At 72.1% G+C, this 57135-nt stretch carries 47 protein-coding genes, 2 pseudogenes and 1 riboswitch (2 of these 50 cut by a window edge); of the genes and pseudogenes, 36 read left to right on the top strand and 13 right to left on the bottom strand.

Annotated features, from left to right (window positions below; translation table 11 throughout):
* The 4 genes and pseudogenes from FHS38_RS29160 to FHS38_RS29145 form a co-directional block, all read left to right on the top strand.
* A protein-coding gene (locus tag FHS38_RS29160; protein ID WP_184738592.1) for an ABC transporter ATP-binding protein crosses the window boundary here: on the top strand, window positions 1–1540 show its 3' portion. 326 nt of this gene lie to the left of the window's left edge; only the last 1540 of its 1866 coding nucleotides appear in the window; the start codon falls outside the window, past its left edge; it ends in the stop codon at window positions 1538–1540.
* A 353-nt stretch (window positions 1541–1893) separates the two neighbouring features.
* Entirely contained in the window at window positions 1894–2832 is a 939-nt protein-coding gene (locus FHS38_RS29155; RefSeq protein ID WP_308433591.1) for a FadR/GntR family transcriptional regulator, read from the top strand.
* A gap of 431 nt (window positions 2833–3263) precedes the next feature.
* Window positions 3264–4817, top strand: coding sequence for an RNA polymerase sigma factor (locus tag FHS38_RS29150; protein ID WP_184738588.1), 1554 nt, complete (start codon window positions 3264–3266; stop codon window positions 4815–4817).
* Between the two features lie 218 nt (window positions 4818–5035).
* Window positions 5036–5833 (top strand): annotated as a pseudogene (locus tag FHS38_RS29145) (S1 family peptidase); the annotation flags it as partial.
* A 448-nt stretch (window positions 5834–6281) separates the two neighbouring features.
* On the opposite strand, the gene FHS38_RS29140 reads toward FHS38_RS29145, so the two are convergent.
* Window positions 6282–6512, bottom strand: coding sequence for a DUF7455 domain-containing protein (locus FHS38_RS29140; protein WP_130881806.1), 231 nt, complete (start codon window positions 6510–6512; stop codon window positions 6282–6284).
* Window positions 6513–6946: 434 nt separating this feature from the next.
* Between FHS38_RS29140 and FHS38_RS29135 the strand changes: the two genes are divergently transcribed.
* From FHS38_RS29135 to FHS38_RS29125, 3 genes are all read left to right on the top strand, one after another.
* A complete protein-coding gene (locus FHS38_RS29135) occupies window positions 6947–9067 on the top strand; it encodes a DNA gyrase/topoisomerase IV subunit B (RefSeq protein WP_184738584.1) in 2121 nt (706 codons plus the stop codon).
* 218 nt (window positions 9068–9285) lie between these two features.
* A complete protein-coding gene (locus FHS38_RS29130) occupies window positions 9286–9783 on the top strand; it encodes a DUF485 domain-containing protein (RefSeq protein ID WP_184738582.1) in 498 nt (165 codons plus the stop codon).
* Window positions 9780–11375, top strand: coding sequence for a monocarboxylic acid transporter (locus FHS38_RS29125; RefSeq protein ID WP_184738580.1), 1596 nt, complete (start codon window positions 9780–9782; stop codon window positions 11373–11375). The genes FHS38_RS29130 and FHS38_RS29125 overlap by 4 nt, the downstream gene beginning before the upstream one ends.
* A gap of 23 nt (window positions 11376–11398) precedes the next feature.
* Here FHS38_RS29125 and FHS38_RS29120 read toward each other — a convergent pair whose 3' ends face one another.
* Entirely contained in the window at window positions 11399–12076 is a 678-nt protein-coding gene (locus FHS38_RS29120) for a response regulator (protein ID WP_184738578.1), read from the bottom strand.
* A 56-nt stretch (window positions 12077–12132) separates the two neighbouring features.
* On the bottom strand, window positions 12133–13764 hold the full coding sequence (locus FHS38_RS29115) for a sensor histidine kinase (protein WP_184738576.1): 1632 nt from the start codon (window positions 13762–13764) through the stop codon (window positions 12133–12135).
* 284 nt (window positions 13765–14048) lie between these two features.
* On the opposite strand from FHS38_RS29115, the gene FHS38_RS29110 reads away from it, so the two are divergent.
* The 3 genes from FHS38_RS29110 to FHS38_RS29100 all read left to right on the top strand — a co-directional run bounded on the left by FHS38_RS29110 (window position 14049) and on the right by FHS38_RS29100 (window position 16903).
* On the top strand, window positions 14049–14870 hold the full coding sequence (locus FHS38_RS29110) for an ABC transporter ATP-binding protein (protein ID WP_184738574.1): 822 nt from the start codon (window positions 14049–14051) through the stop codon (window positions 14868–14870).
* Complete coding sequence (locus FHS38_RS29105) at window positions 14860–15729, top strand: ABC transporter permease (protein ID WP_184738571.1); 870 nt, start codon at window positions 14860–14862, stop codon at window positions 15727–15729. The genes FHS38_RS29110 and FHS38_RS29105 overlap by 11 nt, the downstream gene beginning before the upstream one ends.
* 115 nt (window positions 15730–15844) lie before the next feature.
* Entirely contained in the window at window positions 15845–16903 is a 1059-nt protein-coding gene (locus FHS38_RS29100; protein ID WP_184738716.1) for an ABC transporter substrate-binding protein, read from the top strand.
* Here the strand turns inward: FHS38_RS29100 and FHS38_RS29095 are convergent.
* On the bottom strand, window positions 16887–17864 hold the full coding sequence (locus FHS38_RS29095) for a ferredoxin family protein (protein WP_184738569.1): 978 nt from the start codon (window positions 17862–17864) through the stop codon (window positions 16887–16889). The genes FHS38_RS29100 and FHS38_RS29095 overlap by 17 nt on opposite strands.
* 342 nt (window positions 17865–18206) lie before the next feature.
* On the opposite strand from FHS38_RS29095, the gene FHS38_RS29090 reads away from it, so the two are divergent.
* Entirely contained in the window at window positions 18207–19343 is a 1137-nt protein-coding gene (locus tag FHS38_RS29090) for a CobW family GTP-binding protein (RefSeq protein WP_184738715.1), read from the top strand.
* 7 nt (window positions 19344–19350) lie between these two features.
* Here FHS38_RS29090 and FHS38_RS29085 read toward each other — a convergent pair whose 3' ends face one another.
* On the bottom strand, window positions 19351–21813 hold the full coding sequence (locus FHS38_RS29085; RefSeq protein WP_184738568.1) for a DNA gyrase/topoisomerase IV subunit A: 2463 nt from the start codon (window positions 21811–21813) through the stop codon (window positions 19351–19353).
* Between the two features lie 238 nt (window positions 21814–22051).
* Here FHS38_RS29085 and FHS38_RS29080 point away from each other — a divergent pair.
* From FHS38_RS29080 to FHS38_RS29065, 4 genes and pseudogenes are all read left to right on the top strand, one after another.
* A pseudogene (locus FHS38_RS29080) lies at window positions 22052–23401 on the top strand (M16 family metallopeptidase).
* A 44-nt stretch (window positions 23402–23445) separates the two neighbouring features.
* Window positions 23446–24813: a M16 family metallopeptidase gene (locus FHS38_RS29075; RefSeq protein ID WP_184738714.1), complete on the top strand. Its 1368-nt coding sequence runs from the start codon at window positions 23446–23448 to the stop codon at window positions 24811–24813.
* A 277-nt stretch (window positions 24814–25090) separates the two neighbouring features.
* Window positions 25091–25244: riboswitch (cyclic di-AMP (ydaO/yuaA leader) on the top strand.
* A 13-nt stretch (window positions 25245–25257) separates the two neighbouring features.
* The gene (locus tag FHS38_RS29070) at window positions 25258–26061 is read left to right on the top strand and encodes a M23 family metallopeptidase (RefSeq protein ID WP_184738566.1); all 804 of its coding nucleotides are present in this window, start codon (window positions 25258–25260) and stop codon (window positions 26059–26061) included.
* 267 nt (window positions 26062–26328) lie between these two features.
* Window positions 26329–27036 (top strand): GntR family transcriptional regulator, encoded by a 708-nt coding sequence (locus FHS38_RS29065; RefSeq protein WP_229822794.1) that lies wholly within the window; start codon window positions 26329–26331, stop codon window positions 27034–27036.
* 187 nt (window positions 27037–27223) lie between these two features.
* On the opposite strand, the gene FHS38_RS29060 is transcribed toward FHS38_RS29065, so the two are convergent.
* Window positions 27224–27505 carry an HPr family phosphocarrier protein gene (locus tag FHS38_RS29060; protein ID WP_130881794.1) on the bottom strand — a complete coding sequence of 94 codons (282 nt, stop codon included), beginning with the start codon at window positions 27503–27505 and terminating at the stop codon, window positions 27224–27226.
* A gap of 208 nt (window positions 27506–27713) precedes the next feature.
* On the opposite strand from FHS38_RS29060, the gene FHS38_RS29055 reads away from it, so the two are divergent.
* From FHS38_RS29055 to FHS38_RS29040, 4 genes are all read left to right on the top strand, one after another.
* Window positions 27714–30515 carry a bifunctional acetate--CoA ligase family protein/GNAT family N-acetyltransferase gene (locus FHS38_RS29055; RefSeq protein ID WP_184738562.1) on the top strand — a complete coding sequence of 934 codons (2802 nt, stop codon included), beginning with the start codon at window positions 27714–27716 and terminating at the stop codon, window positions 30513–30515.
* Between the two features lie 359 nt (window positions 30516–30874).
* A complete protein-coding gene (locus FHS38_RS29050) occupies window positions 30875–31462 on the top strand; it encodes a DUF5998 family protein (RefSeq protein ID WP_130881792.1) in 588 nt (195 codons plus the stop codon).
* Window positions 31462–32670, top strand: a complete 1209-nt coding sequence (locus FHS38_RS29045; RefSeq protein ID WP_184738560.1) for an alkaline phosphatase family protein — start codon at window positions 31462–31464, stop codon at window positions 32668–32670. The genes FHS38_RS29050 and FHS38_RS29045 overlap by 1 nt, the downstream gene beginning before the upstream one ends.
* 61 nt (window positions 32671–32731) lie before the next feature.
* The gene (locus tag FHS38_RS29040) at window positions 32732–33415 is read left to right on the top strand and encodes a thymidine kinase (protein WP_184738558.1); all 684 of its coding nucleotides are present in this window, start codon (window positions 32732–32734) and stop codon (window positions 33413–33415) included.
* Here the strand turns inward: FHS38_RS29040 and FHS38_RS29035 are convergent.
* The gene (locus FHS38_RS29035) at window positions 33390–34193 is read right to left on the bottom strand and encodes a VOC family protein (RefSeq protein WP_184738556.1); all 804 of its coding nucleotides are present in this window, start codon (window positions 34191–34193) and stop codon (window positions 33390–33392) included. The two genes, FHS38_RS29040 and FHS38_RS29035, sit on opposite strands and share 26 nt — an antisense overlap.
* 267 nt (window positions 34194–34460) lie before the next feature.
* Here FHS38_RS29035 and FHS38_RS29030 point away from each other — a divergent pair, with 267 nt between their 5' ends.
* The gene (locus FHS38_RS29030) at window positions 34461–35300 is read left to right on the top strand and encodes a sulfurtransferase (protein ID WP_184738554.1); all 840 of its coding nucleotides are present in this window, start codon (window positions 34461–34463) and stop codon (window positions 35298–35300) included.
* Window positions 35301–35473: 173 nt separating this feature from the next.
* On the opposite strand, the gene sepH is transcribed toward FHS38_RS29030, so the two are convergent.
* Window positions 35474–36553, bottom strand: a complete 1080-nt coding sequence (sepH, locus tag FHS38_RS29025) for a septation protein SepH (protein WP_184738552.1) — start codon at window positions 36551–36553, stop codon at window positions 35474–35476.
* A gap of 349 nt (window positions 36554–36902) precedes the next feature.
* Between sepH and FHS38_RS29020 the strand changes: the two genes are divergently transcribed.
* Window positions 36903–38057, top strand: a complete 1155-nt coding sequence (locus tag FHS38_RS29020) for a hypothetical protein (protein ID WP_184738550.1) — start codon at window positions 36903–36905, stop codon at window positions 38055–38057.
* On the opposite strand, the gene FHS38_RS29015 is transcribed toward FHS38_RS29020, so the two are convergent.
* Window positions 38046–39368: a D-arabinono-1,4-lactone oxidase gene (locus FHS38_RS29015; RefSeq protein WP_184738547.1), complete on the bottom strand. Its 1323-nt coding sequence runs from the start codon at window positions 39366–39368 to the stop codon at window positions 38046–38048. The genes FHS38_RS29020 and FHS38_RS29015 overlap by 12 nt on opposite strands.
* Window positions 39325–40599, bottom strand: a complete 1275-nt coding sequence (locus tag FHS38_RS29010) for an MFS transporter (RefSeq protein ID WP_184738545.1) — start codon at window positions 40597–40599, stop codon at window positions 39325–39327. Before FHS38_RS29010 ends, FHS38_RS29015 begins: the two co-directional genes overlap by 44 nt.
* A gap of 151 nt (window positions 40600–40750) precedes the next feature.
* Between FHS38_RS29010 and FHS38_RS29005 the strand changes: the two genes are divergently transcribed.
* Window positions 40751–41887: a ferrochelatase gene (locus FHS38_RS29005; RefSeq protein ID WP_184738543.1), complete on the top strand. Its 1137-nt coding sequence runs from the start codon at window positions 40751–40753 to the stop codon at window positions 41885–41887.
* Between the two features lie 85 nt (window positions 41888–41972).
* Complete coding sequence (locus FHS38_RS29000) at window positions 41973–42785, top strand: inositol monophosphatase family protein (RefSeq protein WP_184738541.1); 813 nt, start codon at window positions 41973–41975, stop codon at window positions 42783–42785.
* A 130-nt stretch (window positions 42786–42915) separates the two neighbouring features.
* On the opposite strand, the gene FHS38_RS28995 is transcribed toward FHS38_RS29000, so the two are convergent.
* Window positions 42916–43083: a hypothetical protein gene (locus FHS38_RS28995; protein ID WP_165451696.1), complete on the bottom strand. Its 168-nt coding sequence runs from the start codon at window positions 43081–43083 to the stop codon at window positions 42916–42918.
* A 310-nt stretch (window positions 43084–43393) separates the two neighbouring features.
* Here FHS38_RS28995 and FHS38_RS28990 point away from each other — a divergent pair, with 310 nt between their 5' ends.
* The 4 genes from FHS38_RS28990 to FHS38_RS28975 all read left to right on the top strand — a co-directional run bounded on the left by FHS38_RS28990 (window position 43394) and on the right by FHS38_RS28975 (window position 46855).
* A complete protein-coding gene (locus FHS38_RS28990) occupies window positions 43394–44047 on the top strand; it encodes a response regulator transcription factor (protein ID WP_184738539.1) in 654 nt (217 codons plus the stop codon).
* A 6-nt stretch (window positions 44048–44053) separates the two neighbouring features.
* On the top strand, window positions 44054–45316 hold the full coding sequence (locus FHS38_RS28985; RefSeq protein ID WP_184738537.1) for a sensor histidine kinase: 1263 nt from the start codon (window positions 44054–44056) through the stop codon (window positions 45314–45316).
* Between the two features lie 397 nt (window positions 45317–45713).
* A complete protein-coding gene (locus tag FHS38_RS28980; RefSeq protein ID WP_130881781.1) occupies window positions 45714–46010 on the top strand; it encodes a DUF4193 domain-containing protein in 297 nt (98 codons plus the stop codon).
* 14 nt (window positions 46011–46024) lie between these two features.
* Window positions 46025–46855, top strand: a complete 831-nt coding sequence (locus FHS38_RS28975) for a hypothetical protein (protein ID WP_184738535.1) — start codon at window positions 46025–46027, stop codon at window positions 46853–46855.
* A gap of 98 nt (window positions 46856–46953) precedes the next feature.
* Here the strand turns inward: FHS38_RS28975 and FHS38_RS28970 are convergent, their stop codons facing one another.
* Window positions 46954–47397 (bottom strand): DUF3093 domain-containing protein, encoded by a 444-nt coding sequence (locus FHS38_RS28970; RefSeq protein WP_184738533.1) that lies wholly within the window; start codon window positions 47395–47397, stop codon window positions 46954–46956.
* A gap of 59 nt (window positions 47398–47456) precedes the next feature.
* Between FHS38_RS28970 and FHS38_RS28965 the strand changes: the two genes are divergently transcribed.
* From FHS38_RS28965 to FHS38_RS28930, 8 genes are all read left to right on the top strand, one after another.
* On the top strand, window positions 47457–48041 hold the full coding sequence (locus FHS38_RS28965; protein ID WP_184738531.1) for a PaaI family thioesterase: 585 nt from the start codon (window positions 47457–47459) through the stop codon (window positions 48039–48041).
* Entirely contained in the window at window positions 48041–48538 is a 498-nt protein-coding gene (gene dut, locus FHS38_RS28960; RefSeq protein ID WP_184738529.1) for a dUTP diphosphatase, read from the top strand. Before FHS38_RS28965 ends, dut begins: the two co-directional genes overlap by 1 nt.
* 1 nt (window position 48539) lies before the next feature.
* Window positions 48540–49319, top strand: coding sequence for a DUF3710 domain-containing protein (locus FHS38_RS28955; protein ID WP_184738527.1), 780 nt, complete (start codon window positions 48540–48542; stop codon window positions 49317–49319).
* A 302-nt stretch (window positions 49320–49621) separates the two neighbouring features.
* Window positions 49622–49711, top strand: coding sequence for a K(+)-transporting ATPase subunit F (gene kdpF / locus FHS38_RS28950; protein WP_130881776.1), 90 nt, complete (start codon window positions 49622–49624; stop codon window positions 49709–49711).
* A gap of 8 nt (window positions 49712–49719) precedes the next feature.
* Window positions 49720–51411, top strand: a complete 1692-nt coding sequence (kdpA, locus tag FHS38_RS28945) for a potassium-transporting ATPase subunit KdpA (protein WP_184738525.1) — start codon at window positions 49720–49722, stop codon at window positions 51409–51411.
* Window positions 51408–53516, top strand: coding sequence for a potassium-transporting ATPase subunit KdpB (kdpB, locus tag FHS38_RS28940; RefSeq protein ID WP_184738523.1), 2109 nt, complete (start codon window positions 51408–51410; stop codon window positions 53514–53516). Before kdpA ends, kdpB begins: the two co-directional genes overlap by 4 nt.
* 7 nt (window positions 53517–53523) lie before the next feature.
* Entirely contained in the window at window positions 53524–54171 is a 648-nt protein-coding gene (gene kdpC / locus FHS38_RS28935) for a potassium-transporting ATPase subunit KdpC (RefSeq protein ID WP_184738521.1), read from the top strand.
* Between the two features lie 173 nt (window positions 54172–54344).
* Complete coding sequence (locus tag FHS38_RS28930) at window positions 54345–56177, top strand: NAD-binding protein (RefSeq protein ID WP_184738713.1); 1833 nt, start codon at window positions 54345–54347, stop codon at window positions 56175–56177.
* Between the two features lie 72 nt (window positions 56178–56249).
* Here the strand turns inward: FHS38_RS28930 and FHS38_RS28925 are convergent, their stop codons facing one another.
* Window positions 56250–56804 carry a GNAT family N-acetyltransferase gene (locus FHS38_RS28925; protein ID WP_373301855.1) on the bottom strand — a complete coding sequence of 185 codons (555 nt, stop codon included), beginning with the start codon at window positions 56802–56804 and terminating at the stop codon, window positions 56250–56252.
* 313 nt (window positions 56805–57117) lie between these two features.
* Here FHS38_RS28925 and FHS38_RS28920 point away from each other — a divergent pair, with 313 nt between their 5' ends.
* Window positions 57118–57135 carry the beginning of an ATP-binding protein gene (locus FHS38_RS28920; protein WP_184738517.1) on the top strand. The gene runs 2535 nt beyond the window's last position, so only the first 18 of its 2553 coding nucleotides appear in the window; it begins with the start codon at window positions 57118–57120; its stop codon lies beyond the right edge, outside the window.

Below are 57135 nucleotides of genomic sequence, written 5' to 3'. Positions count from 1 at the left end.
CGACGACGTCCTCGAGGTCGTCGGGCTCAGCGGCCTCGCCGACCAGCGCCTCGGCGACTTCTCCCTCGGCATGGACCGCCGTCTCGGCCTCGCCGCGGCGCTCCTCGGCGACCCGCACACCCTGCTGCTCGACGAACCCGCCGAAGGCCTGTCGCCGCGTGAGACGGCCTGGCTGCACGGCATGCTGCGCGGCTACGCCGCCCAGGGCGGTGCCGTTCTCGTCACCTCCGGCGACCCCAGGGAGGCGGCCCGCATCGCTGACCAGGTCGTCACCGTCGAACGGGGCCGTCTCGTCGCCGACCAGGAGGCCGCGGCCTTCGCCCGTACCCGGCTACGCCCCCGGGTCGCCGTCCACTCGCCGTTCGCGAGCCGCCTCGCCCACCTCCTCACGGTCGAGGCCGACGTGGTGCGCGCGTCCCCCGACGGGCCCCCCGTGGAAGTGACGCACGAGGGCGGCAGCCGGATCAGCGTCTACGGCAGCAGCTGCGCCGCCGTCGGTGAGACCGCCTACCGCCACGGCATCCTCGTGCACCGCCTGGCCGACGAGACCGGGGACACCGGCCCCGTGTCCCCCCTGCACCGTGCCGACGGCCGCCGCCCCGACACCACGGATCCTGCGGCCGCCGCGGATCCGGAAGCGGCGCCCGGAGAGACCCCCGGAGAGACCCCCGGAGAGACCCCCGCTGTGGAGCCCGCCGCCGGCGCCGGCCCCTCGCCCCAGGCCATGCCGACCTCACGCTCGCAGGCCCGCCTCCAGCCCAGGCTGCCTGCCCCCGGCCCCGTCTGGCCGCTGCTCTACGAACTGCGCCGCGCCACGGGCGTGCGGGCCGGCTGGATCACCGGAGCCGTCGCCCTCGCGGCCTCACTCGTGGCCTCCGTGCTGCTCGCCCGCACCGGCGGCACCACGGCGCTGCGCCTCCTCACCGGCTGGCCGGCGCTGCTGCCGCTCCCTCCGGCCGCCTTCGGCGCGGGGCTGCTCGGGGCCCTCGCCTTCGGCCAGGAGTTCCGCTATCCGGCACTGGCGCCGGACCAGGGCACCGTCCCCCGCCGCCTCGGGCTGCTCGTCGCCAAGCTCGTGGTCACGGCGATGGCCGCCCTGCTGCTCGCCTTCGCCTCCCTCGGCCTCGACGCGGCCGTCCTGAGGCTGCTCTTCGGCGACCCCGCCGCCCACCTCCCCGCCGACTGGGCTCTCACGCTCGTCGGCTGGGCCGGGCTCACCCTCGGCTGCGCGTGGGCCGGCCTGCTCGCCGCGGGGGTGTTCCGGTCCACCACCCTGGGGCTGGTGGCGGTGCTCGCGGTGCCCGCCCTCGTGATGCCTGTCCTGGGCGGGGTGTTCACCCACCCGACGGCCCGTTCCCTGGTGGGGCTGCCGGAGCGGTTGCGTGCGACGGTGCTGGTGCAGTGGCCGTCCGGGGTGGACCGAGCGCTCTCCGCGGCCCTGCGGCTGATGTCCCAGCCCGTCGGCTGGGCGCTGACGCTGTCCCTGGCGGCGCTTCTCGGGGCGTACGTGCTCACCGTGTTCCGCGGCAGGCCGCGTTGAGCGGCGGCCGGCGGGGCGGGTGCCGGGCCGCGTGGCTCCGGTGGGACGCGGCCGGAGACGGCGGGAGACGGCCGGGGCCGGTCGCTCACCGGGGAGCGTCAGCCGCTCCGGAGGCAGTCGCCCTGCTCGAGTTGCCGGACCGGGCGCGCGTGGTAATGGCCTCGCTCCCGAGCCCCGGCCCGCACGCCGTCCCTCGCCCCCGCGACGGGATCACACCGCGTAATCATGCCCGGCACCCAAGTCCCGGCCTCGGCAGAATTGTCGTCACGCTCCGCACTCGCCCTCCCGGAGAGGGCGCCCGATTCCGTCCGATTGAGCGTCAATTGTGAGGTAATGCGCGATCACCCTTTCGTGTGCTTTTCACCAAAGACCTCAAGGGCTCTCAACGTGTCGCCGACAAAGGATGCGTGAGTACCCTTGCGCACACCATGATGACCGCGGCTCGCCCCGCCGACTCCGGCCTCGCAGGATCGGGCGAGCTTGACCGTTACTCCTACGCGGAGGCCCCCGGGGTCGACCGCGGGGCGTCGTCCGCCTGGGACGGCGACGCGGAGCTGAGCCGGGCCGGCCGCCGCGCGGCCGGCAGCCGTGGCCGAGGGCTGCACGGCCAGCTCGTCCAACAGCTGGGCCAGATGATCGTCTCCGGCGACCTGGGCGCCGACCGCCCGCTCGTCCCGGAGGAGATCGGGCAGCGCTTCGAGGTCTCCCGGACCGTCGTCCGCGAGTCCCTGCGCGTCCTCGAAGCGAAGGGCCTGGTCAGCGCCCGGCCCAACGTCGGCACCCGCGTCCGCCCCGTCAGCGACTGGAATCTCCTCGACCCGGACATCATCGAATGGCGGGCCTTCGGGCCCCAGCGGGAAGACCAGCGCCGCGAGCTGTGCGAGCTGCGCTGGACCATCGAGCCGCTCGCCGCCCGGCTCGCGGCCGGACACGGGCGCGAGGACGTCCAGCAGCGTCTCGCCGACATGGCCGAGATCATGGGCCACGCGCTGACCCAGGGTGACTCCCTCACCTTCTCCCGCGCCGACGCCGAGTTCCACTCCCTCCTCCTCCAGGTCGCGGGCAACCGCATGCTCGAGCACCTCTCGGGCATCGTCTCCGCCGCCCTGCACGTCTCGGGCGCCCCGGTCAGCGGCTGCGACCGCCCCACCGAGACCGGGGTCGGCCAGCACCTGCGGATCGTGGACGCCGTGGGCTCGGGAGACGCCGCCGGGGCGGAGGCCGCGATGCGTCAGCTGCTCATCACCCACCCCGACGTCGAGCGCGTGGTGCCCGCCCCCCGCGAGCACTGATCGCGGGACCGGGGCCGTACGGACGGGGCCGTACGGGCTGGGTCGTACGGCCGGATCCGTACGCGCGGGGCCGCGGTGGCGGCTCGCGCGTACGACCGTGCGTGCGAGCCGTGTGGGCGGCCTCGCGAAGGGCCGGCGTGGGTCCGGCCCCGGGATGGGGCGCGACGGAACCGGGTGATCTGTCCAATTCGATGGTTATTCGCTCCGATATGGGGTGTGACTCGGGCCACGAGGATTGGGCGTAACGCTGTCCGGCGAAGCGCGATGACTAAAGAGGTGGCAGACGCGGAGGGAATACGGGCCTCGATCGAGGTGCTGTGTTGCTCTGCACTCCCGCCCGCGCCGTCGGTTCATCCAATGCCGGCGGTCGTCGGCTCCGGTCCGCTACGGACGGGGCCGGAAGCCGTTTCCATCGTTCCGAGAGGTTGTTCGTGTCGGCCAGCACATCCCGTACGCTCCCGCCGGAGATCGCCGAATCCGAGTCTCTGATGGCGCTCATCGAGCAGGGAAAGGCCGAGGGGCAGATCGCCGGCGACGACGTGCGTCGGGCCTTCGAGGCTGACCAGATTCCGCCAACCCAGTGGAAGAATGTTCTGCGCAGCCTCAACCAGGTCCTCGACGAGGAGGGTGTGACGCTGATGGTCAGTGCCGCAGAGGCGCCCAAGCGCACCCGCAAGAGCGTCGCAGCGAAGAGCCCGGCGAAGCGCACCGCCACCAAGGCCGTCTCGTCCAAGACGGTCACGGCCAGGTCCACGTCCTCCGTCACGTCCGCCCAGGGTGGCGCGTACGGGGACGACGAGGGTGACGAGGCCATGGGCGCGCCCGCCAAGAAGACCGCCGCCAAGAAGGCGACGGCCAAGAAGACGGTGGCGAAGAAGGCCACCGCCAAGAAGACGGCGGCCAAGAAGACCGCCTCCAAGAAGGACGCCGACGAGCTTCTCGACGACGAGATCGTCGAGGAGACCCCCACCCCGGGCAAGGGTGACGACGAGGACGAGACCGGCGAGAACAAGGGCTTCGTCCTCTCCGACGACGACGAGGACGACGCCCCCGCGCAGCAGGTCGCGGTGGCCGGTGCCACGGCCGACCCGGTCAAGGACTACCTCAAGCAGATCGGCAAGGTCCCCCTCCTCAACGCCGAGCAGGAGGTCGAGCTCGCCAAGCGCATCGAGGCCGGCCTGTTCGCCGAGGACAAGCTGGCGAACTCCGACAAGCTCGCGCCGAAGCTCAAGCGCGAGCTGGAGATCATCGCCGAGGACGGCCGCCGCGCCAAGAACCACCTCCTGGAGGCCAACCTCCGCCTGGTGGTCTCGCTGGCCAAGCGCTACACCGGCCGCGGCATGCTCTTCCTGGACCTCATCCAGGAAGGCAACCTCGGTCTGATCCGCGCGGTCGAGAAGTTCGACTACACCAAGGGTTACAAGTTCTCGACCTACGCGACCTGGTGGATCCGCCAGGCGATCACGCGCGCGATGGCCGACCAGGCCCGCACCATCCGTATCCCGGTGCACATGGTCGAGGTCATCAACAAGCTCGCGCGTGTCCAGCGCCAGATGCTCCAGGACCTGGGCCGTGAGCCCACCCCGGAGGAGCTGGCCAAGGAGCTCGACATGACCCCCGAGAAGGTCATCGAGGTCCAGAAGTACGGCCGTGAGCCGATCTCCCTCCACACCCCCCTGGGTGAGGACGGCGACAGCGAGTTCGGTGACCTCATCGAGGACTCCGAGGCGGTCGTGCCGGCCGACGCGGTCAGCTTCACGCTCCTCCAGGAGCAGCTGCACTCCGTCCTGGACACGCTCAGCGAGCGCGAGGCGGGCGTGGTCTCCATGCGCTTCGGCCTCACCGACGGTCAGCCGAAGACCCTCGACGAGATCGGCAAGGTCTACGGGGTGACGCGTGAGCGCATCCGTCAGATCGAGTCGAAGACGATGTCCAAGCTGCGTCACCCGTCGCGTTCTCAGGTCCTGCGCGACTACCTGGACTAATCCGTCCCCCCTCCACCCGGCCCCTCCGCGGGCGCCGGGTGGAATGCAGAACGAATGCCGCGAGGCCCGGTACCCCCGGAAGAGGGGCCGGGCCTCGCGGCATTTCGGCTGCCCGGACCGCCGCGCTTTCCCGCCGACCGGTCCATCTTCCGGATGCGCCGATTGCCATTCGGCTTGACCCTGGGTATGCGACTAACTCCGCAGGGTCAGGAGACTGTATGCGTGCACTGAGCTACCCGCTCGCCGGCGCGGTGGCGCTGCTGCTGGCGGCCCCCGGTCCGGCCGCCGCGGACCGGCTGGTCATCGGCGGGCAGCCCGTCAACGTCTCCGAGGCGCCCTGGGCGGTCGCTCTGGCGAGCCGTGATCGGTTCGGTGCCGCGAGATCGGGGCAGTTCTGCGGCGGGGTCCTGGTGAGCCGCACGAAGGTCGTCACCGCCGCGCACTGCCTCAGCCACGAGGTGCTCGGTGTCGACGTGGGCGAGGCGAGGGACCTCCGGGTGATCGTGGGACGCGGTGATCTGCGCAGCGGGAGCGGCGCCGAGGTGGCGCTGCGGGACACCTGGGTCAACCCCGGGTTCGACGCGACGACCAACGCCGGGGACGTCGCCGTACTCACTCTGGCGGAACAGGTGCCGGCGAATTTTCCGATCGCCCTGGCGCAGGCGGGCGACCAGGCCTATCGGCCCGGCACGCCGGCCAAGGTGTACGGCTGGGGCGACATGCTGGGCAACGGCACGTACGCGCAGACGCTGCGCGCGGCCGGGGTGTTCGTCCTGGGCGACGTCTTTTGCGAGCAGGCGTATCCGGGCGGCCCGGAGGGTGCGTACCGGCGGGCTTCGATGCTGTGCGCAGGGCGGCCGGAGGGCGGGCGGGACGCGTGCCAGGGGGACAGCGGCGGGCCGCTCGTGGCCAGGGGGAAGCTGGTCGGGCTGGTGTCCTGGGGGAGCGGTTGCGCCCAGCCCGGGCACCCCGGGGTGTACACGCGGATGTCGGCGGTCGCACCGCTGGTGGCGGCTCACAAGGGCGGGGCCGCGCCGCAGAGCGCGTCGCCGGCCGTGCCGCCGGTGGTGACCCCCCTCCTGCCGCCGGACGTGTCGCAACCGGTCCAGCAGGTACCGACCCGGACTCAGCCGGCACCCGCTCCGGAGGGCGCCGGGCAGGCATCCGCACAGACCGGCCCGCAGCTCCCGCCGCGGATCGCCCCGCAAGCCGCCCCGCAGCCCCCCTCGCGGCCTGCGGACGGGATCGCGCCGCAGGGTACGGGCCTGCCCAGGCGGGGCCCGCAGTGAGCCTCCTGGGGCCGTCCGATCCCCGTCCCCCGGCGAGGGCGGGTGCGCGAAGGGTGCCCGGACGCACGAGAGCGGGCGGCCTCCCCCGTGGGGGTGGCCGCCCGCGGCTGCCCGGCCCTGGATGGCCGGACCTCGCTCGTCGTCGGATGCGATGTGTCAGCTATCCGCTGCGGACTCAGCGGTCCTCATCGGACGCGGACGCCGGAGCAGCGGTGAGCCGCTCCGTCTCGTCCTGTATCTCCGCGGCGATCTTCTTGAGTTCTGGCTCGAACTTGCGCCCATGGTGAGCGCAGAAGAGCAGTTCACCGCCGCTCATGAGAACGACGCGCAGGTAAGCCTGAGCGCCGCACCGGTCGCAGCGGTCAGCGGCCGTCAGCGGGCTCGCGGGGGTCAGAACAGTAGTCACGTCGCCTCTTCTCTAGCTCGACGAGCTGTCGTACCAGGGTCAACATCCAACCAGGCCGAAAACGTTCCCGCTCGTGGCTTTTCCTCGAAACTTCCTTCCGAGTGGGCCGGATCTTGACGGTTGGCGGCGAATGAGCCGTATTGCGTGGGCTTACGGTTTCACGTCGCTGGGGGTCTTTCGTCCGCCCGGCCGGCTTGCCGGGTTGTTCTTGAGGACGTGCCCGGAGCCTAAATGGTTCATGCCTCCAAGGGAACGTGATGTGCACGTCACTCCATCGGGGTATCGAACACCTGAGCGAAGCTGGACTAGCATGGGCGCTCCCATGGGTGGCGGCACAAAGGCTCTACCAGGCCTCGGTACCCTCTGAACGGCGAACGAGCCACCACTGCGCCCGTACCCGGGCCAGTACAGAAATTCAGCGAGGAGCGAACCGCGTGACCGCCGAAACGTCCGTGCCGTCCACTGCGTTGCTGACCGGGGCAGACCGGGACGGATCCAACTACACCGCGCGGCACCTGCTCGTCCTCGAGGGTCTCGAAGCCGTCCGCAAGCGCCCCGGAATGTATATCGGCTCCACCGACAGCCGCGGTTTGATGCACTGTCTCTGGGAAATCATCGACAACTCCGTCGATGAGGCGCTCGGCGGATACTGTGACCGCATCGAGGTGATCCTCCACGAGGACGGCTCCGTGGAGGTGCGGGACAACGGCCGCGGCATCCCCGTGGACGTCGAGCCCAAGACCGGGCTGTCCGGCGTCGAGGTCGTGATGACCAAGCTGCACGCCGGCGGAAAGTTCGGCGGCGGCTCGTACGCGGCCTCCGGCGGTCTGCACGGCGTCGGCGCGTCCGTCGTCAACGCGCTCTCCGCCCGCCTGGACGTCGAGGTCGACCGCAACAGCAGGACGCACTCGATCAGCTTCCGGCGCGGCGTCCCCGGCATCTTCACCGAATCCGGTCCGGACGCGCCCTTCGACCCCGCCAACGGCCTCCTCAAGGGCAAGAAGGTCCCCAAGGCCCGCACCGGCACCCGCGTCCGCTACTGGGCGGACCGCCAGATCTTCCTCAAGGACGCCAAGCTCTCCCTGGAGAACCTCTACGGGCGGGCCCGGCAGACCGCGTTCCTCGTGCCGGGGCTGACCATCGTCGTCCGCGACGAGCGGGGGGTCGAGAGCGAGACCGCCACCGAGGAGACCTTCCGCTACGACGGGGGCATCAGCGAGTTCTGCGAGTACCTCGCGCAGGACAAGGCCGTCTGCGACGTGCTCCGGCTGACCGGGCAGGGCACCTTCAAGGAGACCGTGCCGGTCCTCGACGACCGCGGCCACATGACCCCCACCGAGGTCACCCGTGAGCTCGGGGTGGACATCGCCCTGCGCTGGGGCACCGGCTACGAGTCGAACGTGAAGTCCTTCGTCAACATCATCGCCACCCCCAAGGGCGGCACGCATGTGGCCGGATTCGAGCGCTCGATCGCCAAGACCGTCAACGAGGTCCTGCGCTCGTCCAAGCTGCTGCGGGTCGCCGAGGACGACGTCGTCAAGGACGACGCCATGGAGGGGCTCACCGCGGTCGTGACCGTCCGGCTGGCCGAGCCGCAGTTCGAGGGGCAGACCAAGGAGGTCCTGGGTACCTCGGCCGCCTCGCGGATCGTGGCGAACGTGGTCGCCAAGGAGCTCAAGGCGTTCCTGGCCTCCACCAAGCGCGACGCCAAGCAGCAGGCGCGCGCCGTCCTGGAGAAGGTCGTCGCCGCGGCCCGTACCCGCATCGCCGCCCGGCAGCACAAGGAGGCCCAGCGGCGGAAGACCGCCCTGGAGTCCTCCTCGCTGCCGGCCAAGCTCGCCGACTGCCGCAGTGACGACGTCGAGCGCAGCGAGCTGTTCATCGTCGAGGGCGACTCGGCGCTGGGCACGGCCAAGCTGGCCCGGAACTCCGAATTCCAGGCCTTGCTGCCGATCCGCGGCAAGATCCTCAATGTCCAGAAGTCGTCGGTCTCCGACATGCTCAAGAACGCCGAGTGCGGCGCGATCATCCAGGTGATAGGAGCCGGATCCGGCCGGACCTTCGACATCGACGCCGCGCGGTACGGGAAGGTCATCTTCCTCGCCGACGCCGATGTCGACGGCGCGCACATCCGCTGTCTGCTGCTCACGCTCTTCCAGCGCTACATGCGGCCGATGGTCGAGGAGGGACGGGTCTTCTCGGCCGTTCCCCCACTGCACCGGATCGAGCTGACCCGCCCCAAGAAGGGGCAGGACAAGTACATCTACACCTACTCCGACAGCGAGTTGCGTCAGACGCTGATGGACCTGGACCGCAAGAAGGTGCCCTACAAGGACGGCATCCAGCGCTACAAGGGTCTCGGTGAGATGGACGCCGACCAGCTGGCGGAGACCACGATGGACCCGCGCCACCGCACCCTGCGCCGGATCAACATCAGCGACCTGGAGGCGGCCGAGCGCGCCTTCGACCTGCTGATGGGCAATGAGGTCGCGCCGCGCAAGGAGTTCATCACCAACTCCGCCGCCACCCTGGACCGCTCCCGCATCGACGCCTGACCGGGGCGGGCCGTCAGCCCCCGCGCCTCCGGCCGGAGAGAGGATCTCCGGCCGGAGGCGCACCCGTGCCCGGATCCGTCCGGGTCCCGGGTATCTCCGTCACTCGGTGTCTCCATCACCTGATGGGGTGAACGTCCCGGTATTGAGGGGATCCGGATCTCCCTGTTCTGACCATTCTTGGGCCCCGGCCAACGAGGGCGGCGACCAAGGAGAGTTCGGTGGAGAAGGACGACGAAGGCGATGCCGGAACGGTTCGCCTGAAGGGTGACCCCACGCCGTGCGAGTCGCATGAGCCGCAGGCTTCGGGCGAGCCGCACGCGCCCCATGAGGGCCGAGAGGCCGCGCGTGATCCCTCCGGTGTCTACCGGGAGGTCCAGCGCAGTGCCGCCTTCCGCGAAGTGCGCGGTCGCTACCGCGGGTTCGCCTTCCCCGTGACCGTCGCCTTCCTCGGCTGGTACCTCGGTTACCTGGTGCTGGCGACCGCCGCACCGCAGCTGATGGCCCGGCCCGTGGCCGGTGCGATCAACGTCGCGATGCTCCTCGGGCTCGGCCAGTTCGCTACGACCTTCCTGCTCACCTGGGCCTACGCCCGGCACGCCCGGCTGCGCCGCGACCCGGAGGCCCTGGAGCTGCGCTGGGCGGTCGCGCTGGAGACGCAGCAGGGGCCGGCGCGGGCGGGCGGGCGGGTCCCGCCGATGCGGGAGGAAGCGCGTTGACCGGCACGCATCAGGGCCTGGCGCTGGGCCTGTTCAGCGTCATCGTCGTGGTCACCCTCGCCATCAGCGCCTGGGCCGGGCGGGTGCGGCGCGGCTCGCCCGAGGAGTTCTACGCGGGCGGGCGGATGTTCTCCCCCATGGAGAACGGTTTCGCCATCGCCGGTGACTACATGTCCGCCGCCTCCTTCCTCGGGATCTCCGGGCTCATCGCCCTCTACGGCTACGACGGCATGCTCTACTCCGTCGGCTTCCTCGTCGCCTGGCTCGTCGTGCTGTTCCTCGTCGCCGAACTCGTCCGCAACTGCGGGCGGTTCACCCTCGCCGACGTCCTGGCCGCCCGGATGGGCGAACCGCGGGTCAGGACGGCCGCCGGCATCTCCTCCGTCACCGTCTCGGTCGTCTACCTGGTCGCCCAGATGGTCGGGGCCGGCAGCCTGATGGCCCTGCTGCTGGGCGGTACGGGCGGCCGGGCCCGCACCTGGACGGTCATCGGCGTCGGCGCCCTGATGGTCCTCTACGTCACCCTCGGCGGCATGCGGGCCACCACCTGGATCCAGATCGTCAAGGCCGTCCTGCTGATGGGCGGCACGATCGCGCTGACCACGCTCGTACTGATCCGCTTCCACGGCGACATCTCGGCCCTGCTCACCACGGCCGCCGACCGCAGCGGGCACGGCCGGAACTTCCTCGCGCCGGGTTTGAAATACGGCGGCGACTGGACGGCCCGACTGGACTTCATCAGCCTCGGCCTCGCGCTGGTCCTCGGCACCGCCGGGCTCCCGCACATCCTCTCGCGCTTCTCCACCGTGCCGACCGCCCGCGCCGCCCGCCGGTCGGTCGTCTGGTCGATCGGCCTCATCGGCGGCTTCTACCTGATGACGATCGTCCTCGGCTTCGGAGCCGCCGCCGTGCTCGGCACCGACGCCGTGCGCGCCTCCAGCCCCTCCGGGAACACGGCCGTACCGCTGCTCGCCCTCGACCTCGGCGGCGGCGCGGGCTCCACCGGCGGAACGATCCTCTTCGCCGTCGTCGCGGCCGTCGCCTTCGCCACCATCCTCGCGGTCGTCGCCGGGGTCACCCTCGCCTCCTCCGCGTCCGTCGCCCACGACCTCTACGCCACGCTCAGCCGCCGGACGGGCCGCGGGGCGCGCGGCGAGGTCGCGGTCGCGCGCGTCGCGGCGGTCGTCACCGGCGCGGTCGCCATCGGCCTCGGGCTGCTCGCCCAGAACCTCAACGTCGCGTTCCTGGTGGGTCTCGCCTTTGCCGTCGCGGCCTCCGCAAACCTTCCCGTGCTGCTCTATGCGCTCTTCTGGCGGCGGTTCACCACGCGCGGCGCCGTCTGGTCCGTCTACGGGGGCCTGGTGCCCGCCCTGGCGCTCGTCGTCCTCTCCCCGGTCGTCTCCGGCGGCCCGGGGGCGGTCTTCCCCGGCCTCGACTTCGACCTGTTCCCGCTGGAGAACCCGGGCCTGGTCTCCGTGCCGCTCGGCTTCCTGGCCGGCTGGCTCGGCACCCTCACCTCATCCGAGCCCGCCGACGAGGCCGGCCACGCCGAGGCCGAGGTGCGCTCACTGACGGGCGCCGGGGCGGCCTGAGCGCGCACCCGGCCGGTGCCGGGTCAACGGGCCGCCCAGGCGTAACGGTGCTCCGGGCGGCCCGTCTCGCCGTACCGGAGGGTGAGACTCAGCCTGCCGGACTCCTCCAGCCGCTTGAGATAGCGCTGCGCCGTGGAACGGCTGAGGCCCGAGCGCTCCGCGACCTCGTGCGCCGACAGGGGACACGCCGCGGCCGAGAGCACCTGGCGGATCAGCTCGGCGGTCGGCGCGGAATGCCCCTTGGGCAGGGGAGCGGCGGTCGCGGCGGTGCGCAGGGTGCCGAAGATCCGGTCCACCTGGTCCTGCCCCGCCTCCTCCGCGTCGTCGAGGGTCCGGCGCAGCTGTGCGTAGGCCTCCAGCTTCACCCGCAGCGCCGGGAAGGCGAACGGCTTGACCAGATACTGCAGGGCGCCGTAGCGCATCGCCGTCTGCACGGTCGCGATGTCGCGGGCGGCCGTCACCATGATCACGTCGGTGAGGTGGCCCTGCTGCCGGATCCGGCGGACCAGCGACAGCCCCGTCTCGTCCGGCAGATAGTGGTCCAGCAGCACCAGATCGATGCCACCGCGCTCCAGCATCGCCAGGGCCTGTGCCGCGTTATGGGCCTTGGCCACGACGTGGAAGCCGGGAACGCGCGCGACATACGCGGCGTTGATCTCGGCGACCCGGAAGTCGTCGTCCACGACCAGGACTTCGATCACTGGTTCACCCCTTCGTTCTTCTCGTCTCTGTGTCCCCGTCACCGCGGTCACCGTGCTCACCGCTTCGCTCCTTCGAATTCCCGCAACGCCTCCGGCAGCTCCACGGTGAACACCGCACCGCCGCCGTCCCGTTCGCCCACCCGGGCCGAGCCGCCGTACCGCTCGGCCAGCCGCCGTACGAGCGAGAGGCCGAGGCCGCGGCGGCGGTGCGCGGGCGGCTCCTTGGTGGACCAGCCGTCGGTGAACACCAGCTCCGCGGCCCCTTCGGGGACGCCCGGGCCGTTGTCCGAGACCCGCAGGACGACCGTGGAGCCCTCCGCCCGCAGCTCCACCTCCACGAAGGGTTCGGCCGCGGGCGGCCCACCGGCCGTGACCCCGCGCACGGTCCCGGCGGCGTCCAGGGCGTTGTCCACGAGATTGCCGAGCACGGTGACCAGGTCCCGCGAGTCCACCACGCGATGGGGCAGATGCGTCGCCTCGCTCACCCGCAGCGCCACCCCCCGCTCCGCCGCGACCGCGCTCTTGCCCACCAGCAGGGCGCTGACCATCGGCTCGCGCACCCGCTCGGTGACCTGTTCGGCCGTGGCCCGGTGCGCGCCGGTGACCTCCGTGACGAACGCCACGGCCTGCTCGTACAGGCCCAGTTCCAGCAGTCCGACGATGGTGTGCAGCTGATTGGCGTGCTCGTGGTCCTGGGCGCGCAGCGCATCGGTCAGCCCCCGGATGCCGTCCAGCTCGCGGCCGAGGAGCTCCAGCTCGGTGCGGTCGCGCAGCGTCGCCACCGCCCCGCCGTCGGCCGTGTCCATCCGGTTGGCGACCAGGACCCGGCCGCCCCAGACGGTGAGCAGGTCCGCCCCCGCGACCCGCCCGGCCAGCACATCGGTGGTCCGGCCGGGCGGCAGGACGTCGTCGAGCGGGCGCCCGGTGGCCTCCGGGCCGAGACCGAGCAGCCGCTGCGCCTCGTCGTTGACCAGCCGCACCCGGCCGCGCCGGTCGAGGGCGAGCACTCCCTCGCGGATGCCGTGCAGCATGGCCTCACGCTCGTCGAGGAGGGCGGATATCTCGGAGAGCTCGATGCCGTGCGTGCGCTTGCGCAGCCGCCAGGAGACGGCGCACGCGGCCAGCGCGCCCACGCCGAGCGCGGCGCCCGCGTACATCAGCACGCCGGGCACGGCTTCCAGCCACAGCGCGCGCACGCTGCCGTAGGCGATGCCCACGGAGACGGCGCCGACGATGTCGCCCCGCTGGTCGCGCAGGGGCACCTTCCCGCGCGCGGAGCGGCCGAGGGTGCCGCGCTCGATGCCCGTCCACTCGCGTCCGGTCAGGGCCGGGCCCGGGTCGGTGCTGACGTGCCGGCCGATCTCCGAGGGGGTGGTGTGGGAGTAGCGGATGCCCTGGTTGTCGACCACCACGACATAGCTCGCGCCGGTGGCCCGCCGGACGCGCTCGGCCCCGGCCTGCACCGGGCCGCCGGGGGCGGGCCGGTGGGCCAGCAGATCGTGGGCGAGGCCGGGCTGGGCGGCGGTGGTCTGCGCGATGGCCAGCGCCCGGTGCTCGGCCTGGTCGTCCAGCTGGGAGCCGAGCGGCGCGAGGAAGAGGCCCGCGGCGAGCGCGGTGACGCCGGTGGTGAGCAGCAACTGGACGAGGAGGACCTGGGCGAAGACGCGGCGGGGCCACCGGGGGCGCATGTATGTCCCTTTCGTGTCGTCGCCCCGTAGCGGAGCACGGCATTGCGGCTTCAGCGGTCTGAACCGGTGGCCGCGTCGAACGTAGCGGGACCAGGCCCCCCGGCCCAGCCTCGTGTCGCATTCGTTGCGGTAGCGCGAGCAAAACGAGCAGAACAGGGTTCGTGCTCTGAAGTCCCACAGTGCTCACAAGTCTGCCCATGTGTCGCAGGGCACACCTACCCTCCAGCCCGTGCCGACCCCGCCCGTGACCGCGGGACGGAGGAGCCGACGGCGGAGGCGGACGGATGGACAGCGGCAGCCCGGGCGATGCCCCGGCGATCGAGCTGCGGGGTGTGAGCAAGGTGTTCCGCACCCCGTCGGGCGGCGCCCACCCGGCTGTACGCGACCTCGATCTGGCCGTCGGACCGAGCGAGTTCGTGGCGGTCGTGGGGCCGACCGGATGCGGCAAGTCCACCGTCCTCACCCTGGTCAGCGGGTTGGACGAGCCGACCGAGGGGGACGTGCTGATCGGTGGCGAGCCGGTGACCGGGATCCGGCCCGAGGTCGGCTTCGTCTTCCAGCAGGACGCGGTCTTCCCCTGGCGGACGGTCCTGTCCAATGTGATGGCCGGACCGCGGTTTCGCGGCGTACCGAAGGCGCGGGCGCGGGAACGGGCCCGCGACTGGCTCGCCCGGGTGGGCCTCACCGCCTTCGAGGACCGCTATCCGCACCAGCTCTCCGGCGGCCAGCGCAAACGCGTCGCCCTCGCCCAGACCTTCGTCGGCGACCCCCGCATTCTGCTCATGGACGAGCCGTTCTCGGCCCTCGACGTCCAGACCCGGGCCCTGATGTCGGACGAACTGCTGGAGCTGTGGGGCGGCTCGGCCGCCTCCGTCGTCTTCGTCACCCACGACCTGGAGGAGGCGATCTCCCTGGCCGACCGGGTCGTGGTCATGACCGCCGGCCCGGCCACCGTCAAGAAGATCTTCCCGGTGGGCCTGCCCCGCCCGCGCAAGGTCGAAGCCGTGCGTCTGGAGGCGCGGTTCGTCGAGATCCACCGCGAGATCTGGACCTCGCTCGGCGAAGAGGTCCGCATCACCCGCGAGCGGGGGACCCATGCCGCCTGACCTCCGCACCGCCCCCGCGACCGAGGACCGCCGCGCGGGAGGGCGCACGCGAGCCCGGGCACGCGCCGCCCGCCGCCGCGGCCTGCTGGTCCACGGCACCCGGGTCCTGCTGCTCACCGCCGTACTGGGCGCCTGGGAGCTGCTGGCCCGCACCGAGGTCATCGACCCGTTCAACTTCTCGATGCCGTCGAGGATCTGGGACCAGATCGCGCAGTGGGCGGCGCACGGCACCGCGCAGGGCTCGCTCGGGGAACAGATCGGGTACACGCTCTACGAAGCCCTCCTCGGCTGGGTCATCGGCGTGACCTGCGGGGTGGTGCTCGGCATCACGCTCGGCCGCGTTCCCTTCCTCGCCGAGGTCCTCGGCCCGTACCTCAAGGTGCTCAACGCCCTGCCGCGCATCGTCCTCGCGCCGATCTTCCTGATCTGGTTCGGCCTCGGCCCCGCCTCCAAGGTCGCCTCGGCGGTCGTGCTGGTGTTCTTCCCCGTCTTCTTCAACGCCTTCCAGGGCGCGCGCGAGGTGGACCGCAACCTCGTCGCCAACGCCCGGATCCTGGGCGCGAGCAACCGCCGCGTGACCCTGCAGGTCGTCGTCCCCTCCGCGACCTCCTGGATCTTCACCAGCCTGCACATCAGCTTCGGCTTCGCGCTGATCGGCGCGATCGTCGGCGAGTACATCGGCGCCACCAAGGGGCTCGGACTGCTCGTCGCCACCTCGCAGGGGACCTTCAACGCGGCCGGCGTCTACGCGGCCATGGTGATCCTCGCCGTCGTCGCGCTCCTCGCGGAGGGGCTGCTGACCTTCGCCGAGAAGCGGCTCTTCCGCTGGAAGCCCGCCGCGCCGGGCGGCGAACGCTGACCCCGGACCCCGCCCGTTTCCCCTGGCTTCCCCCTGCTCTTCCGCGAGTTCCCCCCACAAACTCCCGCCGAATCCCCCCACCACGACCGTCACTCCTGACCATAAGGACCAGATGATGCGTACGTTCGGCAAGCTCACCAAAGTCTCCGCGACGGCCGTCGCGGGGGCGCTGTGTCTCGCCCTGGCCGGCTGTGCCGACGAATCGTCGTCGGACGGGGCAGGAGAGCGCAGCGAAGCGGTCAAGGGCGGCACCGTGAAGATCATGGTCGGCGGCCTGGACAAGGTCGTCTACCTGCCGGCGGTGCTCACCCAGCGCCTTGGCTACTTCCACGACGAGGGAGTGACGGTCAAGCTCCTGAGCGAGCCCGCGGGCGTGCAGGCCACCACCGCACTCGTCTCCGGCGACGTCCAGGGCGTGGTCGGCTTCTACGACCACACCCTCGACCTCCAGGCCAAGGGCAAGCGGGTGCAGTCCGTCGTCCAACTGGCCCGGACGCCGGGGGAGGTGGAGATCGTCTCGACGAGGGCCGCGGCCCACGTCGCCTCGCCCAGGGACTTCAAGGGCCGCAAACTCGGGGTCACCGGGCTCGGCTCCTCCACCGACTTCCTGACGAAGTACCTGGCGGTGAAGAACGGGGTGAAGGTCAGCGAGTTCACCCCGGTGGCCGTCGGCGCGGGCCAGACCTTCGTCTCCGCGCTCGAGCGGGGCTCGATCGACGGCGGCATGACCACCGAACCGACTGTCGCGCAGGTCCTCGCCAAGGGCCTCGGCAAGGTCCTCGTCGACATGCGTACCCCCGAGGGGTCCCGGGCCGCGCTCGGTGGGCTCTACCCCGCGTCGAGCCTCTACATGAACACCAGTTGGGTGGAGGGCCACAAGGAGACCGTCCAGAAGCTCGCCAACGCCATGGTCAGGACCCTCAAGTGGATGGCCGAGCACAGCGCCGAGGAGATCGCCGAGAAGATGCCCGCCGACTACGCCAAGGGCGGCAAGGACCTCTACGTGCGCGCGATCGAGAGCACGCTGCCGATGTTCACCAAGGACGGCGTGATGCCCGCCGACGGGCCGAGGACCGTCCACACGGTCCTCAAGTCCTTCGACCCCAGCCTGAAGAACGCCTCGTTGGACCTGGAGAAGACCTACACCAGCGAGTTCGTCAAGAAGGCCGGCTGAGGGACAGCGCCGGCGGCGAGCCCGTACGGGCCGCGGGGGACAGTGCGGCGTCGGACGAGGACAGCCGGTCGATCGACAGCACGTCCATCCGGGCCGGGCTGCCGAGCGCCCTGCCGCAGCTCTCCGGCCGCGGCGGCTCGGCGGCGCCCTGTTCGACGGTGACCCGCCAGGCGCGGCCGTCTGTGTGGCCGACGGTCACGAACCACAGCGGCGCCGCGCCCTCGGTGCGCACCACGTCCAGCGCGTCCGCGCCCTCCTCGCCGGTCAGGCCCCGGACCGCCAGGTCGGCGGCCTGGGCGGGGCGCTCCCAGGCCGAGCGGCCCCGGCAGTCCTCGATCGCGATGCGGCCGTCCCGCGCCGCCTCGAGGGCGTTCTTGACGCCGTGCGCGGTGGCCCGCCCGTACGCGTAGCCGTACGGCAGGACGAAGAGGGTCGGCGCGAACCGGTGCCCGCCGATGTGGGTGACCTCCCAGACCTCCAGGCCGCCCGACGCGGTCAGCTCGGCGGCGAGGGGGCGGCCGAGCAGGGCGCAGCAGCGGTCGCGCTTGCCGTTGGTGCACACGAGCGCGAGGGGGTCCCCGGCGTAGGGCTCCCACAGCCCGCCGTGCTCGCCCGCGCCGAGGGCGGCGAAGTCCAGGTCCGTCAGCAGGCCGGGGTCGGCGACGGAGGTCGTACGGATCCAGGAGCGGCCCGGCGCGGTGTGGGCGACGAAGACCCGCTGGGTGGCCGGTTCGTGGCAGTCGGCGTGCCGCCCGGGGCGGCGGATCAGCGCGATCCGCACCCCGGTGCCCTCGGCGGCGGCGTCGAGCGCCCGGCCGACGACGGGGTCGAGGTGGCTGGCGGTGAGGGCGTCCGAGCCCCACGGGCCGGGCTGCTCGAGCAGCAGCCACGTCGGCGCGGTGGCGGCGGTGCCGGCCAGCGGCTCGGTCAGGAGTCGGGATGCGGTAGCGCACGTGCTCACGAAGGTAAGCCTAACCTGACCCGGAGCGGGGTTGCGCGGTGGCCCGGTCATGTTGACGCGATACGACCACCGGGACGGCCCGGTGCGCACGGGCCGGAACGGGCCGTGGGGGCTGTCGGGACCGGCGGGGGACGGGCTGCGGGCCGGACCCGCCGGCACGCTCATATCCTGGGGCGGGTGGACGGTGCCCGGACCGCGTACGGACCAGTCGCCCGGCGCGGAAGCCGGACACCGCCGCTCCCTACGCGTGATGGAGGCGCCACCCCCTTGAACAGCACGGCCAGTACGGACAGCACGGCGAACGACCCGGACAACGACGAGAACGCGGCCGACGCCGCCGACATGGATCACCCGATCGGGGCCCTCGCAGCCGGTGGCCCCGCTCGGCCCGCAGGTCCCCAGATCCCGGTCGTCGTCCTCGCGGGCTTCCTGGGCTCCGGGAAGACCACCCTGCTCAACCATCTGCTGCGGCACAGCGGCGGCACCCGGATCGGCGCGATCGTCAACGACTTCGGCTCCATCGAGATCGACGCCATGGCGATCGCCGGGCAGGTCGACTCCACCGTCTCGCTCGGCAACGGCTGCCTGTGCTGCGCGGTCGACGCGAGCGAGCTGGACGTCTTCCTGGAGAAGCTCACCCGGCCCTCGGCCCGGCTGGACGTCATCGTCATCGAGGCGAGCGGGCTGGCCGAGCCGCAGGAACTGGTCCGGATGATCCTCGCCAGCGAGAACCCGCACATCGTGTACGGCGGACTGGTCGAGGTCGTCGACGCGGCGGAATTCGACGCCACCAGGGACCGGCACCCCGAGATCGACCGGCACCTCGCCCTCGCCGACCTCGTCGTGCTGAACAAGGCCGACCGGGTGGCCGAGGCGGAGCTCGGCCGGGTGCGCAAGACGCTCGGCGGCCTCTGCGACGGCACGGCCGTGATCCCCGCCTCGCACGGCCGGGTCGACCCGGAGCTGTTCTTCGACCGCAAGCCCAGGACCGAGACGATCGGCCAGCTCTCCTTCGAGGACCTGTACGCCGACAGCGACGACGACACCGGCGGCGAAGACGACGCGCACGACTGCCACGCGCACGACTGCCAGGGCCGTCACACCCACGCGGCGCATCTGCACGCCGCGTACGAGAGTGCCTCCTTCACCGCCGAGGAACCCATGAACCCGCGCCGGCTCATGGCGTTCCTCGACAACAGGCCCGACGGGCTCTACCGGATCAAGGGCTACGTCCACTTCGGGGCGGCCGACCCGCGCAACCGGTACGCGGTGCACGCCGTCGGCCGCTTCCTGCGCTTCTACCCGGCGCCCTGGGCGCGCGGCGCGCAGCGCCTCACCCAGCTGGTGCTGATCGGCTCGGGCATCGACGCCGAGGCGCTGCGGTGCGAGCTCGCGACCTGCCGGGAGACCGATCCGCAGGACGCCGCCACCGCCGACGAACACGGCATGTGGGGCGTCCTGCGGTACGCGCAGGGCTGACCGGCGGCTACACCGGCCCCGCCACGACGGCCACCGGCTTCGCCAGCGGCACGCCGGAGCCGTCGCGGCGCGGGTCGAGGTCCGGCAGCTCGACGGGGGTTCCGGCCGCGTTCGCGGCGCGGGCCGGCGACGCGCCCGCCCAGGCCAGCACCAGGCAGTCCTCGCCCTTGAGGAACCGCTGGCAGCGCACACCGCCCGTGGCCCGCCCCTTGCGGGGGTACTGGTCGAACGGCGTCAGCTTCGCCGTCGTCTCCGAGGCGCCGAGCAGTGTGCCGCGCGCGCCCGCCACGGTGAACACCACGGCGTCGCCCGCCGGGTCGATGGCTGTGAAGGAGATCACCTTCGCCCCGTCGGCCAGCTTGATCCCCGCCATGCCGCCCGCGGGCCGCCCCTGGGGCCGTACCTGCCCGGCCGGATAGCGCAGCAGCTGGGCGTCGTCCGTGACGAAGACCAGGTCCTCCTCGCCCGTCCGCAGCTCCACCGCGCCGACGACGCGGTCGCCGTCCTTGAGGCCGATGACCTCCAGCTCGTCCTTGTTGGCCGGATAGTCCGGGACCACGCGCTTGACGACGCCCTGCTCCGTGCCGATCGCGAGCCCCGGTGAGGACTCGTCCAAGGTGGTGAGGCAGACGATCCGTTCGCCGTCCTCCAGCGACAGGAACTCCGAGACCGGCGCGCCGCCCGACAGATTCGGCGCCGACGCCGTCTCCGGGAGCTGCGGCAGGTCGATCACCGGCAGCCGCAGCAGCCGGCCGGCCGAGGTGACCGCCCCCACGTCCGCCCGCGCGGTCGCCGGGACCGCCGAGACGATCACGTCGTGCTTGACGCGCTTGACCTCGCCGTGGTCGCTTTCGTGCGCGAACGGCTCGGCGCTGGCCGTACGGGCCAGCAGCCCGGTGGAGGACAGCAGCACCCGGCACGGGTCGTCCGCGACCTCCAGCGGCACGGCGGATACCGGCGAGCCCGCCGACTGCAGCAGTACCGTGCGACGGTCGGTGCCGAACTTCTTCGCCACGTCCGCCAGTTCGCCCGAGACGAGCTTGCGCAGCTCGGCGTCGGACTCCAGGATCCGGGTCAGCTCCTCGATCTCGCCGGTGAGCCGGTCGCGCTCCGACTCCAGCTCCACGCGGTCGAATTTCGTCAGGCGGCGCAGCGGGGTGTCGAGGATGTACTGCGTCTGCACCTCGGAGAGCGAGAAGCGCGCGACGAGTGACTCCTTGGCCTGCGCCGCGTTCTCACTCGATCGAATGATTCGGATGACCTCGTCGATGTCGATGAGGGCCACCAGCAGGCCCTCGACGAGGTGCAGCCGGTCCTGCCGCTTGCCACGACGGAACTCGCTGCGACGGCGCACGACCTCGAAGCGGTGGTCGACATAGACCTCCAGCAGCTCCTTGAGGCCCAGCGTCAACGGCTGGCCGTCCACCAGCGCGACGTTGTTGATGCCGAAGGACTCCTCCATCGGCGTCAGCTTGTAGAGCTGCTCGAGCACGGCCTCCGGGTTGAAGCCGTTCTTCACCTCGATGACCAGGCGCAGACCGTGGGAACGGTCGGTGAGGTCCTTGACGTCGGCGATGCCCTGGAGCTTCTTCGAGCCGACCAGGTCCTTGATCTTGGCGATCACCTTTTCCGGACCCACCGTGAAGGGGAGTTCGGTCACGACGATGCCCTTGCGGCGGGCCGTCACGTTCTCCACGGCGACGGTCGCACGGATCTTGAAGGTGCCGCGGCCGGTCTCGTAGGCGTCCCGGATGCCGCTCAGCCCGACGATCCGGCCGCCCGTGGGCAGGTCCGGACCCGGGACGAACCGCATCAGGGTGTCGAGGTCGGCGCCCGGGTGCTTGATCAGGTGCCGGGCGGCGGCGACGACCTCGCCCAGATTGTGCGGCGGCATGTTCGTCGCCATGCCGACCGCGATCCCGGTCGCGCCGTTGACCAGCAGGTTCGGATAGGCGGCCGGGAGGGCCACCGGCTCCTGCTCGCTGCCGTCGTAATTCGGCGTGAAGTCGACGGTGTCCTCGTCGATCGACTCCGTCATCAGTGACGTCGCCGCGGCCATGCGGGCCTCGGTGTACCGCATCGCGGCGGGCGGGTCGTCGTTGCCCAGCGAACCGAAGTTGCCGTGCCCGTCGACCAGCGGCACCCGCATGGAGAACGGCTGTGCCATGCGCACGAGGGCGTCGTAGATGGACGCGTCGCCGTGCGGGTGGAGCTTGCCCATCACCTCGCCGACGACGCGGGCGCACTTCACGTACGAACGCTCGGGGCGCAGCCCCATGTCGTTCATCTGGAACAGGATGCGGCGCTGGACGGGCTTGAGCCCGTCCCGGGCATCGGGCAGAGCGCGCGAGTAGATGACCGAGTAGGCGTACTCGAGGAAGGAGCCCTGCATCTCGTCGACGACGTCGATGTCGAGGATGCGCTCCTCGAAGTCGTCCGGCGGCGGGGTCTTCGTGCTGCGGCGGGCCATCGCGGCTGCGGCTCCTTCGATCGATTGCCGAGGTGGGGGGTCTGACGCCGACCATTGTGGACCGCGCCACTGACAACGCCGACCGCGACCCGTCCGTAAGAGCGCACCGTGACGGGAACTTCGCCAGATGTCAGCGCGCTTGCATACAGTGACAGAACTGTTCATCACGCTAGTCGCCGCGGCGGACGCCGCGGGACGGCGCGGGATTTTTCCAGCGATCGAAGGGACGTACATGCCCATGGGTCACACGGCCACGCAACAGGCCGGTACCGGCGGCCTGACAGCGACCGAGCACCGCCTGGCCAACGGCCTGCGGGTGGTGCTCTCCGAGGACCATCAGACCCCGGTCGCCGCGGTCTGCCTCTGGTACGACGTCGGCTCGCGCCACGAAGTCAAGGGCCGCACCGGCCTCGCCCACCTCTTCGAGCACCTCATGTTCCAGGGCTCGGCGCAGGTCAAGGGCAACGGCCACTTCGAGCTGGTGCAGGGTGCGGGCGGCTCGCTCAACGGCACCACCAGCTTCGAGCGCACCAATTATTTCGAGACCATGCCGGCCCACCAGGTGGAGCTGGCCCTGTGGCTCGAGGCCGACCGGATGGGGTCGCTGCTGACCGCCCTCGACGAGGAGTCGATGGAGAACCAGCGCGACGTCGTCAAGAACGAGCGCCGCCAGCGCTACGACAACGTGCCCTACGGCACCGCGTTCGAGAAGCTGACGGCGATGGCCTACCCCGACGGCCACCCGTACCACCACACCCCGATCGGCTCGATGGCCGACCTGGACGCCGCCTCCCTGGAGGACGCGCGCGCCTTCTTCCGCACGTACTACGCCCCGGGCAACGCCGTCCTGTCGGTCGTCGGCGACATCGACCCCGAGCGGACGCTCGCCTGGATCGAGAAGTACTTCGGCTCCATCCCCGCCCACGACGGCAAGCAGCCGCCGCGCGACGGCGCCCTTCCCGACGTCATCGGCGAGTAGCTGCGCGAGGTCGTGCGCGAGGAGGTCCCCTCCCGTGCCCTGATGGCCGCCTACCGCCTGCCGCACGACGGCACCCGTGAGGCCGACGCCGCCGACCTCGCCCTCACCGTCCTCGGCGGCGGCGAGTCCTCCCGGCTCCACAACCGCCTGGTCCGCCACGACCGCACCGCCGTCGCCGCGGGCTTCGGCCTGCTGCGGCTCGCCGGCGCCCCCTCGCTCGGCTGGCTGGACGTCAAGACGTCCGGCGGCGTCGAGGTCCCGGCCATCGAGACCGCCGTCGACGAGGAGCTGGCCCGCTTCGCCGCGGAGGGGCCGACCCCGGAGGAGATGGAGCGCGCCCAGGCCCAGCTGGAGCGCGAGTGGCTGGACCGGCTCTCCACGGTCAGCGGTCGCGCGGACGAACTGTGCCGCTACGCGGTCCTGTTCGGCGACCCGCAGCTCGCCCTCAGCGCGGTCAACCGCGTCCTGGAGATCACCGCCGAGGAGGTGCGGGAGGTCGCCGCGGCCCGGCTGCGCCCCGACAACCGCGCCGTGCTGGTGTACGAGCCGACCGCCCCCGAGGCCGACGAGAACGCAGGAAACGCAACGGAAAGCGAGACGGCCCAGTGAGCGACGCCGCACCCGCGAGCAGCACGCAGACCGCAGGCCCTTCGATGGAGTTCCACCCCCGGCCCCAGCCCGGCGAGGCCACCCCGTGGGCCTTCCCGGCCCCCGAGCGCGGTGAGCTGCCCAACGGCCTCACCCTGCTGCGCTGCCACCGACCCGGCCAGCAGGTCGTCGCCGTCGAGATCAACCTCGTGGCGCCCCTGGACGCCGAGCCGCAGGGGCTCGACGGCGTCTCCACGATCATGGCGCGCGCCCTGTCCGAGGGCACCGACAAGCACACCGCCGAGGAGTTCACGGCCGAGCTGGAGCGCTGCGGGGCCACCCTCGACGCGCACGCCGACCACCCCGGCGTCCGGGTCTCCCTGGAGGTCCCGGCCTCCCGGCTGCCCAAGGCTCTCGGCCTGCTCGCCGACGCCCTGCGCGCCCCCGCGTTCCCCGACGGCGAGGTCGAGCGCCTCGTCCGCAACCGGCTGGACGAGATCCCGCACGAGCTGGCCAACCCCGCCCGCCGGGCCGCCATGGCGCTCTCCAAGGAGCTCTTCCCCGCCGAGTCGCGGATGTCCCGCCCCCGCCAGGGCACCGAGGAGACCGTCGAGCGCATCGACGCCGCGGCCGTCCGCGCCTTCTACGAGGCGCACGTCCGCCCCGCCACGGCGACCGCCGTGGTCGTCGGCGACTTCACCGACGTCGACCTCGACAAGGCGCTGGCCGACACCCTCGGTGCGTGGACCGGCTCCTCCGCCGAGCCCCGGCCCGTACCGCCGATCACCGCGGACGACGCCGGCCGCGTCGTGATCGTCGACCGCCCCGGCGCGGTGCAGACCCAGCTCCTCATCGGCCGGATCGGCGGCGACCGGCACGACCGCGTCTGGCCCGCCCAGGTGCTCGGCACGTACTGCCTCGGCGGCACCCTCACCTCCCGCCTGGACCGCGTCCTGCGCGAGGAGAAGGGCTACACCTACGGCGTGCGCTCCTTCGGCCAGGTGCTCCGCTCGGCGCCCGACGGCACCGGCGCCGCGATGCTCGCCATCAGCGGCTCCGTGGACACCGCGTCCACCGGCCCGGCGCTGGCCGACCTGTGGACCGTGCTGCGCACCCTGGCCGCCGAGGGGCTGACCGACGCCGAGCGCGACGTCGCCGTGCAGAACCTCGTGGGCGTCGCCCCGCTCAAGTACGAGACGGCTGCCGCTGTCGCGGGCACGCTCGCCGACCAGGTCGAGCAGTACCTCCCGGACGACTTCCAGGCGCGGCTGTACGAGCGCCTCGCGGAGACGGGCACCGTGGAGGCCACCGCGGCCGTCGTGAGCGCGTTCCCGGCCGACCGCCTCGTGACGGTCCTCGTCGGTGACGCCGCGGAGATCCTGGAGCCGGTCAAGGCGCTGGGCATCGGACAGGTGACGGTCGTCCAGGGCTGACGGCACGTCGGAGCCCTTGACGGTGGCAGTCGGTCGTAGTCGGTCGCACCCGGCGGCACCCGCTCGCCGTGGTCAACTGGTCCGTCGATAAGCGCATAAGGGAGGCACGCGAGACCAACGAGGCTCGCGTGCCTCCCTTATGTCCGATTTGAAGGAGAGGTTGCATGTCTGGCGTGTGGCGTACGACACAAAACCTCCGTTCTGTTTGTCGATCGAATCGCACCCCGATTAGCGTCAGTCCGGCTGACCGTCAGATGTGAGTCGCATCCGCGGCACCGGTCAGTCATCGCCGAGTCCCCAATGGCGCGAGCCAGGGGAGCCGGGGACCCACAGTCCCTGGGGTGAATCGGGTCCCTTTCCGGAGGGAACCGTAGGAGACCTTCCTGCTCCGAACCCGTCAGCTAACCCGGTAGGCGAGAAGGAAGGAAAGGACTGGCCACCCCCATGGCGTTCATAGGTGCCACTGGCAAGCATCGTCGTCCGAGCCGCGCCGTCCGCGTGAGCGCGAACGTGGCGGGCATCGCCACGCTCACCGCCACCGGTGTGGTCGCGGGCTTCGCCGCTCCGGCGATCGCCGCCACCGACGACGCTCCGCGCGTCCAGGACACCGGCCTCACCCAGGCCGTCGTCATGGGTGACGAGACCGCCGACCGGATCGACGCCCAGGCCGACACCCAGCAGAGCGCCGCCTATGAGGCCGAGGCGCGGCTGAAGGCGGAGGCCGACGCGAAGCAGAAGGCCGCGGACGCCAAGCAGCGCGCGGACGAGGCCAAGCGCAAGGCCGAGGCCGAGCGTGCCGAGAAGGAGCGCGCCGCCCGCGACGAGGAGCGCAAGCGCCTCAACGCCTACGTCTCCCCGATCGACGGCAGTTACGTCTCCACCTCGTACAAGGCCTCCAGCGGCCTGTGGTCCTCCGGCAGCCACACCGGCGTCGACTTCCACGCCGAGACCGGCACCGTCGTGCAGTCCGTCGCCGGCGGCACCGTCGTCGAGGCCGGCGACGGTGGCGCGTACGGCACCAACGTCGTCATCAAGCACAACGACGGCACCTACACCCAGTACGGCCACCTGTCGTCGCTCAGCGTCTCCGCGGGCCAGACGGTCACCGCGGGCCAGCAGATCGGCCTCTCGGGCGCCACGGGCAACGTCACCGGCCCGCACCTGCACTTCGAGGCCCGTACGGGTGCCAACTACGGCTCCGACATCGACCCCGTCGCCTACCTGCGCGCGCACGGCGTCGGCATCTGATCGACGCGTCCGGGGCGGCAGTCCCGCACACACTTTTCTTCACGAAGGCCCTGGCTCCCGCCGGGGCCTTCGTGTCGGTCCGGAGCGTCGACCGGGCGCACCGACCGGCGCGTTGGCCAAAAAATAGCCATGGATTCCGGTCTCCCATCGGAAATCGCACGGCATTGCAATAGAGTCGCCGAACAGACGTCAATCGGCCGCGTTTCGCGGGGATTAAGGCGGAGGTTCACTGATGCGGGGCCCCACGTGACCGGCAATGGCGACGCAGTGCGAGAAGGCAGCCGCATTTCCGCGCACGCCGTGTGCGCGGCGATCCGCGACGACATCGTCTCCGGGGTCCACCCGCCCGGCAGCCGACTCATCGAGGAGTTACTGGCCCGCCGTTACGGCGTCTCCCGGGTGCCGGTGCGCGAAGCCCTGCGCACCCTCGCCTCCGAGGGGTTCGTGACCACCCGTCGGCACGCCGGGGCCTGTGTCGCCGAACCCACCGAGCGGGAGGCCGCCGATCTGCTCGACGTCCGCGCCCTGCTGGAGCCGCTCGGCGCCGCACGCGCCGCTCAGCGCCGCACGGAGGCCCATCTGAAGGTGTTGCGCGGACTGGTCAGGCTGGGGCAGGAGCGCGCCCGGGGCGGCCGTACGGCAGAACTGCGCCCCCTGGGCGACTGGTTCGACGAGACGCTCGCCCACGCCTCCGGCAGCCCCAGCCTCGCCGCGCTGCTCACCCAGCTACGACTCAAGATCGCCTGGGTCTACGCACCGGAGACCCCCCTGCGGCCCGTCGAGATCTGGGACGCCCACGGGGCTCTCGTCGACGCCGTCGCCCGGGGCGACGCGGAGCGGGCCCGGGCGCTGGCCGAGGCGCGGGCAGGCCGGCCGCCGGGTGAATACCGGCTGCGGCGGGCGGTGCGCGTGGGACGGACCGGGCGCGTGCGAAATCCGAAACAATCCGTAAACACGGTGAGCGCTCGCTCTTAACAAGAATCCGCTATTCAAGGCGCCATCGACGGGCGAGGGGCCGGGTAATTCCGGGGTGCGGCCTCGTGCGCCCGCACAAACAAACGTGTCCGCACGAAACAACAACGTGTCCACAGAAAACAAAAGAGCGGGGCCGCGACGGCCCCGATCGGCCGCCGCGGCCCCGCCACGCGCGAAGCGCGGTGAATCAGACGGTCTCCGGGAGCTCCTCGAGCCCCTCGGCGACCAGCTTGGCCAGACGGTCGAGCGCGGCCTCGGCGCCTTCCGCCTCGGTGGCGAGGACGATCTCCTCGCCGCCCTGGGCGCCCAGGCCCAGCACGGCCAGCATCGACGCGGCGTTGACGGGGCTGCCGTCGGCCTTGGCGATCGTCACGGGGACGCCGGCGGCCGTCGCCGCACGGACGAAGATCGACGCGGGACGGGCGTGCAGGCCCTCGGCCCAGCCGACGTTGACGCGGCGCTCAACCATGGTGTTGCCCTTCAAGTCGCTATTGGTTGTCTAGACCAGTGTCTCACGGGGGTGGCGGTGCTCCGGTGTGGTGCTCCCCACGACGCCTCGGGCGACACCTCGCGTGACACCCCGGTCGCCCCCCCGGGTGACAACAGCCCTACCCTGCCCCCTCGCCGCCGGGGGTGCGAGCCGAACCGTTGTCGGTCCCCGGTCGTACGCTGGCCCCATGCAGACGCCGTCCGAGCACGCGTACCCGACCCACTGGGAAGCCGACGTCGTGCTGCGCGACGGCGGCACCGCCCAGGTCCGCCCCATCACCTCCGACGACGCGGGCCGCCTGGTCAGCTTCTACGAACAGGTGTCGGACGAGTCGAAGTACTACCGCTTCTTCGCCCCCTACCCCCGGCTCTCCGACCGGGACGTGCACCGCTTCACCCACCACGACTACGTCGACCGGGTGGGCCTGGCCGCCACCGTCGGGGGCGAGTTCATCGCCACCGTCCGCTACGACCGCATCGACGCCCGGGGCATGCCCGCCACCGCCCCCGCCGACGAGGCCGAGGTCGCCTTCCTCGTCCAGGACGCCCACCAGGGCCGCGGTGTCGCCTCCGCCCTGCTCGAACACATCGCGGCCGTCGCGCGCGAGCGCTCCATCCGGCGCTTCGCCGCCGAGGTGCTGCCCGCCAACTCCAAGATGATCAAGGTGTTCACGGACGCGGGCTACACCCAGAAGCGCAGCTTCGAGGACGGCGTCGTCCGCCTCGAGCTGGACCTCGAGCCCACCGACCGGTCCCTCGCCGTCCAGCGGGCCCGCGAGCAGCGCGCCGAGGCCCGCTCCGTCCAGCGCCTCCTCGCCCCCGGCTCCGTCGCCGTCATCGGCACGGGCCGCGAGGCGGGCGGCATGGGCCGCACCGTCCTGCGCAATGTGCTGGCCGGCGGCTTCACCGGGCGGACGCACGCGGTCAACCGGGCCTTCCCCGAAGGGCTTTCCGTCCTCGAGCCCGAGGGCGTCCCCGCCCACCGCTCGGTCCTCGACATCACCGACCCCGTCGACCTCGCCGTCGTCGCCGTGCCCGCCGCCGCGGTGCCGTCCGTCGTCGCCGAGTGCGGCGAGCACGGCGTCCAGGGCCTCGTCGTCCTCTCCGCCGGATACGCCGAGAGCGGCCCCGACGGCCGCGCCCGCCAGCGCGAACTCGTCCGCCAGGCCCGCTCGTACGGCATGCGCATCATCGGCCCCAACGCCTTCGGCCTCATCAACACCGCCGATGGCGTCCGGCTCAACGCCTCCCTGTCGCCCGAGCTGCCCGCGGCCGGGCGGCTCGGGCTGTTCAGCCAGTCCGGCGCGATCGGCATCGCCCTGCTCGCCGGACTGCACCGGCGCGCCGCCGGGCTGGTCGGCGTCTCCACCTTCGTCTCCGCGGGAAACCGCGCCGACGTCTCCGGCAACGACTTCCTCCAGTACTGGCACGACGACCCGGACACCGACGTCGCCCTCATGTACCTGGAGTCGATCGGCAACCCCCGGAAGTTCACCCGCCTCGCCAAGCGCACCGCGGCCCGTAAGCCGGTCGTCGTCGTCAAGGGCGCCCGCCACGGCGGCGCGGCCCCCACCGGGCACGCCGTCCCCACCACCCGCATCCCCGACGCCACCGTCTCCGACCTGCTGCGGCAGGCGGGCGTCATCCGCGTCGACACGGTCACCGAGCTCGCCGACGCCGGGTTGCTCCTCGCCTCCCAGCCGCTGCCGGCCGGCCCGCGGGTGGCCATCCTCGGCAATTCCGAGTCGCTCGCCCTCCTCACCTACGACGCCTGCCTCACGGAGGGCCTGCGCCCGCTGCCCCCGCGCGACCTCACGACGGCCGCGGGGCCCGCCGACTTCCGCGCGGCCCTCGCCGAGGCCCTGGCGGACGGCGGGAGCGACGCCGTGGTGGTCACCGCGATCCCCTGGGTGGGCGACACCTCCGCCGCCGACCTCGCGACCGCCCTGCGGGAAGCCGTCGCGAAGTCCCCGGCCGCCAAGCCCGTCACCGTCGTCCACCTGGAGATCGAGGGCCTCGCCGAGGCGTTGGCGGCCGACCCCGGGGCGCCCCCGGGGGAGCCGGAGCGGACGCCCGGCCCCGTCGGCGGCTCGCCCGCCGTGCGGATACCCGCCTATCCCGCGGCCGAGCGCGCCGTGCGGGCGTTGGCCGAGGCCGCGCGTTACGCGCGATGGCGGCGGCAGCTCGCGGAGCCCGGCCGGGTGCCCGAGTACGACGACATCGACGAGGCCGGCGCGGCCGCCGACATCGACGTGCTGCTGACCGCTCACGGCGCGGCCTCCGCACCGCCGGGCGGCGCCCGGGCCGTCACGCTGTCGGCCGCCGACACCCAGCGGCTGCTCGCCCGGTACGGCATCGCCGTGCTGCCCGCCCTGCCCGCGCCCGACCCCGACAGCGCCGTCCGCGCGGCACACCGGCTCGGGTTCCCCGTGGCGCTCAAGCCCACCGCCCCGCACCTGCGCCACCGCGCCGACCTCGGCGGCGTCCGGCTCGACCTGGGCGGCGAAGGCGAACTGCGCAGGGCCTACGCGGAGTTGACCGAGCTGCTCGGCAAGCCCGAGGAGAGCTGGCTGGTGGTGCAGTCGATGGCCCCGCGCGGCGTCGACACGGTCGTACGGGCCGCGATCGACCCCGCGGCCGGCGCGGTGCTCTCCTTCGGGCTGGCGGGGGCGCCCTCCCTGCTGCTCGGTGACACGGCCCACCGCCTCGTCCCCGCGACCGACCGGGACGTCGCCGAGCTGATCCGCTCGATCCGTACCGCGCCGCTGCTCTTCGGCTGGCGCGGCTCCGCCCCCGTGGACACCGGCGCCCTCGAAGAGCTGCTGCTGCGCGTCTCGCGTCTGGTGGACGACCACCCCGAGGTCGTGGGCGCCGACCTGGAGCCCGTGATCGTCGCGCCGCACGGCGTCCACGTACTCGGCGCGGCCATACGCCTCGCCCCGCCCCCGGCCCGCACCGATCTCGGCCCGCGCAGCCTGCCCGCGTATTGACGCGGTACGACCCGCTCTGCGGGCCGTGGTGGGCGCACCCCCGCTGCGCGGCGGTGTCCTCAAGCGCCGGACGGGCTGCTGTGCCGTGTCCTCGGACGCCGGACGTGCTTGGAGGCTGAGCTCAGCCCGAACCAGCCCGCTGGGGGTACCTCCCAGCGGTAGCCGGGGGAGCTTGAGGACGCGCCCGCAGGGGGCTCGCCGCCGCAGGCGGCCGAGACGACCCGCAGTCGAACGATCCGCCCGCCCGCGCGACGCGGCGTGAAGGGGGACCGGACCGAGCCGGCCGCGGACCTCGGACCCCCAGGGGCCCGGTAAGGCCAAGCGCCAAGGCGACCCCGTACGCCCCGTAGGATGGGCGTATGGCGAAGACCGGTACGACCACCCAGGGGCTGCGCGCGGCGATCGAGCGCAGCGGCTACTACCCGGCCCTCGTGGCCGAGGCGGTGGAGGCCGCCGTGGGCGGGGAGCCGGTCGTTTCGTACCTGGTCCACCAGGAGACGACCTTCGATTCGAACGAGGTCCGCCGCCATGTCACGGTCCTCGTCCTGACCGGCACCCGCTTCATCGTCAGCCACACCGACGAGCAGGCCGCCGACGCCACGTCGCCGTCCCCGTACGCCACCACCTCGACCGAGTCCGTGAAGATCGGCCGGATCTCCTCGGTCGTGCTCAGCCGCGTCGTCGCCAACCCCGAGTCGTACACCCCCGGCACCCTGCCGCGCGAGGTCGTCCTCACCATCGGCTGGGGCGCGGTCTCCCGGATCGACCTGGAGCCCGCCGCCTGCGGCGACCCCAACTGCGACGCCGACCACGGCTACACCGGTTCGTCCACCGCCGACGACCTGAGCCTGCGCGTCAGCGAGGCGGGCGACGGTCCGGACACCGTCCGCCAGACCCTGGCCTTCGCCCAGGCGCTCTCCGAGGCGACCGCGGCCACCGCCCGCTGATGGCACACCTGACGACGGCGGGCTCCGCCTGGCACGAGCCCGCCCCGCTCGACCCCCGCTCCGCCCCGCTCCCGCGCTACGGCACCGGCTCGCTCGCCGATCTGCTGCCCACCATCGCGTCCGGCATGGGCGTCCCCGGCCTGCCCGCCGGCATGGACCTCGCGTCCGCCGACCGGGTCTGCGTCTTCCTCATCGACGGTCTCGGCTGGGAGCTGCTGCGCGCCCACCCGGCGGAGGCACCGTTCCTGCACTCCTTGCTCGCCACGTCCATGAACGGCACCGGCGAGCCCATGACCGCGGGCTTCCCGTCGACCACCGCCACCTCGCTGGCCTCGGTGGGCACCGGTCTGCCGCCCGGCGCCCACGGCCTGCCGGGCTACACCGTCGCCGACCCCGCCACCGGAGCGCTGATGAACCAGCTCCGCTGGCGGCCGTGGACCGACCCGCACGTCTGGCAGCCGTACCCGACCGTCTTCCAACTCGCGGACGCCGCCGGGGTGCACACCTGCCAGGTCTCCGCACCCGACTTCCAGCACACCCCGCTGACGAAGATCGCACTGAGCGGCGGCACCTTCCACGGCCGGCTCTCCGGCGAGGACCGGATGGACCTCGCGGCCGACCGGCTCGCCGCCGCCGACCGCTCGCTCGTCTACACCTACTACAGCGAGGTCGACGGCAAGGGGCACCGCTTCGGTGTCGACTCCGACGAGTGGCGCGGCCAGTTGATGTACGTGGACCGGCTCGCCCAGCGGCTCGCCGAGCAGCTGCCGCCCCGCTCGGCGCTGTACGTCACCGCCGACCACGGCATGATCGACATCCCCTTCGACCCGGAGTCGCGCATCGACTTCGACGAGGACTGGGAGCTGCGCGCCGGGGTCGCCCTGCTCGGCGGCGAGGCCCGGGCCCGCCATGTGTACGCCGTGCCCGGTGCCGCCAACGATGTGCTCGCCGTGTGGCGCGAGGTGCTCGGCGAGCAGATGTGGGTGGCGGGCCGCGACGAGGCCATCGAGGCCGGCTGGTTCGGACCGCCCGGGGAGGGCGTCGACGACCGGGTGTACGCCCGGATCGGCGATGTCGTCGCCGCGGCCCGCGACGACATCGCGATCGTCGCGTCCGAGACCGAGCCGAACGAGTCCGCGATGGTCGGGCTGCACGGTTCCATGACGCCCGTCGAGCAGCTCGTGCCGCTCCTCGAAGTACGCACCTGACCGACCCGCCCCACCGCCCGCCCGCCGACGACCGAGACAAATGAAAGGCATTGGCTTTCCCATGCCCGAGCTGGTGTTCTTCTCCGGAACCATGGACTGCGGAAAGAGCACCCTCGCTCTGCAGATCGAGCACAACCGCTCGACCCGCGGACTCCAAGGGATGATCTACACCAAGAACGACCGCGCGGGTGAGGGAAAGCTGTCCTCCCGGCTCGGTCTGGTCACCGACTCCGTCGAGGCGGGCGAGGGCTTCGACTTCTACGCGCACATCGTCGGCCACATCTCCGCCGGCGGCCGCGCGGACTACGTCATCGCCGACGAGGCGCAGTTCCTCGCCCCGGAGCAGGTCGACCAACTGGCCCGCATCGTCGACGACCTCGAACTCGACGTCTTCGCCTTCGGCATCACCACCGACTTCCGCACCCGGCTCTTCCCCGGCTCCCAGCGCCTGGTCGAACTCGCCGACCGGATAGAGGTCCTCCAGGTCGAGGCGCTCTGCTGGTGCGGCGCGCGCGCCACCCACAACGCCCGTACGGTCGGCGGACAGATGGTCGTCGAAGGCGCGCAGGTGGTCGTGGGCGACGTCAACCAGCCGGAGACCGTGGTGGGTTACGAGGTGCTGTGCCGCCGTCACCACCGCCGCCGGCTGACGGCCGCCGCGGCCCGTGCCGCGGCGCTGTCGCCCGACGTCCTGCCGCTGGACCCCGTGGACGAGGCCGCTAACGCGTCGTCCGTAGGAGTGTGAAGACGGCCCCCTCTGGGTCCGCGACCGTGGCCACCCGGCCGGTCCGCCCCTCCTGGGGCGGCAGCAGCACCCGGCCGCCGAGCTCGCTCGCCCGCCGGGCGGCGGCATCGGTGTCCGTCACCTCGAAGTACGTCATCCAGTGCGGGCCCCGGCGACGTGGCAGGGCGGCCCCCACACCGTGGACGGCGGCGACCGGACGGCCGTCCACGAGCAGGGTGAGGTAGTCGGTGTCCAACGCGTCGGCCGACACCGTCTCGTAGCCGAAGAGGGCCTGGTAGAACTTCACGACGGCGGTCGCTTCATAGGTGATCAGCTCATGCCAGACCGGCGTGCCCGGCACGCCCACCAGCGCGGGGCCCACCAGCTCCTGGCCCTGCCAGACGCCGAAGGGCGCGCCCGCCGGGTCGGAGGCGAGCACGAGCCGCCCCGCGTCCTCCGCGGTCAGCGGGCCGACGCCCACCGTGCCGCCGGAACAGCGGATCCACTCCGCGGTCGCGTCCGCGTCGTCGCTCGCGAGATACGTCGTCCAGGTGGTCGACAGATGGCGGTCGGGCAGCAGTTCGCCGATCCCGGCCACATCGCGGCCGTCGATCGTCGCACGGACGTACGGGCCCAGTTGGCGTGGTCCGGGGCTGTAGTAGCTCCAGCCGAACAGACCACTGTAGAAGTCCTGGATAGCCTCCAGATCGTGCACCAGGAGGCTTGTCCAGCATGGGGTGCCTGGGGTGTGCCGAGCCTCCCCCTTGCTCTGCTGGGGGGACCCCCATACCTCGGTCATCGTCACTCTCTCCTCGGACCATCGTGGTGGCCGCGCGCCCGCGCCGGTCGGTGGCGCTCTGGATGGGACGGGGCCCGACCAGATGCTTGCACCACCTGTGGTGACGTACCCCCCGGCCGCGCCGGATTCCCCGAGTTCCCGCAGGAGAATGCCCGATTTCGCGCTGCGCATCCGTTTCGGCGTCAGGGGCGTCCAGTATCGATCAGCTTCGCGCGGTCTGGCCAGAGGGCCATTCGGCGCAACGCCGTCTACGCCAGAATGGCGGACATGGACGCCATCATCACCGCAGACCAACTCGCGAGCGCAGCGGCCGGAGACGGGCCGCCGACCCTCCTGGACATTCGCTGGCAGCACGGCCGGCCCTCCGGCCGCCCGGAGTACGAGGCCGGGCACCTGCCCGGCGCCGTCTATGTGGACCTGGACACCGAGCTCGCCGGGGCACCGGGGGAGACGGGCCGTCACCCGCTGCCGGACATCGCCGCGTTCGGCGCGGCGATGCGACGGGCCGGGGTGAGCCGGGACCGTGAGGTCGTCGTCTACGACGGCGGGCTCGGCTGGGCGGCGGCCCGCGCCTGGTGGCTGCTGCGCTGGACGGGACACCCGGCCGTACGGGTGCTCGACGGCGGGCTCGCCGCCTGGACGCGCGGGGGCGGTTCGCTGACCAAGGAGATCCCGCCGGTGGCGGAGGGCGACTTCGTCCCCGAGCCCGGCGCGCGGCCGATCCTCCTCGACGCGGACGGCGCGGCGGCGCTGGCCCGGCGAGGGCTGCTGCTGGACGCGCGGGCGGGGGAGCGCTACCGGGGCGAGGTCGAGCCGATCGACCGGGTCGCCGGCCACATCCCCGGCGCGGTGTCAGCCCCGACGAGCGAGAACGCGGCCGAGGACGGCCGTTTCCACCCCGCGGCGGTGCTCAGCCGGCGGTTCGCGGAGCTGGGCGCCACGGCGGACACGGAGGTGGGCGTCTACTGCGGCTCGGGTGTGTCGGCGGCGCAGCAGGTGCTGGCCCTCGCGGTCGCCGGGATCCCGGCGGCGCTGTACATCGGCTCCTGGAGCGAGTGGACGGCGGATGAGAAGCGTCCCGTGGCGACGGGCCCTCAGCCGGGCTGACCGCCCCCTCGCTGCTGGCTGAAAATAAGCCTGGCGGCCGCTGAAGCGGACGACGGATCCCCGTGGGGGAAACGAGCCGATCGGGCGGCGGCCATGTGGGTGAGCGAGCGCGTGAGCCGCCGTCATCTCCCCCATCGAAGCTGGGGAGATGACGGCGGCTCACCGCGGTCGGCTCATTCCTGTTTCTTGCGGCGGGTGCCGAAGACGATCTCGTCCCAGCTGGGTACCGCCGCCCGGCGGCCCGGCCGGACGCCGTCCGCCTCCGCCTGACGGTCCGTCGTGCCGGTCAGCCGGTCCCGGTGGCCGGCCACCGACCGCGGCATCAGCACATCCGCGTACGCGGCACCGGCGCTCGCCGCCGGTGCGGGCGGCTCGGCGGCCTCCGCCTCTTCGGGCGGTGCCTCGGCCGAGGCCGCGGGAGCCGACGACGGTGCCTCGGGCACCACCATGTCGCCACGGAAGCTGGGCACCGCTTCGAGCAGGCTCGTCAGGGTGTCCCGCTCCTTGACCGTCTCCTCGGCCGGGGGCGCGCTGTCCGCGTCCGACGGCGGGGGAGTCAGCTGCTGCCGGTCCAGTGACCGGTCCAGCGGTCTGTCGCGGGGCAGCCGGGCGATACGCGGGACGAACGGGAAGCTCGGCTCGGGCGTGTCATCGGTCTCGCCGATGAGGGCCCGCGCCTCGTCGTCCATCGCCTGGACGATCCGTCTGGGCGGGTCGTACGTCCAGCTCGCGGCGCGTGGCTCACCGGCCACGCGGTAGACGAGGAGGACCTCCCAGGTGCCGTCGTCGCGGCGCCAGGAGTCCCACTGCGCGGTGTCCTTCTCGGCCCCGCGCAGGGACATCCGCTCCGCCACGGCCTCACCGAGCTGCGGGCCGGTGTTCTCGCCGGGGCGGCGTACGGGTGTCTTGCGGGCCCGCTCGGCCATGAACGCGCGCTCGGCCAGTACGGGGCCCTCGAAGCGGCGGACACGCTCGACCGGGATGCCGGCGAGCTGCGCGACCTCCTCGGCGGAGGCACCCGCACGTATACGGGCCTGGATGTCTCGCGGGCGGAGATGACTCTCCACCTCGATCTCGATCTGTCCCAGACGGGCACGGTCGTTGCGCACCGCGGCGCGCAGGCGCTCGTCGATGGGAAGCGTGTACTCCGTGCTGTCCGCAGCCTTGAGCACCAGCCGTGTGCCGTCGTTGGAGACGGCCACGACACGCAGTTCGGGCATGGGGACCTCCCGGGTGGTGCCTGCCGACGTCACGTGCGTCGCTGCTTCCGCTAGTCGAGTGTGGCCTGCCCGGGTGCAGCCTGCCACAACATTGCCGAGTTGACGGGGCGAGTGCCGCCTGGGCCCCTCCCGTTGGGTCCGGGCAGCCGGACGGGATAACCGGGGCCAGGGCTCGCCACAGTACTCCATTTGGGCCACTGGGGGTGGATCGGCGCGCCATCGAAGTTCACCCCCGACAAGGGAGTTGAGTGCGCCCCTTCGTGTGTACGGCTGTCCCATAGGTGGCGAGGTTCACACAATCGCCCGAATCGGAACTGTTCGTTACGCTCGGAAGTCTGTCCTGTCTGTCAGAAGGAATGAAAGGGCTACACAGAGGCTGGAGATGGACGACAAAGGCGAAAGCGAGGCAAAACCGAAGAACAAGCGTCTGGAGCTGAGCGTCGCGCAGGTAGCCGGCAGCGCCTTGGCGGCGTGCATCGCCGCGCTGCTCGCGGGCAAGCTCGGTGTATACGGGACGATTATCGGTGCCGGTGTCGTCAGCGTGGTCGCCACTACCGGTGGCACGATCTTCCAGCACTTGTTCAAGCGCACCGGCGAGAAGATCACCGAGGCGACGGTCCAGGCGGCGAAGCCGAAGCTGCGCCAGGTCCCCGTGCGGGACGCCGGCCGAGCCATCGAGAACGCGGCCGGCAGAGCGGGCGGCGAAGGGCATAACGGCTGGTCCGGGCGTGACGCGGACGCGACGACCGTCATGCCCGCGGCCGACAGGGGCCGGCCCGGGATGCCGGATCCGGACCGTACGCGGCTGCTCCGGCAGGCCGAGGCGACCCAGATGCTGCCGGAGATCGACGCGAGTCAGGCGCTGCACCAGGCGGGCCCCTCGGCGGGAGCCGGGGCGCACGCGGGGGCGCACTCCGGCGCAGGCTCCGAACCGCACCCCGATCAGCATGCCGACACGTTCAGCGCCCCGTTCAGCGACCCGTTCAATGACACGTTCAGCGACGGCACGACCCACGGCACCCGGCTGCGCGGCTGGAAGCGCCCGCTGCTGGCCGCCGGTGCCGTCTTCGTCCTGGCCATGGGCACGGTGACCGCCGTGGAACTGGTCCAGGGCTCCAGTGCGGACGGCGGCGGCGGGACCACGGTCGGCCAGATCTTCCAGCCGCAGAAGCCGGAGAAGAAGCCCGACCGGACGCCTTCGCAGACGCCCGACCCGGGCCACTCGCAGGGCGGCGGCGGCCAGGAGAGCGGCACCGGCGGGTCGTCCCCGTCCCCCGACTCCTCCCGGCAGGGCGGCGGCGGTACGGACCACTCGTCGCCGGACCCGCAGACCTCGCCGTCCTCCGGCGGAGGCTCCACGCCGACCCCGAAGCCGACCCCGCCGACCGAGCCCAGCGGCACGCCGGACAGCGGCAAGGGCGACGACGGCGCCAAGGACGGCACCACCACCGGTGGCGCGGCCGGCGGCGGCGGTCAGACGCCCCCGCCGCCCCAGGGGCAGCAGAACGCCGCGGCCGGCGCGGGCTCAGGCTCCTAGGACACGCCGCAGGTAGTCGTTGCCGAAGACGCGCTGCGGGTCCAGCCGGTCCCGCAGCGCGCCGAACTCCGCGAACCGCGGATAGGCCCCGGCCAGATGGGCGGCGTCACGGCTGTGCAGCTTCCCCCAGTGCGGCCGTCCGCCGTGGGCCGTCATGATCTGCTCGGCGGCGGTGAAGTAGGCCCGGTGCGGGGTGCCCCGGTACGTGTGCACGGCGAGATAGGCGGTGTCCCGCCCGTAGGCGGTGGACAGCGGCACGTCGTCGGCCGGGGCGGTGCGCACCTCCACCGGGAAGCCGATCCGCAGGCCCGTGCGCTCGATCATCGCCCGTAACTCGCGCAGCGCCGCCACGGCGGCCTCGCGCGGCAGCGCGTACTCCATCTCCAGGAAGCGGACCCGGCGCGGGCTGGTGAAGACCTTGTAGGCGACGTCGGTGTACGTACGGGCGGAGAGGGCCCGGCCGGCGACCTTGGCGATGCCGGGGACGGCGGCGGGGACGGCCCGGCCCAGCGTGCAGACGGCCTGGAAGAGGCCGTTGGCCAGCAGCTCGTCCTCGACCCAGCCGCCGACGCGACCGGGCGGCGCCGCGGGGCCCGCGCTGCGGTTGTTGCGCTTGGTGGTGCAGCTGTCGGTGTGCGGGAACCAAAAGAACTCGAAGTGCTCGTTCTCGGCGATCAGCTGATCGAACTCGGCCGTCACCCGGTCGAAGGGCATCGGTTCCTCACGTGCTCTGAGCAGGAACTCCGGCTCCACCGCGAAGGTGATCGCGGTGATCACGCCCAGGGCGCCGAGCCCCAGCCGGGCCGCGGCGAAGACGTCCGCGTTCTCGCTCGCGGAGCAGGTGAGCCGCGAGCCGCCGGCCGTCACCAGTTCCAGGCCGGTGATCTGGGTGGCCAGCGAGGCCGAGTCGCGGCCCGTGCCGTGGGTGCCGGTGCTGACCGCCCCGGAGACCGTCTGCTCCATGATGTCGCCCATGTTGGCCAGCGACAGGCCGTGTGCGGACAGCGTCTCGTTCAACCGCCTGACCGTCGTGCCCGCGGCGACCGTCACGGTCCCGGCGGCGCGGTCGATCGCGTGCACGCCGGTGAGCCGGTCGGGGCGGATCAGCAGCCCGTCCGTGGCCGCGGCGGCCGTGAAGGAGTGACCGGTGCCGACCGCCTTCACCCGCAGGCCCTCGGCGGCCGCCTCGGCGACCAGGGCGGCCAGCTCCTCGGCGGAGGCCGGGGCCGCGGTCCGTTCCGGCCGGACGGTGACGTTCCCCGCCCAGTTACGCCACGCGCTGCTGCTCGTTCCCGTCGTCCGCTCCGTCATCTGCGACAGACCCTCCCCTTGCCTGCGGCATGGGTGCCCCCACCCGCTGCGGCGCCGGCCGGAGCCGGCGGTACCCGAGGAACGCGACCGCCGCCGCGAGCACCCCCGACACGCCGGCCACCGTGTACCCCGCCCCGGCCCCCGCGGCGTCGACCACCCAGCCGGCGGCCGACGACCCGAGCGCCACCCCGACCGCGAGCCCGGTGCTCGTCCAGGTCATGCCCTCGGTCAGCTTCGCGCGCGGTACATGCTGTTCGACGAGGGCCATCGTGGTGACCATCGTCGGCGCGATGGACAGGCCCGCGACAAAGAGCGCCACGGCCAAGAACGGCAGGTTCCCGACCAGTTGGAGGGGGATCATACTCACGGCCATCGCACAGACGCCCAGCAGCCAGCGGCGGGCCGGGTCGCCCTTCAGGTGCAGCAGGCCGAAGACCGCGCCCGCCAGGCAGGAGCCCAGCGCGTACACCGCGAGCACCACGCTCGCCGCGGCCTTGTGGCCCTCCTCCTCGGCGAACGCCACCGTCACCACGTCCACCGCGCCGAAGATGGCGCCCGTGGCGACGAAGGTCGCGACCAGCACCTGCAGCCCCCGCGAGCGCAGCGCGGAGCCGTCGCCGTGGTGGTCGCGGGGATGCGGCTCGGGCTCGGTGGCGCGCAGCGAGGTCAGCCAGAAGACGCCGACGGCCAGGAAGCAGCCGGCCAGCAGCGGGCCCGCCTCCGGGAACCACGCCGTGGACAGACCGATCGACAGGATCGGCCCGAAGATGAAGCACACCTCGTCGACGACGGACTCGAAGGAGTACGCGGTGTGCAGCTCCCGCTGCGAACCCCGGTAGATCGCCGCCCACCGGGCCCGCACCATCGAGCCCACGCTCGGCACACAGCCGCCACAGGCCGAGAAGAGGAACAGCGTCCAGTCCGGCCACCCCTGCTGCGCGCTGATCAGCAGCCCCGCGACCGCGGTGAGCGCCACCAGCGTCGCCGGGCGGAGCACCCGGCGCTGCCCGTGCCGGTCGACGAGCCGGGATATCTGCGGGCCGAGCACGGCTGCCGACAGCGCGAGCGTCGCCGAGAGGGCGCCCGCCAGCCCGTAGCGGCCGGTGAGCTGGGAGACCATCGTGACGATGCCGATGCCCATCATCGACAGCGGCATCCGGCCGAAGAAGCCGGCGGTGGAGAAGCCCTTGGCGCCGGGGGCGGCGAATATCGCGCGGTAGGGACTGGGCAAGGGTGACTCCGCGAGAAAGGACGGCCAGGGGCGGCTGGAGGAGGGCGCGCTGGGCGTAAGGGATGTAAGTGGCCGATACAGCTTACGCCGTACATGAGTGCGACGCACGGCCATTTCCTGCCTGTCAGTGCCGGGTGGCAGGATCGGACGCATGTCGGATCAGAGCCCCGCTGCCCCGTGTTCCCCTTACGACGCCCTGCTGCTGCTGTCCTTCGGCGGACCCGAGGGCCCGGACGACGTCGTGCCGTTCCTGGAGAACGTGACCCGCGGCCGGGGCATCCCCCGCGAGCGGCTCAAGGAGGTCGGGCAGCACTACTTCCTCTTCGACGGCGTCAGCCCGATCAACGCCCAGAACCGTGAGCTGCTCGACGCCCTGCGCAAGGACTTCGCCGACCACGGCCTGGACCTGCCGGTCTACTGGGGCAACCGCAACTGGGCGCCGTATCTGCCGGACACCCTGCGCCGGCTGACGCAGGACGGCCACCGCCGCGTCCTGACGCTGGCCACCAGCGCCTACGCCTCCTACTCCGGCTGCCGGCAGTACCGCGAGAACCTCGCGGACGCCCTCGCCGCCCTGGAGGCGGAGGGCCTGACGCCGCCGCGCGTCGACAAACTGCGCCACTACTTCAACCACCCCGGCTTCGTCCGCCCCATGGTCGACGCGACGCTGGCGGCGCTCGCCGAGCTGCCCGAGGGCGTACGGGAACAGGCACACCTCGCCTTCACCACGCACTCCATCCCGACCGCCGCCGCCGACACCTCCGGCCCGGTGGCCGGGCACGGCGACGGCGGCGCGTACGTCGCCCAGCACCTCGACGTCGCCCGGCTGATCGCCGAGGCGGTCCGCGAGGAGACCGGCGTCGACCACCCCTGGCAGCTCGTCTACCAGTCCCGCAGCGGCGCCCCGCACATCCCCTGGCTCGAACCCGACATCTGCGACCACCTGGAGAGCGCCCACGGCGCCGGGGTCCCCGGTGTGGTCATGGTCCCGATCGGCTTCGTCTCGGACCACATGGAGGTCAAGTACGACCTCGACACCGAAGCCACCGCCAAGGCCGCCGACCTCGGGCTGCCCGTCGCCCGCGCCGCCACCGTGGGCGCGGACCCGCGCTTCGCCGCCGCCGTCCGCGAGCTGGTGCTGGAGCGCGCCGCCACCGAGCGCGGCCGGTCGCCCGAGCGCTGCGCGCTGGGCGCCCTCGGCCCGGGCCACGACCTGTGCCCCGTCGGCTGCTGCCCGGCCCGCGCCCCGCGCCCCGCCGCCGCGGGCGCCGACAGTCCGTACGCATAGCCGCCGCGGGGCCCCGCCCGCGAGCGATCAGCAGTCCCCTACGCGTAAGTCCCGTACGCAGAGGAAAGACGCACCGAGGAGCACCGTGAACGACGTGTCCAACGCCCCGCTGAAGGCCGAACTCCTGGCCGTGGCCCTGGAGGCCGCCGACCGCGCCGCCGCGCTGCTGCGGGACGGCCGCCCGGCCGATCTCGGGGTGGCCGCGACCAAGACCAGCTCCATCGACGTCGTCACCGAGATGGACATCGCCTCCGAGAAGCTGATCACCGGCTTCCTCGCGGACCGGCGCCCGTACGACGGGGTGCTGGGCGAGGAGGGCGCCAGCAGCGACGGCACCAGCGGGGTGCGATGGGTCATCGATCCGCTCGACGGCACGGTGAACTATCTGTACGGGCTGCCGTCGTGGGCCGTGTCCATCGCCGCCGAGATCGACGGCGAGGCGGCCGTCGGCGTCGTCGCCGCCCCGATGCGCGGCGAGACGTACCGGGCGGTGCTCGGCGAGGGGGCGTTCGCCGGCGACCGCCGCCTGCGGGTGCGCCCGGCGCCGGCCCCCGACCAGGCACTGATCGGCACCGGCTTCGGCTACCTCACGGCCCGGCGGGCCGCCCAGGCGGAGGTCCTGCGGTCCCTCCTGCCGGAGGTCCGGGACATCCGGCGCGGGGGATCGGCGGCGATCGACCTGTGCGACGTGGCCTGCGGCCGGCTGGACGGGTACTACGAGCGCGGGCTCAACCCCTGGGACTACGCGGCGGGCGCGCTGATCGCCCGCGAGGCGGGCGCGGTGACGGGCGGCCGCCCCGGCGACCCGGTGTCCACGGAACTCACCGTGGCGGCCCCACAGGGCCTCTTCGAGCCGCTCCAGGCCCGCCTGGAAGAGCTGGGCGCCTGGCACGACTAGCCCTCCGGGCGGGTCCATGGGGGGCGCACCACCGCTGCGCGGCGGTGTCCTCAAGCGCCGGACACGACGAACGCCCCGCCGCCATACATGGCAGCGGGGCGCTCGGCCGTGGGGGTTCAGCCCGAAGGGCTCACGCGGCGGTGACCTCGACGCCGTGCTCGGCGGCCAGGCGGTGCAGGTCGTCCAGCTCGGCCTGCTCCACCTCGGCGAGGAACTCGTCGCCGGTCCGGCGGGCCTGGTCGAGGTCGGTCCGGGTGTTCTCTATGCGCTGCAGGATGCCAGCGGTGAACGCGTCCATGGTGCGGCGCCCTCTCGTCGTGGGTCGATGGCACGGGGGTGTGCCGACGGCGAAACGATCACGTGCGGTGTCCCTGCGGGTGGCGGCCGGTCGTGACGTGCCGCCACAAAGCGTGATCGCGGGTGTGCAGACGTCTTCCCCACCGCGATCCAAGCGGAAACCTGTGAACTTCAAGGAATCCGGAATCCCCGTCGTTCCGGCCATCCGGACCCCCCTTACGGCCGGTTTATCGACGTTCGAGGCAGGATGGACGGCGCACCCGTCAGGGGACTCACACCTGCCCACAGGGCCCAAGGAAAGGAACAGCGCCGTGCGCGTACTCGTCGTCGAGGACGAGCAGCTGCTCGCCGATGCCGTCGCCACCGGACTGCGCCGGGAGGCCATGGCCGTCGACGTCGTGTACGACGGAGCCGCCGCTCTGGAGCGCATCGCCGTCAACGACTACGACGTCATCGTGCTCGACCGGGACCTCCCGCTCGTCCACGGCGACGACGTCTGCCGCAAGGTCGTCGAGCTCGGCATGCCCACCCGCGTCCTGATGCTCACCGCCTCCGGCGACGTCAGCGACCGCGTGGAGGGCCTGGAGATCGGCGCGGACGACTATCTGCCCAAGCCCTTCGCGTTCAGCGAGCTGACCGCGCGTGTACGGGCGCTGGGCCGCCGCACCACCGTGGCCCTGCCGCCCGTCCTGGAGCGTGCCGGCATCAAGCTGGACCCCAACCGCCGCGAGGTCTTCCGCGACGGCCGGGAGGTGCAGCTGGCGCCGAAGGAGTTCGCGGTGCTGGAGGTGCTGATGCGCAGCGAGGGCGCGGTGGTCTCGGCCGAGCAGCTCCTGGAGAAGGCCTGGGACGAGAACACCGACCCGTTCACCAACGTCGTCCGGGTCACGGTCATGACGCTGCGCCGCAAGCTCGGCGAGCCCGCCGTCATCGTCACCGTGCCCGGCTCCGGATACCGGATCTGACGCCCTATGCCCACTCCTGCCACCCCCGCACCACCGGCGACCCCTCCCACGCCGCCGAAGCCCACCTGGGACCCCCGCCAGCCGGTCGTCAGGCCGTTCCCCTGGCTGCGCCCGACCATCCGGATAAGGCTCACCCTGCTCTACGGCGGGATGTTCCTGATGGCCGGCGTCCTGCTGCTGACGATCATCTATCTGCTGGCGGCCAATGCCTTGAGCGTCGGCAGCGAGCCGTTGATCAAGCTGATCGAGGGCAGCAAGGTCGAGGTGACCAGCGGCGCCTGCCCCGAGCTCAAGGCCCCCGGCCTCACCCCCGGCCAGGCCAACGACATCCTCAGCACCTGCATGGGCCACCAGCGCCAGGGGGCCCTGGAAGGCCTTCTGCGCCGCTCCCTGCTCGCCCTCCTCGGTCTCGCCGTCATCGCCTTCGCCTTCGGCTACGCCATGGCCGGCCGGGTCCTCTCGCCGCTCGGCAAGATGACCCGCACCGCCCGCCGCGTCGCGGGGACGGACCTGTCCCGGCGCATCGAACTGGGTGGGCCGGACGACGAGCTGAAGGAGCTTTCGGACACCTTCGACGAGATGCTGGACCGGCTGGAGCGGGCCTTCACCGCGCAGCAGCGGTTCGTGGCCAACGCCTCGCACGAGCTGCGCACCCCGTTGGCGATCAACCGGACGCTGCTGGAGGTCCATCTCTCCGACCCCGGCGCCTCGCCCGAGCTGCAGCAGCTCGGCAAGACCCTGCTCGCCACCAACGAGCGCAGCGAGCAGCTCGTGGAGGGCCTGCTGCTGCTCGCCCGCAGTGACAACGAGATCGTGGACCGCAAGCCCGTGGATCTCGCCGAGGTGGCCTCCCAGGCCCTCGACCAGGCCCGTGCCGAGGCGCAGGGCAAGGGCGTGGAGCTGCGGGGGACCCGGGAGCCCGCGGTCGTGCAGGGCAACGGCGTGCTCCTGGAGCGGATCGCGCTGAACCTCGTGCAGAACGCCGTGCGCTACAACACCCCCGACGGCTGGGTCGAGGTCACCACGCGGTCCCTGCCGGGCCAGGCGCTGCTGGTCGTGGAGAACACGGGGCCGATCGTCCCGGCGTACGAGGTGGACAACATCTTCGAGCCGTTCCGGCGGCTGCGCACGGAGCGCACGGGCAGCGACAAGGGCGTGGGCCTCGGTCTGTCGATCGTGCGCTCGGTCGCCCGGGCGCACGGCGGGCGGATCACGGCCGAACCCAGAGAGGGAGGCGGGTTGATCATGAGGGTTGTCCTGCCGACCTGAGAACTCTGCGAGAATAGGGCGGCCGAAGGTTCGCTTTGGGCGGAATTTTCACGTTCCGGCCATCGCTGTCGGTATGTGTGATCGATCACATGCGCAAACTTCCGGCCATCTACTCTCCGTGATCGATCAGGCTGCCGGAACGCCGGAAAAATGGGGGTTTCCGGGGGTCCTGATCACGGGAAGTACAGGTGATGGCGCATCCGCATGCGTCGTCCGGACCGTGTACGGTCCCGTTCGCCATCCATCCCCATCACCTCTTCAGGTGTGCGGTTGGGTGTCGATTGAGTAACAGACCTTGATGTGAGGCAAAATCTCCGCCTCAGGTCGGGCACAAGTCCGGCCTCTCACGCGTTACGTGCGCTGGAGACACCGCAGACACCCAGAGGGGGAGAGCGACATGGCAACGGACTACGACACCCCACGCAAGACCGACGATGACGTCAACGAGGACAGCATCGAGGAACTCAAGTCCCGGCGGAACGACAAGTCCGCGTCGACGGTCGACGTCGACGAGTTCGAGTCCGCCGAGGGCATGGAGCTGCCCGGCGCGGACCTTTCCAATGAGGAACTGTCCGTCCGGGTCCTGCCCCGGCAGGCCGACGAGTTCACGTGCATGAGCTGCTTCCTCGTGCACCACCGCAGTCAGCTGGCCCGCGAGAAGGACGGCCAGCCGATCTGCCGCGACTGCGACTGAGGACCGGGTCTGCCATGGCAGGCTCGACCCCGTTCCGGAAGCGACGCTCCCGGCAGCCCGAATTGACCACCGGGCCGGCCGAGGGCGTCGCGCGGCAGGATGCACCCGCATCCGGCGAAGCGGTCGACGCGAGCGTGGAGCGGGGCCGCACGGCCTCGCTCGCGGCCGCGGTCGGCCGTGGGGCCAAGAAGGGCGGCCGGGGGGTGAGGGCGGGTCTGACCGCCGTCACCGAACGGATCATCGCGAACGCCCCGCGCATCCCGGTGCGCGACCTCGCGACCCTGCGCGAGCAGTTCCCGGGCCTCGGCCCGGAGCAGCTCGCCGACAAGCTGGTGGCCGGTGCCGCGTACGGCACGTCCACCGTGGGCGCCGGCGTCGGCGCGGCGGCGATGCTGCCGGTGCCGCCCGCCATGCCCGCCGAGCTGGCGACCGAGATCGTCGGCGTCGCCGCCGTGGAGTTCAAGCTCATCGCCGAGCTCCACGAGGTCTACGGGCTCCGGGCACCGGGAAGCCTGCGCCAGCGGGCGACGGCCTATCTGGGCGCCTGGGCCGAGGAGCGCGGCATCGACGTGACCTCCCCCATGACCCTCAACGCGGCCCTCGGCGGCCAGCTGAGGCGCGAGCTGCGCCAGCAGGTCCTCAAGCGCACGTTCCGCAATCTGCCGAACCTCACGCCCTTCATGATCGGCGCGGCCGTCGGCGCGGCGATGAACCGCCGCGACACCAAGAGGCTCGCCGAGAAGGTGCGGAAGGACCTGCGCAGCAAGCAGGTTCCCTGGGACGCGCTGCCCGACGCCGGCCGAACCGGCCTGCCGCCCGCCCAGGAGCATCCGGGGACGGGGTGACCCCCTCGGGCCGTCGAGTCGCCCTTCGCCCGTCAGCCGGGCCCCTGGGGCCCTTCCGGGGCGGTCGTGGGACCGTCCCGGCGGGCCCGCTGCGGGTCTCAGGCCCGTACGGCGGTGAGGGCGGCGGCCAGGCGCTCGGGGGAGCGGGTGGAGAGATAGACGTACGGGGTGGGGTCGGCCGGGTCGACGACCTCGATCCGCACCGCGGTGCGGACGTAGCCGCGCAGCAGCATGAAGGCGCGGGTGTCGGCCTTGTGCGTCCGCCAGGCACGGGCCTCCTCCGCGTCCAGCACCTCCGGCACCCCCAGCGCCTCGACGGGGATCCGGGCGTCGCCCGCGACCAGCGCGCCGCCGACCACCCGGATCCGCGCGGACCCGTAGGAGCTGACCGCGACGGCGGCCAGCGCGCTGCCGCCGACCAGACCGCACACCAGCGGCAGCGTGCCCAGCGGCAGCAGGATCAGTGCCATGGCGATCCCGACGAGAACCGCGATGAACCACCAGGAACGGGGCGCGGTCAGGCGTTCTTCGTAAGGCTGCATAAGCCCAAGCTTGGCACGGCCGGGACCGGGTGCCCCCGGCGCGGGTAAGGTCAGCCCCTGTGAGTGGAAGAACGACAGCGCTGACGCCCCCGGACGACGCCGGGCCGCCGGTGCGGCACCCCGACGCCCCCGCGCCCGGAGAGATCATCGGGTCGCACTACGAGTACTGCTTCGGCTGCGGCCCTTCGGTGCCGCACGGCCTGCACCTCGAGGCACGGGCCGGCGAGGGCGTGCGGGTCACGGCCGAGTTCCGGGTCAAGGAGGCCCACCAGGGCGCACCCGGTCTCGCGCACGGCGGAGTGCTGGCCACGGCGCTGGACGAGACGCTGGGCGCGCTGGGCTGGCTGCTGCGGGTGATCGCGGTGACCGGCCGGCTGGAGACGGACTTCGTCCGCCCCGTCCCCGTGGACACGGTGCTGCATCTGGACGCCGAGGTGCTCGCGGTGCACGGCCGCAAGATCTACTGCACGGCCACCGGCCGGATCGGCGGCCCCGAGGGGCCCGTCGCGGTGCGCGCGGACGCGATGTTCGTCGAGGTCAAGATCGACCACTTCATCGAGAACGGCCGCCCGGCCGAGATCAAGGCCGCTCTGGCCGACCCCGACCAGGTGAAGGTCGCGCGAGCTTTCGAGGTGAACCCGTGATGCGCAGTCCCCTTGACGTGTTGATCCGCCGAGTGGACCCGGAGGTGCCGATTCCCGCCTACGGCCACCCCGGCGACGCCGGCTGTGATCTCGTCACCACCGAGGCCGCGGTGCTGGCCCCCGGCGAGCGGATGGTGCTCCCCACCGGGGTTTCCATCGCACTGCCGGACGGGTACGCCGCCTTCGTGCACCCGCGTTCGGGACTCGCTGCCCGGTGCGGGGTCTCCATGGTCAATGCCCCGGGGACCATCGATGCCGGGTACCGTGGAGAGATCAAGGTGATTGTGGTCAATCTGGACCCGCGCGAGAGTGTGCGGTTCGAGCGGTTCGACCGCATCGCCCAATTGGTTGTCCAGCAGGTCGAGAAGGTCCGCTTCCACGAGGTGGCGGAGCTTCCCGGCTCGGCGCGGGCCGAAGGGGGCTTCGGGTCCACCGGTGGCCACGCTGCCGTGGGGAATGGATTCGCTTCGGTCGCCCGCGACCGGGAAGGACAGTGACGTGTTCGGTCGTCGCCGCAAGCAGAGCGAGGACGCCGTCGACCAGGTCGACGGTGTGACCTCCGAGGAGTCGGCTGAGGACTCCCTCGCCGACGAGTCCGCACAGGACACCGCGGCCGAGACCCGGGTCCGGCTGGAGCCGGAGCCGCGCCCCGACGGGCCGTGGGACATCGCAGAGGTCCGGGAGCCCGGCGAGGGCCGGGTGGACCTGGGCGGACTGTTCGTGCCCGGGGTCGAGGGCATGGAGCTGCGGGTCGAGGTCGCCGGTGACGCGATCGTCGCCGCGACCGTGGTGCTGCGCGACAGCGCCGTGCAGCTGCAGGCCTTCGCCGCCCCCAAGCGCGAGGGCATCTGGCACGAGGTACGGGACGAGATCGCCGGCGGCATCACCCAGCAGGGCGGTGTCGTGGACGAGGTGCAGGGGCCGCTCGGCTGGGAGCTGCGGGCCCAGGTGCCGGTGACCCTGCCGGACGGGACCAACGGCGTACAGCTGGTGCGCTTCGTCGGCTGCGACGGACCGCGCTGGTTCCTGCGCGGGGTGATCTCCGGCCAGGGCGCGGTGCAGCCGCAGACCGCCGGGCTGCTGGAGCAGATCTTCCTCGACACCGTCGTCGTGCGCGGCGACTCCCCGATGGCGCCGCGCGACCCGATCGTGCTGAACCTGCCGGACGACGCGCAGATGGTGGCCGAGGGCCTGCAGCAGGAGGAGCCCGAGAGCTCGCGCTTCGCGGGCGGCGTGGACCGCCTCCAGCGCGGTCCGGAGATCTCCGAGATCCGCTGAAAAACGCTCGTCAAGCGGCTGGATCAAGTCGTTCCGCTGGGCCGCAACCCCTTTCCGGGGTTGCGGCCCAGCGGCGTTTTCGCAGGTCCGCGCCGCGCGCGTATGAATCTCGTCAAGGGCGCGCTAATGGCCGTAAGGGAGGCGTCAACGGACCGCACGCGGGTCGACAAGAGAGGTTTCCTTCAGAGGTCCGTTCATATCCGAACCCTCTAGGAGCACACGATGGCCGACGTGGCCTTCGTCGTCACCACGATCGCGGTCTTCGCGCTGGTGGCTCTCGTCGCCAAGGGGGTGACGAAGCTGTGACCATCGAGAACGTCGTCGGTCTGGTCGTGGCCGTCGCCCTGCTGGGCTACCTGATCCTCGCCCTCGTTTTCCCGGAGAGGTTCTGAGCACAGATATGAGCCCCGTTCTCTCCGGAGTCCTCCAGCTCACCGCCCTCGTCGCGGCGCTGGCACTGGTCTACCGCCCGCTGGGCGATTACATGGCCCGCGTCTACAGCTCCGAGAAGCATCTGCGCGTCGAAAAGTGGATCTACCGCTCGATCGGCGCCGACCCCGACGCCGAAATGCGCTGGCCCGCCTATCTCCGCGGCGTCCTGGCCTTTTCCTTCGTCGGCGTGCTCTTCCTTTATCTGCTCCAGCGGATTCAGGGGATCCTGCCGGATTCGGTCTCGCTCGGCTTCACCGCGATCAGCCCGGACCAGGCCTTCAACACCGCCGCCTCGTTCGTCGCCAACACCAACTGGCAGTCGTACTCCGGCGAGCAGGCCATGGGCCACGCCGTCCAGACGCTCGGCCTCGCCGTGCAGAACTTCGTCTCCGCGGCCGTCGGCATCGCCGTCGCCGTCGCGCTCGTCCGCGGCTTCGCCCGCTCCCGCACCGGCGAGCTGGGCAACTTCTGGGCCGACCTGGTGCGCGGCACCGTCCGCGTCCTGATACCGATCTCCGTGGTCGGCGCGCTGGTGCTCGTCGCGTGCGGCGCGATCCAGAACTTCGCGGGCATCCACGAGATCGGCCGGCTGACCGGCGGCACCCAGCAGGTCAACGGTGGAGCCGTGGCCTCGCAGGAGGTCATCAAGGAGCTGGGCACCAACGGCGGCGGCTACTTCAACGCCAACTCCTCCCACCCGTTCGAGAACCCGAACGCCTTCACCAACCTCTTCGAGATCTTCCTGATCCTGGTCATCCCGTTCGCACTGACCCGGACCTTCGGCAAGCTCGTCGGCAACGTGAAGCAGGGCTACGCGATCCTCGCCACGATGGGTGTCATCTGGCTCGGCTTCACCGCCCTGATGATGTGGACCGAGTTCGCAGGCCACGGCGCCGCGCTCGAAGCGGCCGGCGGCGCGATGGAAGGCAAGGAGCAGCGCTTCGGCGTCGGCGCCTCCGCGATCTTCGGGGTGGCCACCACCCTGACCTCGACCGGCGCGGTGGACTCCTTCCACTCCTCGTTCACCGGCTTCGGCGGCGGCATCACGCTGCTCGGCATGATGCTCGGCGAGATCGCGCCCGGCGGCGTCGGCTCCGGCCTCTACGGCATGCTCGTCATGGCGATCATCGCGGTGTTCATCGCCGGTCTGATGGTCGGCCGTACGCCCGAGTACCTCGGCAAGAAGATCGGCACCCGCGAGATCAAGCTCGCCGCGTGCTACATCCTCATCACCCCGACGCTCGTGCTCGGCTTCACCGCCCTGTCCATGGCGCTGTCCGGGCCGCCGGAGTCCATGCTGAACACCGCGGCCAACTCGGTGGACGGCAGCGGGGCGCACGGCTTCTCCGAGGTCCTCTACGCCTTCACCTCCGGCGCCAACAACAACGGCTCCGCGTTCGGCGGCCTGAACGCCAACACCCCCTGGTACAACACCACGATCGGCCTCGCCATGCTGCTCGGCCGCTTCCTGCCGATGGTGTTCGTCCTGGCGCTCGCGGGCTCGCTCGCCGAGCAGAAGCCGGTGCCCGAGACCGCGGGCACCCTGCGCACCGAGAAGCCGCTCTTCGCCGGGCTGCTCGTCGGCGCGATCCTCATCATCACCGGCTTGACCTACTTCCCGGCACTGGCCCTTGGCCCGATGGCGGAGGGACTCTCATGAGCACGACCACCCCCGTACGTACCGCCCCCGGAGAGACCGAGGAGAGCAACTCCCCGGGTTCCGAGGAGCACGGGCGCGTCTCCGGTGGCCTCTTCGACCCGGCGCAGCTGGTCAAGTCGCTGCCCGACGCGTTCCGCAAGCTCGACCCGCGGGTGATGGTCAAGTCGCCCGTCATGTTCGTCGTCCTGATCGGCTCGGTGGTCACCACCCTGCTTGCGGTCAAGGACCCGGGCGACTGGTTCGGCTGGGCGATCACCGTCTGGCTGTGGCTGACCGTCCTGTTCGCCAACCTCGCCGAGGCCGTCGCCGAGGGCCGTGGCAAGGCCCAGGCCGACACGCTGCGCAAGGCCAAGACCGACACGGTCGCCCGTCGGCTGAACGGCGGCGTCGAGGAGTCGGTGCCCGGCACCGAGCTGCGCGTGGGCGACCTGGTCGTCTGCGAGGCCGGCGACATCATCCCCGGCGACGGTGACGTGGTCGAGGGCGTCGCGAGCGTCGACGAGTCCGCCATCACGGGCGAGTCGGCGCCGGTCATCCGCGAGTCCGGCGGTGACCGGTCCGCGGTCACCGGCGGTACGAAGGTGCTGTCCGACCGCATCGTCGTCAAGATCATGACGAAGCCGGGCGAGACCTTCATCGACCGGATGATCAACCTGGTCGAGGGCGCCGCCCGGCAGAAGACGCCGAACGAGATCGCGCTCAACATCCTGCTCGCCTCGCTCACCATCGTCTTCCTGCTCGCCGTCGTCACCCTCCAGCCCTTCGCGATCTACGCGGGCGCCGAGCAGTCGATGATCGTGCTCGCGGCCCTGGTGGTCTGTCTGATCCCGACCACCATCGGCGCGCTGCTCTCCGCGATCGGCATCGCGGGCATGGACCGCCTCGTCCAGCGCAACGTGCTGGCGATGTCGGGGCGCGCGGTCGAGGCGGCCGGCGACATCTCCACGCTGCTGCTCGACAAGACCGGCACCATCACCTACGGCAACCGCCAGGCCGCCGAGTTCGTCCCGGTCAAGGGCACCACGGCCGCCGAGGTGGCCGATGCCGCCCAGCTCTCGTCGCTCGCCGACGAGACGCCGGAAGGCCGTTCGATCGTCGTCCTCGCCAAGGAGAAGTACGGCCTGCGCGAACGGCACGAGGGCGAGCTCGTCGGAGCCGAGTGGGTGCCGTTCACGGCCCAGACCCGGATGTCGGGCGTCGACGTGGACGGCAGGAAGGTCCGCAAGGGCGCGACCGGTTCGGTCGTCGCCTGGGTCGAGGAGCGCGGCGGCCGGGTCGCCGAGGACACCCAGAAGCTCACCGAGGAGATCTCCCAGGCGGGCGGCACGCCGCTGCTCGTCGCGCTCGAGGACGACAAGGGGGCCCGCGTCCTCGGTGTCATCCACCTCAAGGACGTCGTCAAGGAGGGCATGCGGGAGCGGTTCGACGAGCTGCGCCGCATGGGCATCAAGACCGTCATGATCACGGGTGACAACCCGCTGACGGCCAAGGCCATCGCCGAGGAGGCGGGCGTGGACGACTTCCTCGCCGAAGCCACCCCCGAGGACAAGATGGCCCTCATCAAGCGCGAGCAGGCGGGCGGCAAGCTCGTCGCGATGACGGGCGACGGCACCAACGACGCCCCCGCGCTGGCCCAGGCCGATGTCGGCGTGGCCATGAACACCGGTACCTCGGCCGCCAAGGAGGCCGGGAACATGGTGGACCTGGACTCCAACCCGACCAAGCTGATCGAGATCGTCGAGATCGGCAAGCAGCTCCTGATCACCCGGGGCGCGCTCACCACCTTCTCGATCGCCAACGACGTCGCGAAGTACTTCGCCATCATCCCGGCGATGTTCGCGGTGGTCTACCCGGGCCTGGACAAGCTCAACATCATGGGCCTGGCCTCGCCCGAGTCCGCGATCCTCTCGGCGGTCGTCTTCAACGCGCTGGTCATCGTGGCGCTGGTGCCGCTCGCCCTCAAGGGCGTGCGCTACCGGCCGATGAGCGCGGACAGCATGCTCCGGCGCAACCTCACCGTCTACGGGCTGGGCGGGCTGATCGCGCCCTTCATCGGCATCAAGATCATCGACCTGCTCATCTCCCTCATCCCTGGCATCGGGTGACGTCACCATGAACAATTCCGTAAGCAGTACGTTCCGCGTGGTGGGGGCGGGCCTGCGGGCCCTGCTCGTCCTCACGCTGGTCTGCGGCGTCATTTACCCGCTGGTCGTCACCGGCGTGGCCCAGGCCGCTTTCCACGACAAGGCCAACGGCTCCGAGGTGAAGGCCGACGGCAGGTCCGTCGGCTCCGAGCGGCTCGGCCAGCGCTACGACCTCGACAAGAAGGGCAAGGACGGCAACCCGCTGCCCGACCCCAAGTTCTTCCAGCCGCGCGCCTCGGCGGCCGGTGCGAACACCGAGAACACCCAGTACAAGATCGTGGTGTCCGGCGCCTCCAACCTCGCCGCCGACAGCAAGGTCCTGCTGACCAGCGTCGAGCAGCGCCGCGCGGACGTCGCCGCCTTCAACGGCGTCTCCCCGTCGTCGGTCCCGGTGGACGCCCTCACCGCCTCCGCCTCCGGCCTCGACCCGGACATCTCCCCGGAGTACGCCCGCCTCCAGGCCGAGCGCGTCGCCAAGGCCAACGGCCTGCCGGCGGCCGCGGTCCGGAAGCTCGTGGAGGACCACACGGACGGCCGCGTCCTGGGGTTCATGGGCAACGAGCGCGTCAACGTACTCAAGCTCAACATCGCTCTGCGGGAGCTCGCCAAGAGCTGACGCGGCGGCAGTACGGAACACGGCCGACGGCCGGGGCGCTCGCCCCGGCCGCCGGCCGTTCCGACTGATCGTCACACCTCGTGAATTCCCCTGTACGTTCGACCGCGTCAGGGCACTCTGGGAGCGTGGCCTCCCTTCCTCCCCAGCCCCATGCAGACCCCTCCGCACCACACATGGTGGTCTGCGGCGACGACGGTCTCGTCCACCGGCTCGCGGCCGAACTCTCCGGCGTCTACGGCGAGCGCGTCACCGTCGTCCTGCCGCCCGCCCGAGACGGGCGTCCGCGGCCGGCCGCCGCGGCGGGCCGGGCCGCCGCGCTCCTCGGGCGGGTGACCGGCGCCGTCGGCCGCGCCTCCGGCGTCAACGGCACCGCCGGAGCCACGACGCCCGGCGCTCCCGTACGGATCGTGGAGGCCGCCGAGCCCGACGACGAGGCGCTCGCCGAGGCCGGGGTCGACCGGGCCGCCGCCCTCGCCCTCGTCTATGACGACGACGAGACCAACATCCACGCGGCCCTGCGGGCCCGCCGCGTCAACCCCCGGCTGCGCCTGGTCATCCGGCTCTACAACCGCCGCCTCGGCCAGTACCTGGAGGAACTCCTCGACCAGGCCGCCCGGGTGGGGACCGGCGACCCCGAGGGCACCCCCGCCGAAGCGACCACCACGGTCCTGTCGGACGCCGACACCGCGGCCCCCGCCCTGGTCGCCGTCGCCGTCTCCGGACACAGCAAGGTCATCGAAGCGGGCGGGCTGTTCCTGCGAGCCCTCGAGAGACCACCCCTGCGCCCCGGCGAGTCCGCCGCACCCGGCACCCGCACGCTCGCCCTGCTCCCCGCCCCGGGCTCCGACGCGGGACCCCTCATGCTGCCCGGCACGGAGGAGGAACGATCCGCCACCGGACGCGGCCGGATCGTCCTGGAAACCGTCCGCTCCTCACCTCCGCCGCAGCCGCCCACCCGTCTCACGTCCCGTGGCCTGCCGCTGGGGTCCTTCTTCTCGCGCCGGCTCCGCTGGGCGCTGGTCTGCCTGGCGGGCGCCGTCTGCGGGCTGGCCGTCGCCTCCTGGCTGGTCTCCGACGAGGACCCGCCGCACGCCGCGTACCTCTCGCTCCTCGACCTCTTCGCCATCAACGACCCGGCCGTCGGCGAGCCGCTGGGCCGCCAGGTCCTCCAACTCCTCTCCGGGCTCACCGGCCTGCTGCTCCTCCCCCTGCTGGTGGCCGCGGCCCTGGAGGGCCTCGGCACCTTCCGCTCCGCCTCCGCACTGCGCCGCCCGCCGCGTGGCCTCTCCAGCCATGTGGTGCTGCTCGGCCTCGGCAAGATCGGCACCCGGGTGCTGGCCCGGCTGCGCGAGCTGGACATCCCGGTGGTCTGCGTGGAACGCGACCCACAGGCCCGCGGCGTCGCGCTCGCCCGCTCGCTGCGCGTGCCCACCGTCATCGGCGACGTCACGGAGGAGGGCGTCCTGGAGGCCGCCAAGATCGGCCAGAGCCGCACGCTCATGGCGCTGACCAGCAGCGACGTCACCAATCTGGAAGCCGTCCTGTACGCCCGCTCGGTCAAGCCCGACGTCCGCGCCGTCATGCGGCTGTACGAGGACCGGTTCGCCAAAGCCGTCTACCGCACCCTGCGCGACTCCCACACCCAGGCGTGGACCCGCAGCCGCAGCGTCTCCTATCTGGTCGCGCCCGCCTTCGCCATGGCGATGATGGGCCGTCAGATCCAGGGTGCGGTCCCGGTGGAGCGCAAGGTGATCCTCATCGCCGTCCTGGAGGTCGGAGCCCACAGCGCCCTGCGCGGCCGCACCGCGGCCGAGGCGGTCGAACCGGGATCCTGGCGGGTGCTCGCCCTGGCCCCGGACCCCACGGACCCCCACCCCGCCCCGCTCTGGGACCCACCACCCGGCCGCGTCCTGCGCCCCGAGGACCGCGTCGTCCTGGCCGCCACCCGCCAGGGCCTGGCCGACCTCCTGGGCCGCGGCCCGCGACCTCGCGCGGGGGTGCGGTGAGCTGCTGCGCAGCGGCCCGGGGATGCCCGGCTCACGGCCCGCCGGGCCGGGGTCACCACATGTCGGACGCGGTCACCACACGTCGCCGGGGCGCCAGTCGCAGGCCAGCTCGGCGTCGGGGTCGATCTTCGCGGTGACCGGGAGGACGTAGACGCCGCCGTCGTCCTCCTCGGTGCGTTCGATGCCGGTGGGGGCCACGACGGCGGACGGGCCGCGCCATGGCTGCCAGCCGCGGGCGGTGTAGAAGGGAACGGCGCCGTCCGACGCGCTGAGGGCGCCCAGTTCGTACGCGCCGCGCAGGACCCGCTCCAGCGCGTCCATCACGGCCGCGCCGTGGCCCCGGCGGCGGCGGTCCGCGCGGACCGCGACGCCCTCCACGTAGCCGGTGCGCAGCGAGCGGCCCTCGTGCAGCATGCGGCGCTGCACCAGCGAGCCGTGGCCGATCAGCTCGCCTGCGTCCAGGACGAGGGCGTGCACGCCGCCCATGGTGTGGTCCCAGTCGTCGTCGGAGAAGTCGCCCTCGAAGGCGTCGTCCAACAGGGCGCGGATCGCGGCCAGTTCGGCGCCGGTCAGATCCGCGGTGTGTGCGGTGCGTACATCGGTCATTCGGATTGTCCTCAAGGGCATCAGAAGGTTGTCAGGAACCGATCCGCGTCATTGTGCGTGCCCCGGGAAGCGGATTGCATGTCATTTAGGCACCATCCACGCCATCCCGGACGGACCGTGCCTGATCATGCCCCGCCCCTCGCGGGCGAGCCGCCGAGCGGCGGAAAGGTCACGGGAGGAGGCGTCAGAACTGCGTCAATAGATGACGTGAGACCGCCCATCGCCCCATTTGTCCAAATCTCTGGCCGTAAGGTCGACCCTGCGCGGCCGTGCAGCACACGACTCGGAGAAACCGGCCGAACACCGCCGCGCATCGTGAAAGACAATGGGGCCCATGGGACGCGGCAAGCTT

Source organism: Streptomyces netropsis (assembly GCF_014203545.1).
Lineage (GTDB): Bacteria > Actinomycetota > Actinomycetes > Streptomycetales > Streptomycetaceae > Streptomyces > Streptomyces netropsis.
The sequence above is the reverse complement of the archived record's forward strand: the minus strand, read 5'-3'. Positions and strand labels throughout refer to the sequence as shown.

Coding starts and splice junctions, on each gene's coding strand:
- kdpA (WP_184738525.1), top strand. CDS start 49,720: ATGAGCCCCGTTCTCTCCGGAGTCCTCCAGCTCACCGCCCTCGTCGCG.
- FHS38_RS29040 (WP_184738558.1), top strand. CDS start 32,732: ATGCCCGAGCTGGTGTTCTTCTCCGGAACCATGGACTGCGGAAAGAGC.
- FHS38_RS29070 (WP_184738566.1), top strand. CDS start 25,258: ATGGCGTTCATAGGTGCCACTGGCAAGCATCGTCGTCCGAGCCGCGCC.
- FHS38_RS29085 (WP_184738568.1), bottom strand. CDS start 21,813: ATGGCCCGCCGCAGCACGAAGACCCCGCCGCCGGACGACTTCGAGGAG.
- FHS38_RS29045 (WP_184738560.1), top strand. CDS start 31,462: ATGGCACACCTGACGACGGCGGGCTCCGCCTGGCACGAGCCCGCCCCG.
- FHS38_RS29105 (WP_184738571.1), top strand. CDS start 14,860: ATGCCGCCTGACCTCCGCACCGCCCCCGCGACCGAGGACCGCCGCGCG.
- FHS38_RS29075 (WP_184738714.1), top strand. CDS start 23,446: ATGGAGTTCCACCCCCGGCCCCAGCCCGGCGAGGCCACCCCGTGGGCC.
- FHS38_RS28995 (WP_165451696.1), bottom strand. CDS start 43,083: ATGGACGCGTTCACCGCTGGCATCCTGCAGCGCATAGAGAACACCCGG.
- FHS38_RS29030 (WP_184738554.1), top strand. CDS start 34,461: ATGGACGCCATCATCACCGCAGACCAACTCGCGAGCGCAGCGGCCGGA.
- kdpC (WP_184738521.1), top strand. CDS start 53,524: ATGAACAATTCCGTAAGCAGTACGTTCCGCGTGGTGGGGGCGGGCCTG.
- FHS38_RS29055 (WP_184738562.1), top strand. CDS start 27,714: ATGCAGACGCCGTCCGAGCACGCGTACCCGACCCACTGGGAAGCCGAC.
- FHS38_RS28975 (WP_184738535.1), top strand. CDS start 46,025: ATGGCAGGCTCGACCCCGTTCCGGAAGCGACGCTCCCGGCAGCCCGAA.
- FHS38_RS29100 (WP_184738716.1), top strand. CDS start 15,845: ATGCGTACGTTCGGCAAGCTCACCAAAGTCTCCGCGACGGCCGTCGCG.
- dut (WP_184738529.1), top strand. CDS start 48,041: ATGCGCAGTCCCCTTGACGTGTTGATCCGCCGAGTGGACCCGGAGGTG.
- FHS38_RS28980 (WP_130881781.1), top strand. CDS start 45,714: ATGGCAACGGACTACGACACCCCACGCAAGACCGACGATGACGTCAAC.
- kdpB (WP_184738523.1), top strand. CDS start 51,408: ATGAGCACGACCACCCCCGTACGTACCGCCCCCGGAGAGACCGAGGAG.
- FHS38_RS29035 (WP_184738556.1), bottom strand. CDS start 34,193: ATGACCGAGGTATGGGGGTCCCCCCAGCAGAGCAAGGGGGAGGCTCGG.
- FHS38_RS29050 (WP_130881792.1), top strand. CDS start 30,875: ATGGCGAAGACCGGTACGACCACCCAGGGGCTGCGCGCGGCGATCGAG.
- FHS38_RS29115 (WP_184738576.1), bottom strand. CDS start 13,764: ATGCGCCCCCGGTGGCCCCGCCGCGTCTTCGCCCAGGTCCTCCTCGTC.
- FHS38_RS28925 (WP_373301855.1), bottom strand. CDS start 56,804: ATGCCCTTGAGGACAATCCGAATGACCGATGTACGCACCGCACACACC.
- FHS38_RS29110 (WP_184738574.1), top strand. CDS start 14,049: ATGGACAGCGGCAGCCCGGGCGATGCCCCGGCGATCGAGCTGCGGGGT.
- FHS38_RS29015 (WP_184738547.1), bottom strand. CDS start 39,368: ATGACGGAGCGGACGACGGGAACGAGCAGCAGCGCGTGGCGTAACTGG.
- FHS38_RS29060 (WP_130881794.1), bottom strand. CDS start 27,505: ATGGTTGAGCGCCGCGTCAACGTCGGCTGGGCCGAGGGCCTGCACGCC.
- FHS38_RS29005 (WP_184738543.1), top strand. CDS start 40,751: ATGTCGGATCAGAGCCCCGCTGCCCCGTGTTCCCCTTACGACGCCCTG.
- FHS38_RS28930 (WP_184738713.1), top strand. CDS start 54,345: ATGGTGGTCTGCGGCGACGACGGTCTCGTCCACCGGCTCGCGGCCGAA.
- FHS38_RS29090 (WP_184738715.1), top strand. CDS start 18,207: ATGGATCACCCGATCGGGGCCCTCGCAGCCGGTGGCCCCGCTCGGCCC.
- FHS38_RS28985 (WP_184738537.1), top strand. CDS start 44,054: ATGCCCACTCCTGCCACCCCCGCACCACCGGCGACCCCTCCCACGCCG.
- FHS38_RS28970 (WP_184738533.1), bottom strand. CDS start 47,397: ATGCAGCCTTACGAAGAACGCCTGACCGCGCCCCGTTCCTGGTGGTTC.
- FHS38_RS29020 (WP_184738550.1), top strand. CDS start 36,903: ATGGACGACAAAGGCGAAAGCGAGGCAAAACCGAAGAACAAGCGTCTG.